Consider the following 45,113-nt stretch of genomic DNA (forward strand, 5'->3'; position numbering starts at 1 on the left):
CACCAATACCGGACAGTTTCGTGGCTCACGTCGATGCCTCGTTCATGCAGCAGATCTTCGACATTCCGAAGCGAGAGCGGAAATCGAATATACAGCATCACAGCAAGGCGGATGATCTCGGGACTGGTCTTGAAGTTTTTAAAAGAGGCAGGTTTGGTCATGTGCAAAAACTACGCAACCGCCCTGCCCCGCTCAAGCAAAGTTCTTCTGACAAGACCTGCAAGGGGTGTCACTTCACTCCCGCGAAGAGTATTTGTTTCTTGCGATCTGCATCCCTTTGACACAAATCGAAATCGTTCTCATGCAAAAAACCCTGAGGGGAGGGCGCAACTAAAAAATGCCCATAATCATCTCGGCCTGCGACTAGCGCAACCAAAGTCTTCACGCCGTTTTGCTGTTTCATTGAGGGCTTTATGAAACGCAACGCCGCACCAATGCGTCTATCGTCTGTGTTATTGGGCCCTGATGCGTGAAAGAGATGCCCGTGATGCATGGATGCCTGCCCCGCACGCAATTCGGCAGCGACCGCATCTTTTTCCTTCACATCGACTGCGATTTCCTGCCCTCGTGACAACAGGTTGTTTTCGCTGAAGGTGTCCACGTGAGGCACGATACGGCTTTTATGGCTGCCAGGAACAAACCTCATACACCCGCTTTGCTCAGACGCTTCTGAAATCGCAACCCAACAGGTTACCTCTTCAGCATCATCCAAACCCCAATAGGTCAAGTCTTGGTGCCACGAGACTATCTTTGATGATCGCGCTTCTTTTACGAAAAGTGCTCCGCTCCAAACCATGAGGTCCGGCCCTAACACTGTTGAAGCAGCCTCAATCAGCTTCGGATGGCGAAGAAGTGCATCGAATGATGGTATTAGCCTGTCCGGATAAGAATATAGAAGCTTGAGTTTCTCCGGGTCGTCTCTGAGAATGCGCTCTGCTTTCTCAAAACCATCGCGCAGCGTTTGGACCTCGGAAGCTGTCAGGATATCCAGCGGCGCTACGAAACCGTCTCTTTCATAAGCCTTTGCAGTATCACGCATTCGTCTATCCATCGTCATTTTCCGGAAACGTTAACTGTACCTTCATTGATTGGCTTCGATCAGACGCGACCTCAAAGGCAGTGACAACCTCGCCAACTTCGAAGGAATGCGTCACCAACTGGTCGACGTTTATTAGTCCGCTTCTCATCATCTCGACCGCGACTGAGAACTCGGAATGGAAACGGAAAGACCCGCGAAGCACTATCTCTTTTGAAGTCAACGCTTGCATCGGCACTGTCATATCTCCGCCCAGACCAAGCTGAACCAATGTTCCACCCGGTCGCAAGCATGCGACTCCAGAAGCCAGAGCAGATTGAGCCCCGGAACACTCCAGTTGGACATCAATCTGGCCCTTGTCCTTTTCAAACGTCTCCAGTTTTTGCGGATCGGCGTAAGTGTTGATGGCATCGTCTGCCCCGCATTCACGCGCCAAAGCGAGGGTCTGGTCCGAGATATCGGTCGCCACTATTCTGGCCGCCCCTGAACGACGTGCTGCCAAGATCGTGAGGCAGCCGATCGGACCGCATCCCGTGATAAGTACAGTTTTACCTAAGAGGCTCCCAGCTTGTTTAATCGCGTGCAAACAGACCGCCAGAGGTTCGGCCATAGCGGCCTGCGCGGGGCTCAACCCATCTGCCGGAACACATTGACCTGCTTTTGCCACGAGTTTGCTTTGAAAAGCGCCTTGGATATGCGGGAACGGCATCGCGCTGCCATAGAACTTCATATCAAGACAGTGGTTTTGCTGCCTGTTCAGACAATAAATGCAGGCTTGGCAAGGGCGGGATGGAGAAACTGCAACGAGTTGACCTGAGTGCACCCCCTGCACACTTGACCCAACTTTCACGATTTCCCCGGCGACTTCGTGTCCAAGTACCATCGGTTGACGCAACTTTATCGCACCGAAACCACCGTGGTTGTAGTAATGCAGGTCAGATCCGCAAATCCCACCCGCGCGCATGGCAATCAAGACTTCGTCTGGCCCCACATCGTGTACGTCTCGGTTTTCCAACCTCAGATCTTTTGCGGCATGGATAACAACAGCAACACTGGCCGAAGACATTGCACAGACTCCCTATACAGATTGCCAAAAGATACGGATAGTCGGTGCTGACAACCAAGGGGTTTTTGCATGACGCTTGAAATGTTCAACCTAAAGGGAACACGCGCACTAGTAACAGGCTCTAGCCAAGGCATTGGATTTGCGTTGGCCCGTGGCTTGGCTGCCGCCGGTGCTCAGGTCGTTTTGAACGGGCGCGACACCGCGAAGCTAGCGGCAGCAGCATCCGAGTTGAGGGAAACAGGCGCCTCGGTACGTGAACTTTCGTTCGATGTAACCGATCATGAAGGTGTCCGATCTGCCGTGGACAACTTTGAAGAGTACGCCGGCCCCATAGACATCCTGATAAACAACGCCGGAATGCAACACAGGACGGAGTTACAGGATTTCCCCGCTGAAGCGTTCGAGCGCCTACTACAGACAAATGTTGCGTCCGTCTTTCACGTCGGTCAGGCTGTGGCACGGCACATGATTGAAAGAAAGTCAGGCAAGATCATTAACATTGCTTCGGTTCAATCCGCATTAGCAAGACCGGGTATTGCGCCTTACACGGCGACAAAAGGCGCCGTGACCAACCTTACAAAGGGAATGGCAACTGATTGGGCTAAATATGGTCTAAACTGCAATGCCATTGCGCCTGGATATTTCGATACACCTTTGAACGCCGCATTGGTTGCTGACCCAGAGTTCAGTGCATGGCTTGAGAAACGCACCCCAGCCGGTCGCTGGGGCAATGTAGAAGAACTTGTCGGCGCCGCCATATTCCTTGCCTCCCCTGCATCCAGTTTCGTCAATGGACATACTCTCTACGTTGATGGCGGAATAACGGCGTCACTTTGATTTGTGTCTTTCAACCGTCTGCTAGGTACGACTGACGCAGGTTTCGTTTAAAGCACCGACGCCAAAGCAATCACCACAACAACCATCAATGAAGCCGCCATCGCAAAGTTGATCCTTTGATGTGAACTCTCACTTAAATCAAGGCTGCCCAGCTTTGCGCCAGCACCCAGCCAGATCATGTGAACTGGCACCCAAATCATATTGAATACTACGATTTTTATGACGACCTCCCAAACGGGCGCATCGGGCATAAAGGCAAACCCTGAAAACAATGCAGTGCCGACCACGTAAGCCTTGGGATTAATGAACTGAAGTGTCAGCCCGTTCGCAAAACCAAGTGGCGAGACCGCGGGGGAAAACCCGACCTTTGAGCCAGCGCTTGCAATACGCCAGGCGAGAAATCCCAAATACCCGACAGAGGCAAATAGCAGCAAAGTTCTAAGTACCGGTATAGCCAAAGCTACTGCAGCGACTCCAGAAACAACCAACATCATGTTGATGAACCCGCCCAGCATCAAACCGGCCACAAAAGCGAGCCCAGCTCGAAAACCAAATGCTGATCCAATACCCGCAGTTGTCAAAACACCTGGGCCAGGCGTAATCAACAGAAAGAAAACCGCAACGGCAAATTCAAACACTGTTCAGATTGGCCTTTTACAGATCTCTGCATTCCGGCACAGCTGTGATCACCGATCCGTCCTTAAGGTGTTGCAGGAGATTGTCGACAGTTAGGTCACCCATAGCTGCACGCGTCTCAATAGTCGCGCTACCAGCGTGAGGGAGCAGAACGACATTGGACAGCTCGCGCAATGCTTTTGGAACACGCGGTTCGTCCTCGAAAACATCAAGCCCTGCCCACCCGAGCTCACCGTTTTGCAATGCATTAATGAGGGCAGTTTCGTCGACGATCGAACCTCGACTAACGTTTATCAGAGTGCCGCCTGCCCCCAACGCGTGCAGCACCTCAGCGTTGACCAGCTTGTTGGTCGAAGGACCGCCGGGCGTGATGCATATGAGGACGTCCACATGTTCTGCCATTTCAACCAAATTGTCGAAATACGGGTACGGGACATCCTTTTGATTGCGGGTGTGATAAGAAATTTCGGGGGCCCACGGCTCCAACTTATCAACGATCGCCTGACCAATGCGACCAAGACCAAGAATGCCTATCTTTTGATTGTCCGCTGATCGCGTCAAAGGGGCATTACCTTCAGCTTCCCACCGTCCGGACCGAACGTAATCATCGTCACGTATGAGCTCTCGATAACATGACAGAAACAGCAGAACGGCGGTGGTTGCGACTTCTTTGTTCAAAACATTGGGTGTGTGCGTAACAACAATCCCACGCTCAACCGCAGCATTTGCGTCGACAGCGTCGTAACCGACCCCATAGACACTGATCATCTTCAGGTTACTGAGTGATGTCATCAGGTCATGGGGAACACCATCATGTCCGTTCGTTACAATATGCGTAACACTTTCAGCGTTGAAATTGTCCAATTGATGAATGTCGAACGCTGCGGACAGGCGCTCTCGCATCCGTTCTGTGATCCCTCCGATTTGCAATAAGTCAGTCATCTTGACCGACCTTTTGCCGCTGAACACCAAGCCCATCGATGCGAAGCTCCATGACGTCGCCTTTTTTTAGGTAAACTGGTTTCGGTTTGATCCCCATTCCGACACCGGGCGGTGTTCCAGTTGAAATGACGTCACCGGGGTGCAATGTGAAAAGTTGACTTAGATGCTCAATGATCTCGGCAACCGAAAAAATCATCGTAGCAGTATTCCCGGTTTGCATGCGCTGACCGTTTACATCCAGTGACATACCAAGACTTTGAGGATCAGGCACTTCATCCCGGGTCACTAGCCACGGGCCGGTAGGGCCAAATGTGTCGCACGATTTTCCTTTGGTCCATTGACCGGTCAGTTGAGTTTGAAAATGCCTTTCCGACACGTCATTTACGATGCAATAGCCCGCAACATATTCGAGTGCGTCGGCCTTGGAAACGTATTTGGCTGTTTTGCCTATGACGACGCCCAGTTCGCATTCCCAGTCGGTGTGTGTAGATCCCCGCGGCATGACAACCTCGTCATATGCCCCAATGACCGCAGAGTTAGCCTTGAAAAAAAGGATCGGATGCTCGGGAATATCTGCGCCGGTTTCTGCAGCATGGTCCGAGTAGTTCAAACCGATGCAAAGAAATTTACCGATGTCGCCGACACACGGTGCGATACGAGGATCACCCTCCACAATTGGCAGGTTACTCGGATCTAATGAGCGCAGACTATCAAGAGTTCCGTCATCTAAAATCTCGCCGGTGATATCATTGATGTGAGCGGACAGATCCCGCAAATGCCCCTCAGAGTCGACCAGGGCAGGCTTTTCCGAGCCCTCGGCTCCGTAACGAACAAGTTTCATTTCTTTTCCTTTTAGTGATTGTCGCGTGGCATGAAGCCTCGCGCAATATCGCGGTAGTTTTCTGCACCTTTGAGCGTCATACCGCGATCCAACCGATCTACTTTTTCGCGGAATATTTCCTGCCACGGGGATTGGTTGGGCGGCATTGAATACCCACCTTTTGCCTCCAGATCGCGGGCGCGTTCATGCAGTTCTTCAAGCGAAACCAGCATATCTGCTGTGCCTTTGCCTAGATCGATGCGCAGTCGGTCGCCAGTTCGCACCAAGGCCAACCCACCGCCCTCTGCTGCTTCGGGTGAAGCATTCAGGATAGACGGGCTTCCTGATGTGCCGGATTGCCGGCCATCACCGATGCAAGGAAGAGCTTCGATGCCTTGTTTCAACAAATATGCAGGTGGACGCATGTTCACGACCTCTGCGGCACCTGGGTACCCTCTTGGTCCTGCTCCGCGCATAATCAGAATACAGTTTGCGTCTATTTTTTCTGCGGGATCATCGATCCGATGGTGAAAATCCTCGGGCCCATCAAACACAACCGCCCTGCCCTCAAACGCATTTGGATCATCCGGGTTCGACAGGTAGGTCTCTCGAAATGCCTTTGAGATCACAGATGTCTTCATAATCGCACTCTCGAACAGGTTGCCCGAGAGATTGATGAACCCCGCCTGTTGCTTAACTGGGCTACTGACAGGCTTGATTACGTCGCTATTCTGAGACCGGCGCGTCGAGCAGTTATTGCCCATCGTCTTACCGTTCACCGTTATCGCATCGGGATGCGGCAGCAATCCAGCATCAAGAAGCTCTCCGACAACGGCGGGTACACCTCCGGCCTGTTGGTAATCTTCGCCCAGATACTCACCCGCTGGCTGCATGTTAACCAACAGAGGAACGTCGTGGCCAAGTTTCTGCCAGTCATCGTTGGTCAACGGAACACCAAGGTGCCGAGCGATCGCATTCAGGTGGATCGGCGCGTTCGTCGATCCGCCAATCGCAGAGTTGATAACAATCGCATTCTCAAAAGCCTGACGTGTCATCACATCGCTGGGGCGTAAATCCTCCCAGACCATGTCCACAATGCGTCTACCTGTTTCATAACTGATTTGACCGCGCTCTCGATACGGGGCAGGTATGGCTGCTGATCCCGGCAATTGCATTCCCAAGGCTTCAGCAAGCGAATTCATGGTCGTTGCTGTCCCCATCGTATTGCAATAACCCACCGAAGGTGCCGCGGCGGCTGCGATCTCCATGAACTCATCGGTGTCGATTTCATCAGCCGCAAGGTCTTCGCGCGCTTTCCAAATAACCGTTCCTGATCCGGCGCGCTCACCTTTCCACCAGCCGTTGAGCATTGGGCCGACCGACAGCGCAATCGCTGGGATGTTGACGGTCGCAGCGGCCATAAGAAGAGCGGGCGTTGTCTTGTCGCAACCAATGTTCAGAACAACGCCATCAATCGGGTACCCGAATAGACTCTCAACGAGGGACAGATAAGCTAGATTGCGGTCGAGAGAGGCCGTTGGCCGTTTACCGGTCTCTTGTATCGGGTGGACTGGTATTTCGATGCACGTTCCCCCGGCAGCGATGATTCCGTCGCGAACGCGTTTGGACAACTCGATATGATGCCGGTTGCAGGGGCTCAAATCACTCCCGGTCTGAGCAATCCCAATGATCGGCTTGCCTGATTGCAGTTCTGCGCGGGTCAACCCGTAATTCAGGTATCTTTCTAGATACAATGCCGTCATCTCAAGGTTCTCAGAATTCATGAACCACTTGCGAGATCGCAGATCATTTTTTGATATTTTAGTCATTGGCCTGACCATCCCCCGTCAATTATGTGCGTGTGTCCCGTGGTGAATGCACTTTCATCGCTCGCCAGATAGACGACCAATGCAGCAATCTCTTCTGCCTTCGCTACACGCCCCATAGGCTGACGCGCCACAAATTGTGCAAGGGCTTCTTCTCTGCTGCCCAGTTGCTCTCCCAACGCATCTACGCGGTCACGCCAACTGGGACTGTCGACTGTTCCCGGACAAATGCAATTGCACCGAATTCCTTGTGTTATGAAGTCCACGGCTACTGATTTAGTCAGCCCAACAACAGCAGCCTTTGTCGTTCCATATACACAACGATTTGGCGCACCGATTATGGAACCCAGTGCGGAAGACATATTGATTATCGAGCCTCCTCCGCGCTCTAGCATCCCCGGCAATACAGCCTTTGTCGTGCGCACCATTGAGCGCACATTAAGGTCCATGGCGAAGTCCCATTCTTCATCGGTCGCATCCAGAATCGTTCCGTGATGCACGAACCCGGCGCAGTTGAACAAAACGTCCGGCTTCGCTCGCGCGACCCCATGATGAATACTGTCATTATTCGTCACATCCATCTCGAAAATTTCGAGATTTTCGTGATTCTGATCGCGAATCAAATTTAAACTTCCAGGGTTAATATCCGTCGCATAGACTTTCGCACCCTCTCTTGCCATCGCAATTACGCTTGCAAGTCCGATCCCTTGCGCGGCGGCTGTGACCAGGACGTTTTTTCCCTTAAGTCTCTCTGACATATATATTTTCCGACCCTAAAAGTGGCGACTGGACAAGTGTTACTTCGTCCCACAGATCAACCGAGAAGCAGAGAAACCTTGGCGGATTTGCAACGACTTCTGGCATGTGGGCCCAGAGCCGTTAGCGTATGACAGAGATTTTGGTTTGGCCATAACCATGCGTGGCGCACCTTCGGAAGGACAGAGGATTATGAGCAAGCAGTTCAAAGTAGCTCTATTGGGAACCGGCCTGATGGGCGCTCCTATGGCGAGGAATATTTTGCGCGCCGAATTTCCGCTAACCGTATGGAACCGCAGCTTGAAAAAGGCAAAACCGTTGACGGCAGAAGGCGCGACATTGGCGGAAACTGCCCCGCTGGCGGTTTCGGGTGCAGACGTAATAGTAACCATGCTGTCGGATGGGTACGCGACCGGCGCGCTACTTTCTGACGAGGCTTTCCGCGAACAACTCAAACCGGGGATGATCTGGATTGATATGTCCAGCGCTAAACCCGAACACGCCAGAGAGCAATCCGCGCAATTATCCTCGATGGGGGTGCAGCATCTGGACGCCCCGGTTTCCGGTGGCACCAAAGGTGCCGAAGCTGGCACCCTTGCGATCATGGTCGGTGGTGATAAGGACGTTATGGAGCGCGTGCGACCGGTTCTGACAGCAATAGGCCGGCCTGTGCATGTTGGCCCAAGTGGTTCCGGTCAATTGTGCAAATTGGCCAATCAAACAATTGTCGCTGTGACAATATCTGCTGTCGCCGAAGCGACACTACTGGCTCAGCAAGGCGGTGCAGACCCAACCGCGTTGAGGGCCGCGCTGAAGGGGGGCTTTGCGGATAGCATTATTTTGCAACAACATGGCGAACGCATGTCTGACGGAAATTTTGTACCCGGAGGTTTGTCTAAGTTTCAAATAAAGGATTTGGACAACACACTAGAGGAAGCGCGCAGCCTTCGCGTTGAGCTACCCAGCACCCAATCTGTGCGCGACCGTTTCGAATATTTGATAAACGAAATGGATGGGGCTGAGCTGGATCATTCGGCCTTGTATTTGGAACTTAAAAAACGGAACGGGATGCTGTGACGAGGATCCTTGTGTTAGGCGGTGGAGGAATGCTGGGCCAGAAACTGGCTCATGGAATTTCGACCCAAGAAACTTTTGGACCAGAAGCCCAAATCTCACTGTTCGATCTCTCGTTCCCGCTCGACAGTGCGCCAGGTAAGCAAATTGTGGGGAACTTGACTGCGCCAGGCATCGCCAAGTCTGTTGCAGCTCAGCGCCCGGTCGTCATATTCCACCTTGCAGCTATCGTTTCAGGCCAAGCTGAGAAAGACTTTGCGTTGGGCTGGGATGTCAACCTTATGGCGACCTGGGCACTGCTGAATGCACTCAGAGATGAACACGCAGCATCAGGAGGCGAGTACACGCCTCGTCTGGTTTTTGCCTCGTCCATAGCAGTTTTCGGAGCACCGTTCCCTGAAAAGATTGGCGATGAGTTCCTCTCGGCACCTTTGACCAGTTACGGAGCGCAGAAAGCAGCGTCTGAGTTGATGATCACGGATTTCAGCAGGAAAGGATACATCGACGGTATTTCCTTGCGCTTGCCCACTTTGTGTGTACGCCCGGGCAAGGCCAACGCTGCCGCTTCTTCCTTCTTTTCAGGTATAATCCGAGAGCCACTGAATGGAGATGAGGCTGTCTTACCAGTTGCCGTAACTGTTCGCCACTGGCACGCCAGCCCCCGCGCCGCTGCGACTTTTTTGACCCATGCAGCAACACTGGACACGCAGCTTTTGAATGACAGACGCGCATTAAACATGCCGGGCGTAAGTTGCACCGTCGCCGAACAAATCGAAGCGCTGCGCGATGTGGCCGGTCAAGATGCAGTTGGCCTCATCAGGCGAGAACCCGACGAGGCAATCGAACGAATAGTCAAGAATTGGCCGCGCGACTTTCAAACAGATCGCGCTCGAGAGTTGGGGTTCAAGGCGGAATCAAGCTTCGACGAAATCATTCAGGTGTATTTGGAAGACGATTTTCGGCTTTAGTCGCCCATCGTCTTTCCAGTTAGGTGGCGTTTCAGATGATCGTGAATCTTTTCTCGTGTTAACTGCTCATCCCCTGACAATGCTGCTTCAAGTATATCGGCATGGTGTCTTATGTTTTGAGAAATGAACTCAAAGTTCCGATCTGCCACCATCAATTGCTGTCTGAATTGCGCGTAAGCTCGGCTATGCATTTGTTTTAAGGTTTCCGAGCCACAGGCAGAAATAAGCGTTTGGTGAAACTCCTTCTCCGAGGCAAACCATATCTCGATAAGGCCGCTCGGGTCGTCTGTGGAGTGTATGCGTTTTTCGATATGGCTAAGTTTGTGATGAGCGGCCGTCAATCTTGCTTCCCAATCCACTCCGCCATTGCGGATCGACATCGCAGTGCCTTCGGCCTCCAACAAAACACGGACGTGTGTCAATTCGATAAGCTTCTGCGGCGAACGCATCGGCACGCGGAAACCTTTTTGTTCCTGAAAGTCCACCAATCCAACAGCGGCCAAACGAAAAAGGACTTCCCGAACCGCACTCGCAGAACAGCCATACTCATTACGAAGTTCTTCGGCTCTCACCTTGGCTCCATGCTCAAATCCATTAGAGATTAGGCGCATTTTAAGGTCTTGATAAATATCGATTTCTTCTTTCATCCAGGTATGCGCCTTCAATTTTTGTCCAAGTAGCGTCGTAAGCAATTTTTCGAATTTATGCAATAATCTCGAAATTTTTAGAAATTTCAAATTTTTCTTGTTGCATTCGATTCGTCGGCTTAACGTCTATCTGCGTGACAGCAGCGGAGGCGACAAGATCTCCCACTAAGCGCAATGCTCAACGTCTGGGAGGACACCATGAAAATAGTCAAGACAGCGGCCGTGGCGGCCGTAGCCACGACAATGGCAGCCGGTTTCGCGATGGCTGAAACAACGAAACTTAGAATTCAAACCCATTTTTCGCCCGAAACTCTTTCTGGTCAGATGGCTGCAAAATTCGTTGAAGACATTCAGGAGATGTCGAACGGCGAAATCGAAGTTGAAATGTTCTATTCCTCTTCAGTGGTCAAATCAGTTGAAACCTTCGATGCCGCTGCTACGGGAATTCTGGACTGCGACATGACGGGCGGCGGCTATCAGACCGGTAAAAATCCGGCCTTCCAGTTTGCGGGCGACCTGCTCGGCGGGTATCAGAACCCATATCAGCAAATGGCTTGGCTTCTTCATGGCGGCGGAAGAGAAGCTGTGAATGATCTATACAACGGCTACGACATGGAGTTCATCGGATGGTGGATTCCCGGGCCGGAGTCGCTTTCTTCGACCAAACCGATTGCAAAAGTGGACGACTTCAAAGATTGGAAATTCCGCTCCCCTCCAGGCCTTGCGACCAAAGTGTTCGCGGAACTTGGTGCTTCTCCGATCGTTATGGACTTCAACGAAATCTTTACGGCTTTGGAAACCGGTATCATTGATGGCGCGGATGCCGCGAACCTGACTAACAACGTGGGACTGGGTCTGTACGAGATCGCAGGTCACACAAACTATCCCGGTTTTCACTCGATGCCGGCAGATCACCTAGCCTGTCGCAAAGAAGTTTGGGAAGCTATGCCTGCGCACCACAAGAAGATCATGGAAGTCGCAATGGATAGCTTGGCATTGCACAATGCCACAATCAATGAAGTGCAGAACGCTCAGACTGCAAAAGACCTGAAAGCAAAAGGTGTTCAGTTGTACGAATGGTCGCCTGAAGACCTGGCAGCGTATCGCGCGGCCGTTCAGGTCGGTTGGACTGAATTCGCGACGACCCCTGAGGCACAGGCGCTTTTGGAAAGCCACATCAACTTCCTGCGTGACCTGGGAGCAATGCAGTAGTCAGGCTTCGACCGAATTACGACGCACGGAGAGGCCGCACTAGCGGCCCCTCCGGATTGGCGCCGGGATCCAGAACTTCATGAAAATCAACAGAATAATAAGTCACATACTGCAGTACGACATGCCGGAAGTTCTGGGCTACTCGCAACAGTATTATGACAAGCGTACAACCCATCTGGTCGAGATTCAGACAGATGAAGGGGTAACCGGTTGGGGGGAGTGTTTTGGTCCCGGAAACGTAGCCATTGCCAACAAGTCTATCGTAGAAAAGGTAATCCAACCATTGGTCCTTGGCATGGACCCTTTGGACAAAGACGTGATCTGGCACAAGGTGTACAACCTTCTGCGAGACCATGGCCAAAGCGGAATGCCAATACAGGCTTTGTCCGGTGTGGACATCGCACTTTGGGATATCACCGGCAAAATCTCTGGCCTCCCCCTCCATAAGCTTGTCGGCGGCGCGCATCGCACAAGCGTTCCTTGCTACGGCTACGGCATGATGCTTCGGGATGAACCGATTTCTAGTCTGGCCAGCCGTTTTGAGGAGGAAGCCGCAAAGATCAAAGAAATGGGATTTACCGCCACCAAAATGAAAACGGGCTTTGGCCCGAAGCCTGATGTGAAGCTGTGCGAAGCAGTTCGACGCGGAGTTGGTGACGACTTTCCTTATATGGTCGATGCAAACCATGCTTATACGACTTCGGACGCATTTTTTGTCGGTCGGGCGTTGGAAGAACTGGACGTATATTGGTTCGAAGAACCTGTCGCGCCAGAAGACATTGACGGGTACCGCGAATTGCGCACTTCGCTGAAAGTCAACATCTCGGGCGGGGAGGCAGTTTTCAATCGCTGGGCTTGGCGCAATCTTCTTGAAAATCGCGGCATCGATATAGCGCAGCCAGAAGTATGCGCTTTGGGCGGTGTTTCAGAGTATCTCAGGATTCTAGCACTATGCCACGCACATTTCACTCCGGTCGTAAATCACGTCTGGGGTAGCGCCATCGCTGTCGCGACTAATCTGCATTTACTGGCGGCCATGCCCCCAATTCCAGGCGGCTTGCATCCTTGGGAACCGATGCTGGAGTTCGATACGACGGACAACAAGTTTCGGGACGATCTGCTGACCGTACCGCTGGAAATTCAAAATCAGGTCAAGGCCAACAACGGCCGTGTCATGATCCCGACTGGCCCCGGACTGGGGGTCGAGCCGGATCGAGACTTTATCGATCACTACAGGATCGAAGGATAGGGACGAGGGTTACGCGATGCACAAGAATTCAGGCGGACCAATTGAATGGCTCATACCGTTGGCCTTCGTCGCGACTGCCAGTTGGCTTGTTTGGCATCTCCCGGCATTCCTATTGGATTGGCTGCCTTACACCTCTGAATCCCTCAAAAGCCAGGTAACGGAAATATATCTGCGCAGCGACGTCACGCCCGAATTACCTGGCGTGTTCGGGGGGTATGTCGACATCATCGACATGGCCGCGCTCGTCCTTCTACCGTTTCTTGCAGTGTTTGGCACCAAGACCGTGCGCCCAGCGACAATGGAGTTCGAAGGCTCGACGGTTATGGATCGTTTCGCCCTGTTCATAGGCCGAGTTACCATGATGATGATCGCAATCATGACTGTCGTCATGCTCTACGAAGTCTTCATGCGTTATATCCTGGAAAAGCCGACCGAGTGGGCCAACGAAATGACACTCTGGTTCGCCAGCTTTGTGTTTTTGATGTCTGGCTACTACGCCATGCAACAACGCAGTCACATTCGAATATTCCTGCTGTACGACGCAGTTCCACGTTGGCTTCAGCGTGTTTTTGATACGGTTTCGACAATCCTGATCGTACTGTTTGCCTTCTTTCTGGTCTACGGCAGCTACAAACAGGTGTTCGTCAACAAGCTCTATAAATGGGAGCTTTATGGCTCCGCCTTCAATCCTCCGATCCCGGCGACGTTGCAGCCGATGGTGCTGATCGTGATTACGCTCGTCGCAATGCAAGCAATTTTGAACTTGATCGCGGATTGGAACAAAGAACCGGAAATCCACACAGATGAACCGGACGAAGACGAAATTGAAATGATCAAACGAGCGGTGGGACAAGACTGATGGATATTGGAACAATCTCACTCATCCTGATGGTCGCCCTGATCGTGCTTCTGGCGATCGGAATGCCCTTGGGTCTGGCCTCGGCTTCTCTTGCTGTTCTGGTTCTGGTCCTGAAGTTTGAACCGACACTGCTTTTGAACCCGTTTTCATTCGGCGACGGGGTTCTCACCGGTCGGCCAGGCACTGGGCCGCTCTATATCCTGGCGCAGAAGATATACGGGCTCTTAACGGACTACGTGCTCATATCAGTTCCATTGTTTATCTTCATGGCGTCGCTGCTAGAGCGGTCCGGGATCGCGCGGGACATGTATTCGTCGTTGAATGTCTGGCTGTCCAGAACACGCGGCGGCATCGCAATCGTGACCTCGATCATGGCGGTGATCATGGCGGCCATGTCCGGCATCATCGGCGGTGAGGTTGTCCTGCTGGGCCTTATCGCCCTGCCCCAGATGCTGCGCCTCGGCTACGATCAGAATCTCGCGATCGGCGTCATCTGCGCCTCGGGGTCGCTTGGCACTATGATCCCTCCCTCGATCGTTCTGATCATCTATGGGCTGATCACCGAAACCTCGATCAAGTCGCTGTTCACCGCGTCTTTCATTCCCGGCTTCATGTTGGCCTCAATGATCATCCTGTACATCATCATCCGCACGCAGTTGAATCCTCATCACGCTCCGCTGCCGGAGCCGGACCCGAACGACCCCGAACCGGCTGAAAAACGCAAACTGTTTGGGGCTTTCATGAGCATCGTCGTCGCCGGATTTTCCACCGTTCTGTTTATCCGGGCTGCGTTCTTCGAGCTTTCCGGATCAAACGCTGCCAGCCAGGGTGAACCAGCGCGGCTGGGGACAGCTGACTACCTGCCCTGGTTTGCCGGCATCACGATCGTCGCCCTACTGCTGATCTTCTTCGTCTTTGGCAGAGAGCGCGCCAAAATAGGGTGGGAAATGGGCAAAGGCCTCGTTGCACCGCTGGTCGTCATCGGCGTCGTTCTCGGCTCGATCTATGGCGGGATCACAGGCATCACCGAGGCAGCAGGCATGGGCGCCTTCGCCGTCCTGATCATCGCTATCCTGCGGGGCGAGGGATCGTTTGAGCTGGTTTGGGACAGCTTGATGCGGACGTTAAAATCCACAGGTACCATTATCTGGGTTACGATCGGGGCCGCCGCGCTGGCGGGTGCCTACACCATTGCTGGCGGGCCCCAATACGTGGCCGACCTGATCGTCGGCCAGGAGCTGCCGACCATGCTGGTCATTCTGGTGATGATGCTGATCTTGCTGTTCATGGGCGCATTCATGGATTGGGTCGGCATCGTTCTGTTGATCATTCCGGTCTTTTTACCGATCGTCCTGCGCCTTCCCATTGAGGAAATCGGGGTCTTTGGCCAGCTAGAGCCGAGTCATGTCGCCATCTGGTTCGGCGTCGTGTTCTGTATGAACATGCAGGTCAGCTTCCTCTCGCCACCTTTCGGACCGGCCGCGTTCTACCTGAAGTCGGTAGCCCCGCCGCATATCAGCCTGACGGATATCTTCCGCGGCTTCCTGCCATTCATCGGGATCCAGTTGCTGGCGCTTTCCGTTCTTCTGATCTGGCCGGGCATCATCGCGCTGCTGTTGTGAGGTTGCACCCATGCTGACACAAGATCAGATTGGCAAGTTCCGGACGGACGGATACCTCGTGGTCGAGGATGTAATTCCCGGCGATGTCCTGGATCGGGTACAGGCCGAATACTCGGATGTCCTGAACCGGCTCTATGACGGTTGGTACAACAAAGGGCTGGTCAAGAACGAGCCGTCGAGAATGACCTTCTGGGACAAACTTCTGTCCGCCTATCAGGCCGGTTGCGACTATTTCCAGCCGCTGGACATCTCGCTGCCCGGTGATCGGATCATGGCGGACACACCGTTACATATTGGGCCCGCAGTGTTCGACTTGCTGACGGCCCAGCCCATGCTTGACGTTGTCGAGCAGTTGATCGGGCCAGAGTTGGTCAGCAATCCGATCCAGCACGTTCGGCTGAAGCCCCCTGCCCTTAAGCTGTGCAAGGACGAGGTGCGCGCGCATATCACCGCAACGGACTGGCATCAGGACCGGGCGGTTGCGTTGGAGGATGCGGACCAGACCGACATGGTCACGGTTTGGATTGCCGTCAACGATGCAACGGTTGAAAACGGCTGCTTGCAAGTGCTGCCAAAGGCACAAGACCAATCAATCCTGCCGCATTGCGCGCGGACACAGACAGGCATTGCCGACGGGTTCATTGACGAAGGCCGAGCCGTGCCCCTTCCTGTCAAGGCAGGCGGGATCATCCTGTTTCACCCTCTGACGCCACATGCTTCGCTGGTCAATGAAACGGACCGGTTCCGCTGGTCGTTCGACATCCGCTTCAGTGCGACAGGCCAACCCACCGGTCGAGATCATTTCCCCAGCTTCATCGCGAGGTCCAGATCGCACCCCGAAACCGAGCTGCGAGATTGGCGCGTCTGCAAGTCCAATTGGGAAGCGGCACGAGCAAGGCTGTCCGGACAGCCGCATATAGATATTCACCGGTGGACATCGGACTCGCCGTTCTGCGCCTAGCTGCTGCCGCCAAGAAAGCTGATTATGACTTTTGTACGTTTAGATCGAATGGATAGCGTGGTGGTTGCAACTCGGCCGCTGGAGGCCGGTAGTATGGTCGAAGATGTCTCGACCAATGCGCGCATCCCTTCGGGACACAAGGTCGCCACGCGTATGCTTGCACCCGGTGATCCGGTCAGAAAATACGCCCAGATTATCGGTTACGCCACCCAACGGATCGAACCTGGCGACCATGTGCACACCCACAATATCGAGTTCCGTAATACCAGCGTGGACTACGAGTTTGCGACGGACCACCGGCCCATGAAACCCGCCACCTCGGTCGATACGTTCATGGGCTACCACCGGGACAACGGTCGGTTCGGTACGCGCAATTACATCGCGGTTCTGACCACCGTGAACTGTTCGGCGACTGCGGCCCGCATGATTGCCAACCACTTCACACCGGACAAGCTGGCAGAGTTTCCGAACGTCGACGGCGTGGTTGCCTTTGTCCACGGAACGGGCTGCGGAATGGCCGACTCTGGCGACGGTTTCGAAGCTCTTCAACGGGTCATGTGGGGGTTTGCGAAACATCCCAACCACGCTGCTGTTCTGATGGTCGGTCTGGGCTGCGAGATGAACCAGATCGACTGGCTGTTGGACGCGTATGGGCTGAAGCAGAGCCCCACCTTCCATACGATGAACATCCAGAACGTCGCCGGATTGCGCCGGACCGTGGAAATGGGCATCAGCAAGATCAACCAGATGCTGCCCCTTGCCAATGAGGCGCGGCGCAGCGAAGCCCCGGCGTCCGAACTGATGGTTGCGCTGCAATGCGGTGGATCGGACGCTTGGTCAGGTGTGACCGCGAACCCTGCGCTCGGACATGCCTGCGACCTGTTGATTGCCCAAGGCGGCACAGGTGTCCTTGCGGAAACGCCCGAAATCTATGGAGCCGAACACCTTTTAACCCGCCGCGCCCTTGGTCGTGCAACTGGGGACAAACTGATCGGACTGATCGATTGGTGGCAAGACTATACCGCTCGCAATCACGGTTCGATGGACAACAACCCAAGCCCCGGCAACAAGCAAGGCGGTCTGACGACCATCCTTGAGAAATCGCTGGGGGCAGCGGCGAAGGGCGGAACCACCCCTTTGACCGGTGTATTCAAATACGCCGAACCCATCACCGCCAAAGGCTTCACCTTCATGGACAGCCCCGGATATGACCCGGCCTCGGTGACCGGGCAGATTGCGGCCGGGTGCAACCTTGTGTGCTTTACCACGGGGCGCGGCTCTGCATTTGGGTCCAAACCGGCACCCACGCTGAAAATCGCTACTAACTCTGAGTTGGCAGCGCGCATGCCCGAAGACATGGACGTGGATGCGGGCGACATTCTGACCAAAGGTACCAGCGTCGAAGAAAAAGGACGGGAAATATACCAACGGCTGCTCCAAGTCGCCTCGGGCGCGCGGACCAAGTCCGAGGCGCAGGGCTTGGGTGACTACGAATTCGTTCCCTGGCAAATCGGAGCGGTGATGTGAAAAGGATCCTTGTAGCCGGCGGTGGGTTGATCGGTATCCGCCACGTCCGCGCCGTGATTGAGCATCCCGGCTGTATGTTGGTCGGGTTGGCCGATCCAGATGGCTCGATCAAGATAGACGTGCCGCGTTTTGCTAGTGTGGACGAGGTGCAGGACCCGGTAGATGGCGTCATCATTGCGACGCCGACCCGTCTGCATGCAGAACATGGCATTCTGGCCGCATCCCGCGGTTGGCACATGCTAATCGAAAAGCCGGTTGCCGCATCAGTCGATGATGCCCTGCGCCTGAAGACGGCCGTTCGCCAGGCTAATGTCCGCAGCCTTGTAGGCCACCATCGGCGTTATCACACAACCTTGCAGCAACTGAAAGAGGTGATCACGCAAGGTACGATCGGACAAGTTATCAACGTCTCGTTGCTGTGGGCCATGCGCAAACCCGAGAGTTATTTTGAACAGAACTGGCGGACTTTCGATGGCAGCCCAGTCATGATCAACCTGGTGCATGATATCGATGTCATGCGCTTTGTGATCGGAGAAATCTCAGATGTCGTCGCCCTGCCTGGCGCGTCGATCCGCGGATCAGATCGGATAGAAAGCGGGGCTATCGCGATCGCGTTCGAAAACGGCGCAACGGGCACTATCAGCTTTGCCGACACCGCACCCAGCCCTTGGGGGTTTGAGGCCGGAACCGGCGAAAACCCGAATATCGGCACAACCCGACAGGACATGATGTGGATCACTGGAACCAAGGGCGCTGTAAGTTTTCCTTCCATGACCCTGTGGCGTGGAAAGGATTGGGGCACTGCGGCCCAAAAAGACCAACTTCTACGACCGAAACAGAAACGCGAGCCGCTGGAGGCCCAGTTGGATCACTTCCTTGACGTGATCGACGGCGCCTCACCGTTGATCGACGTCGAGGATGCGGCCCGGACGCTCGAGGTCACATCACGGATAGAACAGGGGCTAAAAGCGCGGTCAGCTCGAGCGCGGGCACCGACCTGAAGGAAATCCGGCCCCGGCGAAGAACCGGGCCACCCAAAAACCTATAATTACACGCCGGGCAATATGAGCATCCGAACTTCAAAACCGCCCGCGCCAGACACAAGAATGAAAACCAGAGACATTTACGGAAAGGGAAACCAATGAGCAAACCATCAATCGGGTTTATCGGCTTGGGACTAATGGGCGGAGCCATGGTGAACCGACTGTTGGACCAAGGATACTCGGTCACGGTATTGGGAAACCGCGACCGCACATACCTGGACGCCGCGATTGACCGAGGAGCCCGCGAGATGGAAAACGCCCACGAACTGGCTCAGGCCAGTGACATCGTGATGCTGTGCATGGGTACCTCCGAACAGGTCGAGGGCCGTATGCGCGGTGCAGATGGAGTGATTTCGGGATTGAAACCCGGGGCGATCGTCATCGACTTTGGCACCTCGCTTCCAGGCAGCACACGCGCCTTGGCCGAGGAGGTTGCCGCAGCCGGCGGAAGCTATCTTGATGCGCCGCTTGGCCGTACGCCTTCGCACGCGCTAGAGGGCAAGCTCAACATTATGACTTCCGGCGACAAGGCTGCCTTTGACAAGGCCGAGCCGACACTGAAAGACTTGGGCGAAAACGTTTTTTACCTTGGGCCCGTTGGGTCCGGACACACGATCAAGCTGATCAACAACTTCTTCGGAATGACCGTCGCGAACGCAATGGCCGAAGCCTTTGCCATGGCAGATATTACCGGTGTTGACCGCAAGCAGGTGTATGACGTTATGGCCGCAGGGCCGCTGCATTCCGGAATGATGGATTTCGTCAAAGCCTACGGCGTCGAGGATGACCCAAATCAGCTGGCCTTTGCCATCAAGAACGCGGCAAAAGACCTTGGGTATTATGACCGCATGGCACACGAGGCAGGCGTTACCAGCGTGATGTCGCAGGGCGCGCTTTCGGCGCTGATTGACGCGCGCGACCACGGTCAGGCGGACGACATGGTCAGCCAGATGGTTGACTACTACGTCAAGCGTTTCAACACCTGATCGATGGCCGTCACCGCCAGCCCCACTGCGGACCTGCCGCGCCTTGGCATCGTGCTGATGTTGACGGCGTGGCTATTCTTTTCGCTGGTGGATCTTGGGGCCAAGTGGTTGGCGTTGGCGGGCGTGCCGGCATTTCAGTTGGCATTCATGCGCTATGCGGGGCACTTTGTGATCTCTGTGGGCGTGATCGCCAAGGGCGGGATTGAGGCCAGCAGGTTCAAGACCGACCATCCATGGCAGGTCATTAGCCGGGCCTTGCTGCTGATCTCGGCGACCGTTTTCAATTTTTATGCCCTGCGGTTTTTGCCTCTGACCGTCGTGTCAGCAATCATGTTCTCAAGCCCGGTCATCGTGTGTTTTCTGTCCGTCTTCGTTTTGAAAGAACGCGTGGGTCCATGGCGTTGGGCGGCTATTACCCTGGGCTTTCTGGGGGTGTTGGTTGTCGTGCGGCCGTTTGGTTCAGCCTTTCATCCGACCATGCTGTTGATCGTCTACAATGCCACCGCTTTGGCCTTGTACTCGATCATGACGCGCAAGCTGTCCGGGGTTGTTGCCGTGGACACCATGCAATTCTACCTTGGGCTTACCGGGACGGTGGTTCTGCTGCCGTTCGCCATATGGTTTTGGGTCCAGCCAGAAAACACTTGGAGCCTGATTGTACTGATCGGCCTTGGCGTCTTTGGCTGGTGCGGGCATCAACTATTGACGAACGCGCATCGGTTCGGAACGGCGAACCAGTTGATGCCATTCACCTATTCGTTCCTGATCTACGTTGCGATTTGGGGCTATTTGTTCTTTGACACGGTACCGGGCGCATTCACTTTGGCAGGGGCTGTTCTAATCATGACTGCCGGTCTCATCATCTGGAAGAGAGAAAAGAAATGACGCGAATTGCCTGCATCGGCGAAGCAATGATCGAATTGTCCATGCTGGAAACCGGTGCAAAGGTGGGCGTCGCGGGGGATACGCTGAACACGGCCATCTACATGCACCGCGCCGCTCCTGATCTGCAGGTGGAGTATATGACATGTCTGGGCGACGACCCGTTCTCAGGGCGCATCGCCGGCTTTATCGCCAGTCATGGAATCGGGACATCCGGCATCCGCATCATTCCGAACGCCTCTCCGGGATTATACGCAATCACGACATCTGCGGACGGTGAACGCAGCTTTACCTATTGGCGCAGCGAGGCGGCCGCCCGTCAGCTATTTGCCGATCACGACTTCAGCCCGCTTAACGGTTACGACGTGCTGTACTTGTCAGGGATTTCCGTAGCCATTCTTCCGCATTCGGTGAGGCTTGCGCTTCTGGACTGGCTAGAAGGATCTTCAGTTCGGTTGGTCTATGACAGCAATTTTCGTCCGCGTCTCTGGGACAGCGTCGAACACGCCCGGCAAATCAACCAACGGCTTTGGCAGCGTGCAGATATTGCCCTACCATCTATCGACGATGAGATGGCGCTTTTCGGGGAAAGCACTGATCAGGTGGCGGCACGCTTTGCCGATCATCACGGTGTCGGTGCGTTGAAACGCGGAGAAAATGGTCCTCTGCCCATCGGCCAGAACATTGACCAAACCTATGAGCCTGCCAATAACGTGCTGGATACCACAGCGGCGGGCGACAGTTTCAACGGTGGGTACCTCGCGGCCTTGCTGACGGGAAAATCACAGGCCGAGGCCCTGATGGCTGGACACAATCTGGCTTCCACCGTTGTTCAGTTCCGCGGCGCGATCATTCCCGGATAAGTGACGCGAGATCCTCAGCACCAACAAGGTCCAAAAGTGGCACTACCGGATCTGGCTGTTTGACAGCCGAGGCGATTTCCAACGCGCAAGGATCGTTCAGCGTCCTGCCCTTGGCGGTCTCGGACATGCAAAAGGAGATCCAGGCCCGCATCCCTGCAATCACCGCCTGAGCGCCGGTCTCACGGAGTGTGGGAACAAACCGATACGGCAGCTTTTGGCTGCCATCCATCGCGATTTGGTCCAGACGGTGCGCCAGCTCGAGGTTTTCAAAGCGGCGCAACAAAGCCTCGGCATAGTCCGGAACCTGTACTTGCAGTGCTGCGGGCAGCGTTGCGCCCGCATCCTTCATCAACTCGGAAACCAGCGGGCGCAAAACCGGGTCTCGAACCGCTTCGTGGACGTAGGTCAGGCCTCGCTCCAAGCCGCCATAAGCCAACAGGGAATGGGCACCGTTCAACATGCGCAGCTTTCGCATCTCGTGCGGGGCTACGTCATCGACCAGTTGCACGCCCGGCCAATCCGGGTGCGGACCGGCGAAACTGTCTTCGATAACCCACTCCGAAAACGCCTCGGTCGGAACAGCCATAGGATCGCCGCTGATTGCGCGAACGGCGTCCGTGGTAGCCGGGGTGATCCGGTCGACCATCGCGTTTGGAAAGCGAACGGCATTCCAATTCACGTCCAGGCCGGCTGCATTCGCAAAATCGGCAACTGCCATTTCGAGCGTTTTGCCGTTTTCCATGCGATTGTCACAGCTTAGCACCGTTACTGGCTTGCACCGTTCCGCAAGGCCATAAGCTAAAAAACCGATCAGCGTCACAGGCCATTGCCCTGCCAGATCGGCGGCAATCGCTGGGTCCTGAAGGTTCAGATTGCCCGCGGCGTCCAAATGGTAACCTTTCTCGGTGACGGTCGCCGAGATGATCTCGGCATCCGCCATCACATCGAAAATCTCTGTGCGATCATTGGGCACGACCAGAACGTCACGCAGAGCTTTGATGCGCCGGACGCCCTGCCCCTGTACACACAAATCATACTCGAAACCTTGTTGGGCCAATCCATCCCGAACCGAGGATGAACGCAGGCTGACGCCGACAACGTCCCATCCGCCAGCTTGATCCGTGTAGTCCAGCAAATGCGCCCGGGCGAAGTTTCCAAGGCCGAAGTGAAGAATTGTACCCATCTAGCTTTGCAATCCGTAAACCTGTTTCGCCAGATCGACCGCTAACAACCGCGCCAGATGCTCGGCACTGTCCCGACCGAAATAGCCGCGCGCAACCTGCTGGGCCAGATGAATCGCCACCCCCCGTCGCCACAGGTCGTGACGTGCAGGAATGGACAGAAAAGCCCGCGTATCGTCATTGAATCCGGCCAAATTGTAATATCCGGCCGTTTCAACGACCTGATCGAAATACCGCGCAATCCCGGCTGGGCTGTCGTGGAACCACCAAGGCGGCCCTATCCTAAGGCACGGCCAATGTCCCGCCATAGGGGCCAATTCACGGGCATAGGTGCTTTCGTCCAATGTGAAGAGTATGATGCGCAGTCCCGCTGAGTTTCCAACCCTGTTCAACAGCGCCTCAAGGCCCGTGACCCAATCCATCGCGATTGGAATGTCGGCCCCCTTGTCCCGTCCGAAGTCCCGCATTACCGCGTGGTTCGTGTTGCGCTTGCTGCCAGCATGTATCTGCATGGTCAGACCATCATCGACAGACATCTGCGCCATTTCGATCAGCATATGCCCATAGAACCGGCGAGCATCTTGTTCGGTACCTTCCCGCCGTCTCAGCCGTTGGTACAGCGCATCCGGGTCTTCCAGCCACTCGATCTGAACACGTTCGATACCGTGGTCGGTGGCAGTACATCCCAGTTGGATGAAATAAGCACGCCGCATTCGCAGCGCGTTGAGGTAACCATCATAGCTGCCCAGATCGCAGCCTGTCAGCTCGGCCAACTTGTTCAGGTTCTGTACGAACTCCGGGTCCGCCCCATCCAAAACCCCGTCTGGGCGGAACGTCGGAACAACGCGCCCGCCCCAACCACTTGTATGAATCTCCCGATGCTCCGCGAGGCCGTCGAGAGCAGAATCCGTGGTGGCCAGAACCTCGATCCCAAACCTGTCGAACAAAGCCCTCGGACGAAATTCGGGTCGCACCAGCTTTTCTGAGATCTTATCATAAATCAGGTCAGCCGTGCGCGAAGACAACTCCTCAGACACGCCCAACGTTTCATGCAGCACGTAGTTCATCCATATCCGAGATGGCGTTCCCAGAAACAGATGCCAGTGCTCGGCAAAGGTGCGAAATACGGCGCGAGGATCCTTCTTTCGCCCCTCTTCCCCAACGCCAAGTTCGGACAAGGGAACGCCCTGCGAATAGAGCATACGAAACACGTAATGGTCGGGAACCACCAGCAGCTCGGCCGGGTTGGGAAACGGCTCATCGGCTGCAAACCACCCCGGATCGCAGTGACCATGCGGAGACACGATCGGCAGGTTCTTGATGCCCAGGTACAGGTCTTCTGCCATGCCATTCAAATTATCGGTCAATTCTTCCTCCGATACTGCTGCCCGCAATTGTTAACACAGTTTTTAATGGTTGCATCTTTCCCGTTCGAACCCGCAGACTGACCGGGTGATCCGGGGGAATGAATGAATATTGCGCTGATTGGTTTGGGGATGGTTTCGGGCACGCATGTGGCTGCCATCCGGGCATCGGACCAAGGCCTCAATCTTGCCGGCGTCCTCGGGCGCAATCCTGAAAAAGCAGCTGAGTTCGCGCAGCGAAACGACACCCGCACATTCAGCTCGGTCGAGGAAATCGCAAACGAACCAGACGTCGACTTTGCGATCATCGCAACCCCGCCTGATCAGCGCACAGAGTTGGTGCGGGTTCTTTCTACCGCTTCGAAACCGATCCTGATGGAAAAGCCCATCGAAAGAACGCTGGACGCCGCGACGGCCATTGTCGAGCAGTGCGAGGTGTCTGGTGTTCCGCTGGGCATAGTCTTTCAGCACCGCGCCCGCGCCGCTTCGCAGGCGCTGAAATCAGCCATTGAACAGGGTGAGCTGGGCGCGATCGCCACGGTGGAGATCCGTGTCCCCTGGTGGCGTGATCAGAGCTACTATGAAGAGCCGGGTCGCGGCACTTACGCACGCGACGGAGGCGGTGTCATGATCTCGCAGGCAATCCACACGCTTGACCTTGCGATGTGGCTACTGGGGCCGATCTCGGGCATTCAAGCCATGATGAAAAAAACTCCGTTACACGATCTCGAGGCCGAGGATTGGGCAGGTGCAATCCTTGAAATGGATAACGGCGCGGTGGGAACGTTGATGGCAACTACTGCCGAATATCCTGGGGCCGCTGAATCTATCACGATCCAGGGCACGCGCGCCAAAGCGCATCTGGATTCAGGTGTCCTGACCTTGACCACTTTCGATGGTCGGAAATCCACGGTTGGCGAAACGTCCGCCACAGGCGGAGGGGCCGATCCCATGGCGTTCACCCATGAATGGCACCAGACGGTTATCGAGGATTTCGCCAAGACCGTCGCCGGTGGAACGAGGCCGCTGGCCAGCGGACGCAGTGCCCTTTTGACTCACGCCGTCATAGACGCGATGCAGATCGCCAATCGAACCGGCCAGAAAACACGAGTCGCCTCATGAGCCTGACCTGCGTCGCCCTTGGTCTGGACCACCGCCATATCTATGGCATGACGGAAAACATGCGTAAAATCGGCGTGGACTGTGTCGGCTACTGGACACAAGGCGATCCAGAAACGCTACCGGGCTACGTCAAAAGGTTTCCCAATATTCCGCGGCTGGCCCGATTGGAAGACGCCCTAACCTGCGGGGCGGATCTAGCGCTGATTTCCGCAATTCCGGCAGATAGGGCCGCGTTGACGATTCGCGCTATGCAGAACGGCATGGATGTCATGAGCGACAAGCCGGGCTGCACGACGTTCGAGCAACTCGACCAGATCAAGCGAACGGTCGCGGACACCGGTCGAATCTGGTCGGTAAATTTTTCCGAACGATTTGAAACGCCGGTCAGCACCATGGCGACCGAGTTGGTCGAGGCCGGTGCCATAGGGCGCGTGATCCAAACGGTCGGACTTGGCCCGCACCGATTGAACCGGGCAACCCGGCCGGAGTGGTTTTTTAGGCGTGACCGCTATGGCGGAATTCTGACCGACATTGCCTCGCATCAGATCGATCAGTTCTTGCATTACACAGGTTCGGAAACCGCGGAAATCACAAACGCTTACGTGGCGAACTACGCAAACCCCAAGGATCCCGGGTTGCAGGATTTCGGAGAGCTCAATCTGCGCAGCGAGAATGGTACCGGGTATATCCGGGTTGACTGGTTTACGCCGGATGCCCTTCCGAACTGGGGGGATGGTCGTCTGACGATCCTAGGAACCGAAGGCTATATCGAGTTGCGAAAATATGTTGATGTGGGTGGGGCCTCAGGGACGGACCATCTGATCCTCGTGAATGGTGAAACCTGCCAAAAGATCGACGCATCTGACGACGGCCTTCCCTACTTTGCGCGCCTCGCCGATGACATCCGTAACCGGACCGAAACTGCAATGACGCAGACCCACTGCTTTAAGGTCATGGAACTGGCGCTACGTGCGCAGGAAATGGCGGAACGCAGATGATCAACGTTGCGATCCTTGGCGCTGGTATCGGTGCGCAACATCTGAGCGCACTGGAACGGCTTGACCGCGACTTCCGCGTAGCCGCCATGGTCGACCAGAATACGGACCGGATAGAACAGATTCGACAGAACTCGGATTTTCGCTCTCTGACCAATATTCAGGACGCGCTGGATGATCCGGCGATTGATGTCATCGACATCTGCCTACCGCCCCATCTGCATGTACCGACCACCCTTTCGGCACTGGCCGCAGGAAAACACGTTGTCTGCGAAAAGCCTCTTGCGACCTCGCTGCAGGATGTGGATCGGATCACCATAGCCGCACGCAGCGCGGGCAAGCAGGTGTTTCCGGTCTTTCAATACCGGTGGGGCCCGTCACTGGCCCAACTGCGCCACTTACAACGCGCAGGCCTGACCGGAGCGGTCCAAACTGCCGCGCTTGAAACCCATTGGTCCCGAGAGGCGGACTATTACGCGGTGCCGTGGCGAGGAACATGGGCCGGTGAACGCGGCGGCGCGGTTCTGGGCCATGCCATCCACAACCATGATCTGCTGACTCATATCGCGGGCGATATCGCCTGGGTGTCTGCAATGACAACGACGCGGGTCAACCCGATCGAGACGGAAGACTGCGCCGCGATCTGCTTCGGCATGACTTCCGGAGCCTTGTGCACAAGCAATATCACCCTGGGCGCCGCCACGGACGAAACCCGCCTGCGGTTCGTCTTTGAAAAGGTGACCGCCACCTCTGGCACAGAACCCTATGCCCCGGGTCAAACGCCCTGGTCATTCGTCGCACGGGACCCGGCGGATCAAGCCGCTATCGACGCGGCTCTTGCCGCCGCCGCTGCCGAGCCAACGGGGTTCGAAGGTTTTTTTACCGAAGTCGGCAAAGCGCTGCGGTCCGAGGCAAATTCGGCCGTTACGCTGAAGGATGGCGCTGCGTCCATCGGCCTTGTTACGGCGATTTATCACGCGGCGCGCACCGGGCAGCGCGTTGCCCTTCCCATCAGGCCCGATCACCCACTGTATGAAGGATGGCTGCCATGAAACAATGCTGGCGTTGGTTCGGACCCGAGGATCCGATCGCCCTGGCCGATCTCCATCAAGTCGGGGTTCAGGGAATCGTCACCGCGCTGCATCACACCCCGCCCGGACAGCCTTGGGATGAACAGAGCATCGCCGAACGGCAGGCCGTTCTTGCCGCGGCCGGGTACAGTTGGGACGTTGTCGAAAGCCTGCCCGTATCGGAGGCTATCAAGACGCAGTCGGCAGACATGGCCGAGCATCTGCAGGCGTACAAGTCCAGCCTCAGGGCCCTGTCCGTCCGTGGCGTCAAAGTTGTTTGCTACAACTTCATGCCGATCCTGGATTGGACGCGCACCGCCCTTCGTGCCCCACAGCCGCATGGCGGAACGGCCATGCTGTTCGACCTGACCGAATTTGCAGTTTTTGATATACATATTCTCGAACGTCCGGGCGCGTCCGAAGACTATTCCGGCGACGTCCGCCAAGCGGCCAAGGATCGCTTCATGCGCATGTCGGATGAATCCAAGGCCCAGTTGCAGCACAATGTCACTGCGGGGCTGCCCGGCGCCAACGATCAGTGGAGCGTAGAGGACGTGCGCGGCTTGCTGCAGACATATGCCGAGATAGACCGTGACCGGCTGCGCGCAAACCTCATCGACTTCCTGTCTGAGGTCGCCCCGATAGCCCAAGAAATGGGGGCGCGCTTGTGCTGTCATCCCGATGATCCGCCCTTCTCGTTGCTCGGTCTGCCGCGGGTCATGTCCAGTACCGAGGACTACGGCGCCGTACTGGATGCGGTTGATATGCCCGCGAACGGCGCAACCTTGTGTACCGGATCGCTGGGTGTTTCCCCTGAATTCGATGGGCCGGAGTTCGTTCGCCGGCATGGCGAACGGATTCACTTTGTTCACTTGCGAAACACCCGACGCATCGCGGGGTCAGACAGTCAGAAGCCGGACTTCTTTGAGGCCGCGCATCTTGAAGGCGACACCGACATGGTAAGCACCATTCGCGAACTGATGAACGAACAGCGTCGCCGCAAATCCCGAGGGCGGGGCGACTGGCAAATTCCGATGCGGCCCGACCACGGACAAGAACTGCTGAACGATCTGGGCGGACAAAGCACTCCCGGCTATCCGCTGATTGGACGAATGCGCGGGCTGGCGGAACTGCGCGGCATCATGGCGGCGTTCTCGTAAGGCGTCGGGACAGGCGGTTTCTTTCCGCCGCGACACTTCTTTGCTTGCCTGACCGCCGCATTCTTCGTTTACTTGCGGGACGTAAACGGGCAGCGGGGTGTCTTCCGGACTCGCCCGACGTCTGTTCAAGACGCGTGAAACTCCCGCGAAAACCGATGCCTGGAGGCATCAATTTTCGAAACGTCTGCCATACCGAAATGGCGGAAAAACGGGAGGATTCCAAATGAAAACAGCAGGCGTAATCGGTCTTGGCGACATGGGCAGCGGCCTTGCCAAAAACCTGATCAAGAATGGCTTTGAAACATCCGGTTTCGACCTGAGCGAGACACGCATGACGGCATTTGCCGACATGGGCGGCCGGCCCAAGGACAGCGTGGGGCAAGTCGGTCGTCACGCCGCCACTGTGTTTGTCATGGTGATGAACGGAGATCAGGCCCGCGATGTCATCTTGGGTGAAAACGGGCTGGTTCCGAACATGGCGAAAGGCGGAACGGTCATCCTGTCGGCGACCATTACCCCGGCCGAAGCCCGCGCCATCGGGCAAGACATGGAGGGTTCGGGCATCCACCTGATCGACACCCCGGTCTCGGGTGGGTTTCCCGGCGCGCAGAACGGCACTTTGACGATGATGGCTGCCGGTGCTGCGGATGTGCTGGACCAAAACGCCGAAGTCATGCAGGCAGTGTCGGCAACCATTCATCGGGTCGGAGAAAACGCCGGCGACGGGCAAACCGTGAAAGCCTGCCTGCAATCTCTGATCGGATCGATCTTTTCCGCCACATTCGAGGCTGCGGCCCTGGCGGCCAAAGCTGGTGTCAGCGGTCAGGCATTACTTGATGTGTTCTCCTCATCCAGCGCGGGGTGCGGCGTCGTGAATACCGCCCTTGAAAACATCATTGATCGCAAGTTCGAGGCCACCGGTAGCCATATCGCAACCATGCACAAGGACCTGACTATCTCGCTGGCACTGGCCGGTTCGTTGGGCGTTCCAATGCACACAGCGTCATCCGCAATGCAGATCTTTCACGCAGGAAAAACCAAATACCCGAATGGCGACAACTGGGTGTGTACTCAGGTCATCGAAGAGATCGTTGGCGCAGAATTGCATCGCTGAGGGGGGACGAACATGAAACTTGGTGTGATTTGCGACGGCATTTCCCGCGAACTGCGGCATGCCGTGGACGTAATGGACGAATTCGGTCTGGACTATGCAGAGCTTCAGTTCGTTGGAGATACGGAGGTCGGGGACCATTCCCCGCAGGAAATTGCCGAGATCGACGCGCTTTTGCGCGACCGGGGCAAGCCTGTGTCATGTCTGTCGCGCCATATCTTTGCGGGGATGACAGCTGCCAACAGGCCCGGTGACGACCTGCACACCCGACACATGGAAGCCTTGAAACGCGTGATCGACATGGCGCATGTCGTGGGGTCTCCGCTGGTTCGGATCATGACCCAACGAAAAGAGCAGATACTCTGGGGAAAAAACGGCGCCGAGAAGTGGAACGTGGCGCATGGGGTATGGGACTCGATGCCGCCGCTGATCGCGCCGGCGGTTGAACTTGCCAGGGCTGAGGGCGTGACGCTCGTCGTAGAAACCGGAAACGGCACGCTGGTCAATTCCAACTATACAGCCCGAAAACTGATCGACGAGTTGGATGCAAAGGATGCGTTGAAGGTACTTTGGGACCCCGGAAACAACTGCTGGTGCCATGAACTGGCATACCCGGACGGTTACGAAGAACTGCGCGGCGGCTATTTAGGTCACATTCACATCAAGGACGTAAAGGTCGACACGCCACGGGCAACGCTGGAAGTGCGCCGTATGGGGGAAGGTCAGCTTGCGCCTCTGTTCCAACCCATCGCGGACGCGCTCAGATCCGACGGCTATGATGGCGTCATTTCTTTCGAGAGCGTTTATCATCCCGGCAACGGAAACTTCGAAGATGGGTTTCGTCTGTGTGTGGACAGGTTCAAAAGCCTGTTCGCATGAATGAAGCGCCATTGTACTTTACAAATCATATACTTAAGCCTCAAAGTTGAATGCCGAATGGGGTGCGGAAAGCTGGGCGCATTCGCGCAAAATCAAGGAAAGGATCTGATGGATGAAGCAAGAGTTTTTTGAGCTGTCCATTGAAACGCCCGGCAAATCCCTCACCGACATCAGCGGGGTGGTTCAGGGTGCGGTGTCTGACCATGAACTTGGCTCGGGCCTGCTGACCCTTTGGTGCGTCCACACCGGTGCCGCGCTGTTGGTTCAGGCCAATGCCGATCCCGAGGTGGTCAAGGATATCGAGACGTTCTTCGAAGAACTGGTCCCCAAATCATCAGGCAAATATCACCATCGCCCGAGCGAAGACGACAACGCGCCATCGCATTTGCGGGCGCTGTTGACGCAAACGCAGGTGTCCATCCCGGTCGAACAGGGGCAGCTTCCGCTGGGCCGCGTACAAAGCCTGTATCTCTTCGAACATCGCGAGGCACCCAAGACACGACGATTGAAGGTGCACTACATCGGGACGTGATGCCTTGGGTCACATGGAGAGTTGACGGTGTTACCGCCCCATCCAGCCCCCGTCGACAACAAGGATTTCACCGTTGACGTAGTCCGACGCTGCAGAAGCCAAAAAGACTACAGGTCCGGCAAAATCACCAGGCGTACCCCAACGGCCTTGGGGTGTTCGTTCCAGAATCGACTTTGATCGGACCGGATCGTCCTGCAGGGCTTGGGTATTGTCGGTCGCGATGTAGCCGGGGGCGATTGCATTCACGTTCACACCCTGCCCGGCCCACTCATTGGCCAGGGCCTTCGTCAGCTGTCCAATCCCACCTTTCGAGGCCGCATATCCGGGAACGGTGATGCCGCCCTGAAACGTCAGCAGCGAGGCGGTGAAGATGATCTTGCCCGAGCCGCGCGCCAGCATGTCCTTGCCGATCTCGCGAGACAGAACGAACTGCGAGGACAGGTTCACCTCGATCACTTCGTCCCACCAGTCGTCCGGGTGTTCAGTGGCGGGTTTTCGTTTGATCGTGCCGGCATTGTTGACAAGGATATCAGGAGTTTGTCCGTCGGCCCTCAACTGATCAATGAACGCATGAAGCGCAGCGCGATCCGAGAAGTCGCATTGGTAAGCCCGGAAACTGCGTCCCATCGCTGTCACGGCTTTTTCGACATCCGCCCCGGACAGCTCAAGCGAGGCGGACACTCCGATTATATCGGCTCCAGCCGATGCCAATGCCTCGGCCATTCCGCGCCCGATACCGCGTTTGCACCCAGTCACAAGGGCCGTCGTTCCCGTCAGGTCGAAACTTTTCAAAACACTCATGAACGCGGTCCTACTTCGATCAGGCTTTTCATTGCGGTTGGGCTGCGATCCAGTGCTTCGAACGCGGCCTGGATGTCTGCCAGAGGGCTGACGTCAGTAATCACAACATCCGCGTCCACTCCGCCCGAGGCGACAACTGCAATGGCTTTCTCGTAATCCTCTGGCTCATAGACCCGAGCACCGATCAGTTGCAGCTCTCGCCAGAAGAACTGGAACAGGTCTATCTGGGGCTTTTGTGCATGGATCGCGACCATCACGATCCGGGCCCGAGTCGCGGCAACGGCGGTCATCGCATCAACTCCGGGCTGCGTTCCCGACACCTCGAAAACCACATCAGCGCCTTTGTCGCCCGTGCGCGCGTTGATTGTGGACACCAGGTCGGTTTCGATTGGGTTTATCGTGTCAAAACCAAGTTTTTCAGCAATCGCAAGACGGTTCGGATTCACTTCGGAAATCACGACATTTCCACCCGCATCCCGCGCAACCATGGCAACCAGGATGCCGATCGGGCCGCCGCCGATAACGACAACGTCCTCGCCAGGTTGCAGGCCAGACAGCCGCACATCGTGGCAGGCAACGGCGACCGGCTCGATCAGCGCCGCGTGATCCATGCGCAAGTCGTCTGGCAGAATGTGCAACGTATGGGCCGGAACGGTCCAGATCTCTTGCATGGCGCCATCGGTGTCGAGGCCGAGAAATTTGAGATTTTGGCAGATATGCTGATGCCCCCGCTTGCAGGCCGGGCATTCGCCACAATGATCAAGCGGCCGGACAACGACCTTCTGGCCGGGTTGGACCGTATGCACCCCCTCGCCCACTGCTTCAACGACACCAGACATCTCGTGCCCGATCACCCGGTTTAGACCGACACGGGCATCCATGTTGCCGTGATAGACGTGCATATCCGTCCCACAAATCCCGCAATAGGCAACGCGAATGACGGCCTCGCCGGGGCCCGGAGCTTTCGCTTGGGCCTGTTCCACGGCAAAGCTCTTGTTGCCCCGATAATACGCCGCAGAAATCGTCTGGGTCGTCATGTATGCATCTCCCTGTGTTCTATATTCAGTTTGTCCCAGTCGAATTCCACTCCGGTTCCCGGAGTATCCGGGGCCACGGCCATACAGTCTTCCACAACCAGCGGACGGGTCGTGTACTGATCTATCGGGAATGAGTGTACTTCTAGCCACCCTGCGTTGGGTTGCGCGGCAACAAGGCTGACGTGCAGCTCCTGCATCCCATGACTGCAAACCGGAATGTCGTGCTGTGCGCTCAGCGCGGCCACGCGCAACCAGCCGGTGATCCCGCCGCAATTTGAAGCATCGGGCTGGATGAAACTCAGCTTCGCGTCATCAAAGGCGTACTCGAATTCGTGAATCGTGTGCAGGTTTTCACCCATAGCAAGGGGCACGCCCGTGGCTTCGGCAATTCGGCCATAGCCTTTGTAATCGTCTGGAATTGTCGGTTCCTCGAACCACAGGATATCGCAGTCGGCGAACCCTCGGGCTGCCACGATGGCCTGCTCGACGCTCATGGAGTAATTCGCGTCGACCATGAAGAACCGGTCCGGCCCCAACATTTCGCGCACCGCCCGGGCCCGCGCCAGATCATCGGCCAGATCCGGTTGACCGACCTTGATCTTGACCGCGTTGAACCCACGCGCAAGGTAGCCTTCGGTCTGCAACAGCAGTTTCTCCAACGAGAAATTCAGGTCGATCCCGCCGGCGTAGGCCTTGCACCGTTTGGACGCTCCACCAGCCATTTGCCATAGTGGTGCATTCTGCGTTCGGCCGCGAATGTCCCAAAGGGCAATATCCACGGCCGAAATGGCGAACGAGGCGATCCCACCCCGTGCCACATAGTGCACATGCCATTGCATGGCATCGTACAGGCTTTCGATCTGTTCGGCGCCTTGTCCAACCAGGAACGGCGCTAGATCATGCTGGATCATCGCCAAGATGGCATGACCGCCCTTGCCGCCCGTATAGGTATACCCAACCCCCTCAACCCCATCCGACGTTTGAATGGTAACGGTGATCAATTGAAAGAACGTGTGATCGCCATGTTTGGCATCGACCAGGACTTCGGCGAGCGGGACGTTGAACAGCCGCGCTGAAACACTTTCTATGCGATTCACGAACCCAAGACCTTCTGCTGCCTGGCAATAACCCGAGACTGTAAGAGGATGACCACAAAAAGAAAGCCTCCACGTATGACCATCTGCCAATAGGCGCTGAAACTGATGGTCCCCTGACCGTTTTCAAAGTTCAGAACGTTGAACACCAGACCCAGCAAAAGCGCTCCGGCCACGGTCGCAGGGATCGAACCCATCCCACCTGTCAACAAGGTGCCGCCCACAACAACGGACGCGATGGCCGACAATTCCCATCCGATGCCCTCAAGGGGTTGTCCGGCTCCAAAACCCGAGGCCAGAAAGACGCCAGCCAGCCCTGCGCAGCCGCCCGAAAGCAGGTAGACGAAAGCCTTGGCGCGATTCACCTTCAGACCCATGAGGTTCGAGGCATCCTCGCTGCCACCGATCGCCAAGACGGTCCGCCCGATGGTTGTTCTTTCCAGCACCAGCCACAGTACCAGCGTCAGTCCGGCCACTATGACTATTGCCCATGGAAACAGACCAAACGCCTGCCCCATGCCAAGCTTGGTGAAGTTCGACCCCCAATCAACCGAAATTGTCTGGGCGCCCGAAATCACCAATGCGCCGCCTTTTGCGGCAAGCATGGTCGCCAGTGTGGCGATGAAGGGCGGAATCCGAAGGATGATGATGCAAAAGGCGTTGATCGCTCCGAAGCCCACCCCGGCAAGCACGGCCCCCGGCAGCGCAACCTGAATCCCGTATGGGCTGAGATAGGCCGCAACAACCGACGTAAAGGCCGCAACGGATCCAACCGACAGATCAATCCCGCCGGTCATGATCACAAAACACATACCCAGCGCAATCGCGATGAACATCGCGTTGTAGTTCAGGAAAGACGAGAAATTGTAGGCGCTGCCAAAGTTGTCATAGCGCATCAGCCCAAACAGGATCAAAGCCAGCAGTGCGATCCACACCGTCACCGAAGCCGAATTGCGCCGAAGGTACTTTCGCAGGTCAAAAGCCGTTTCATCCAACATCGATCAAGCCCTCCGGAACTGCTGGACCCAGACGGCCAGGATAATAATGACCGCTTTGGCGATCAGTGCAACTTCGTCCTCTACCCCGTTGGCCAGCAATGTATATTTGACCAATTGGATGATGACGGCTCCCAGTATGGCACCAAAGATCGGCGCCCGTCCGCCTTGTAAAAGAGCCCCGCCAACGACAGCGGCCGCGATGGCGTCAAGCTCCATCAGATTGCCGTTGCGCGCGGCGTCCGAGGCCGAGTTGATCGCAACCACGATCAGACCAGCCAAGCCCGCAAGCACCGCGCAGATGACATAGGCCCCGATCTTGACCCGCCGGACGGGACCACCGGCCAGATAGGCCGCGCGTTCATTGCCGCCGATCGCCAGCAGGTAACGACCCCAAGTGGTTCTGGTGATCACCCAGAACAGCACACAGGCAATGGCCAGCGCCAGCCAACCCTGGAACGGCAAGCCAAGCACCTTGCCGGTTCCAAGATAACTGAATGAAGGGTTTGAAAATGTCTGCAGGTTGCCATTCGTCAAAACCTGGGCAATACCGCGACCCGAGATGAAAAGAATGAGCGTCGCAATAATGGGCTGCACGTTCAACACGGCAACCATCACGCCGTTGAATACCCCACATAAACCCGCGACGAACAGTGGCAGGACAATGGCCAAAATGACGCCAAGCATCGGATTGGCGGCGCCCAGATCCGACAGAAAGATCAGCGGGGCCAACGCCCCCGCCAGAGCCATGACAGCGCCAACCGACAGATCAATTCCACCCGTGGCGATGACCAGCGTCATACCCATGGCCACGATGGCGATCGTGGCAACCTGGCTGATATTCACGAACAGGGTCTGCATCTGCAGGAAATTGGGGGTGAAAAACGCGTTGAACACCAGCAGGGCGACCAACGCGGCGATGCCGCCATGAAAGCGGAAGGGCATCGATGCGACCCGTTGCGGCAACTTCATTGCTCGGTCCATGAACCAGTTCCTCCTTCATGATGCGCAAGCGCGCGCACCAGTATGTTCTCGGTAATCCCGGGGTTGGTCAGTTCCTTGACCGAGCGCCCTTCGTGCATGACCACGATGCGGTCGGCGCCTTCCACCAGCTCTTCGAATTCCGAACTGATAAGAACGACGCCGAACCCCTTTTCGACATACGACCGAATGAACGATTGGATCTCTCGCTTGGCGCCGACATCCACGCCTCGGGTCGGCTCGTCGAGTATAAGGATGTCGGGCTGCGTCGCCAGCCAACGGGCAAGCAGCACCTTTTGCTGGTTGCCGCCAGACAGCTCACGAATGGGTTGATCCATATGGGCCGCCTTGATACCCAGATCGTCGATGAAGGCCTGAACGATCTCGCGCTCGCGGGCAAAGTCGATTTGACCACGACTGGCCAGTTTCGGCAGCAGGGCCAGCGTCATATTCTCGCGCACGGACATGTCTGGAATGATCCCTTCAGCCTTTCGATCTTCGGTCAGAAAGCCAACCCCGTTTGCGATTGCGTCACCCGGTCCGGATGGTTGTCCAACCGCGCCGTGCAACTCGATCGCACCGCTGCGGGCTCCGTCCACGCCGAACAAAGCGCGCGCCGCCTCAGTCCGGCCAGAGCCCAGCAACCCGCCCAACCCAACGATTTCCCCGCGGTGGAGTGTAAGGTCGAAATGCGTCAATCGCGGGCCTGTCGAAACAGAGTCGGCCCGCAAAACGATATCTCCTTTCTTAGCCTTCGCACCTGCAAAGTCCGTGAGTCCGTCTGCCGCGATCTCATCTTTGTTGCGGCCCAGCATGTCCGCGATCATTTCTAATTTGGTCGTGTCTTGGACGGTGCGCGTGCTGACGGTACGCCCGTCTCGCATCGTTGTGACCCGATCGCAGATTTGGAACAGCTCATCGAGGAAATGCGAGACATACAGAACAGACACGCCCTGTTTCTTCAACTCGCGCACCACACCGAACAAAACCTCGACCTCGCTGGCATCCAGCGATGACGTGGGTTCGTCCATGATGACAAGTTTCGCGTCAAGAGAAACAGCCCTCGCAATCGCAACCAACTGCTGGATCGCAGTCGAGAAATTTCCTAGCGGCTCAGTCACGTCAATTTCTATACCAAAGCGCGCAAGAACCTCGCGTGCGCGCCTGTTGCCCTCGCGCCAGTCGATCAAACCGAGACGTTTGGGCTCGTACCCCATGATAATGTTCTCGGTCACTGACCGCAGCGGAACCAGGTTGAGCTCCTGATAGATCGTGGCGATTCCGGATTCCTGCGCTTCGCGCGGGGTGGAAATGCGGCTAGGCCCACGCGCCAAATGGACGTCGCCGGCATCCCGATCGTAAACTCCGGTCAGAACCTTGATCATCGTCGATTTGCCGGCACCGTTCTGACCGATCAGCGCATGAACCTCGCCAAGTGCGATCTCCAGACTGGCCTGGCTCAGTGCCGGTACGCCGGCAAAGGACTTTTCAATTCCTGACATCGAGACGAGCGCATTCATAAGATGTCTTCCTCCGATTGCTTGCAGGCGGCACCGACCACAGGCCAGCACCACCCACCAGGGAGAATCAATAAGCTTCGTCGATGTGATCAGCCGCATTGTCTTTGGTAAAGATGCGATCTTCGACTTTCACCCATTCCGGGATCGTCTCGCCAGCCGCGTATTTCTTCATGATTTCACAAGCCAGAGGACCGAAGAAGGGCGAGCTTTCCACCGTGACCCCCATCTTGCCATCGATGATGGCCTGAAGAGCATCGCGTGTCCCGTCGATCGAAACGATGGTCACATCCTCGCCAGGCTTGCGGCCGGCCAGTTCCAGAGCCTGGATCGCGCCGATCGCCATTTCGTCATTGTGGGCGTAGACCACGTTCACATTGGGGTGCGCCTGCAGCAGGGTTTCCATCACCTGACGACCAAGGTCGCGCGCAAAGTCACCGGTCTGAGAAGCCACGATCTCAAAGCGGTCGTCCGCTGCGATCGCGTCGTCGAAACCCTTTTTACGGTCATTTGCAGGTGAAGAACCAGTTGTGCCTTCCAACTGGACGATGACGCCCTTGTCGCCGTCGAAATTTTCCATCAGCCATTGCGCGGCCCGGTTGCCCTGATCAATGAAGTCCGATCCCAGGAATGCTACGAAATGCTCGCCTGGCTTGGCGACGGCCGGATCAACCGAGCGGTCCACGAGAAAAGTCGGAATGCCGGCGGCGCGTGCTTTCATAACCGCCGGAATCAGTGGCTTTTCTTCCCTTGGAGGCAGAAACAGAACGTCGATGCCTTGTGCGATCATGCTGTCCACATCCGCAACCTGCTTGGCCGCAGATCCAGCTGCATCCGTCGCGATAAGGTCCCAGCCGCAGGCCTCGGCCGTGTCATGGAACGATTTGGTCTCGGCAATGCGCCACGGATTGTTCGACTCCATCTGCGCAAAGCCAACTTTGTAGCGCTCCTTCTGCTCAAGCTGTGGCAGATCCTGCGCAATCGCAGTCGTGCCCAACAGCGCACCCGCGACAACCGTCGAGATCAAAAGAGTTCTGCGTTTCATGGTTATTCCTCCTCCATTGGTGCGGTCGCCAACGTTTTGACCGCGAGTTTTAGGTCATGCCCAATTCATGTAAGTCGTCTGTTTCCTCAGATAGCCATCGAAGCCATATGCGCCGTCTTCACCCCCAACCCCGGACATACCCCAACCGGTATGAAATCCCTGCACGGCCTCGCCATTGGAGCGGTTCAGATACAGTTCGCCGAACTTCAAACGGCTCGGGGCCTCCATCAATCGCCGGTGCGATGCCGTAAAGAGATAGGCAGACAGCCCGAATGATGTGTCATTCGCTACGTCTATCGCCTGATCAAAATCATCTACTCGCATGGCTGTTGCCACGGGGCCAAAGACCTCCTCTTGCATCGCGGCATTGCTGTTGTCTGAGACCTCAAGAACCGTCGGGGACATCCAGTGCCCCTTATGGTGCGCCCCGTCCGTCAGGGGCCCACCTGCAAGATGAACCGTGGCGCCTTCGGCGATGCTGCGCTGGATGATCTCGGCGACCTTGGTCACTTCGGCCTTGCTGACTTTGGGACCCAAATCGCAGTCGTCCATCGGTTCCCCGATCGACAAAGCGCGGACCGCGGACACGAATTTTTCCAAGAACTGATCCGCAATGCCGCGATGCAGATACATACGCTCGTTGCAGGTGCAAATCTGGCCGCAATTGGCAAACCGGGCGGCAATGGCGGCCGAAACGGCGGCGTCAATATCCGCATCCTCCATCACGATGAACGGAGCCTTACCGCCAAGCTCGAGCCGGACAACCTTGATCCGGTTGGCCGCGGCGCGAAAAATCTCTTTCCCGGCGCGTGTGCTGCCGGTCATCGTGATCAGTGACGTATCGGGGTGTTCGACCAACCGCTGCCCTACCACCGGCCCCTTGCCTGTCAGAACATTAAGAACACCGGGCGGAAACCCGACCTTGTTGGCAAGCTCGGCGACCGCAAGACCGGATAGCGGCGTGATTTCGTGCCCCAACAGAACTACGGTGTTGCCCGCGACTAGCGCGGGTCCGACCTTCCTGGCGGCCAATGCCAACGGATAGTTCCAGGCCGTCAACGCAACAACAACGCCATAAGGATGACGCCGGATCTGGATTTCCTCGGACTCGTTGTCCGACGCAACTATGTCACCCGAAATCCTCCGGGCCTCTTCAGCCGCATGGCAAAGAAAGGTGACGGCAGCATCCACTTCACCTCGGGCTTGCGAGATCGGCTTGCCCTGCTCGGCGGTGATCAGAGCAGCCAAACGACCGGCGTCGATCCGGACGGCCTCAGCGAGCCTCAGGACCAGTCGAGCCCGCTCGATCGCCGGGCGCGAGGACCACGAGCCAAAAGCCCGATGGGCCGCTTCGACCGCCGCATCCGCGTGAGCGGCGGCGCCATCTGGAACTAGCGCAACGATCTCTTCATTCGCAGGGTTTTCGACAACAACCGTGTCCGCGTCAAGGTCGACAAAGCGGCCATCGATGAACATCGAATGCCGAACGACTTGACCCAACTCCCCCACTACAGACCGCAATTTCGCCTCCCGCGCTTGCTCGGTCAAACCACAATGGAGACCGCACCACCGATCAAAACACTAATATTATTATTTAGTCAACACTAATATTAATTACTATCCGCTAATATTAGTTGCACGTCCTCCGCATAATCGGTAAAAAGGATACGAACAAAAAGGTTGAGCGATGAACGATCAAGCGAACAAGGCCGGACAACACAGGGGTGTAGGACGAGTCGCGGGCCGACAGCGCATAACGATGCACGACATTGCACGCGTCGCTGGATGCTCACAAACGACAGTATCGCTGGTTCTGAACAAGAACGATTCCGTCAAAATCTCCGAGGACACAAAGCAACGAGTCCTGGATGCCGCCAATACGCTTGGATACGCCATGCCCTCTCAACTCAGGAAACCCCAAGACAGCGCGCGCCGACCCTCGGCACTAGACGACACCATCGCTTTTGTCGTGGACGATCTGGCGTCGAGCCCCGAAATGGTAAACGCGTTTAGCGGCGTGAAACAGGCCGTTCGGGACACCGGAAATCTTGTATTGCTGGCAGAAACCCAAAACGACCCAGAGGTCGAACCCAGAACGCTTAAGTATTTCCTCGACCAACAGGTTGCGGGCATCGTTTACGCAACTGTTTTCACCCGGCGGGTGGTCGTTCCGGAAATCCTCACGCAGGCCGCAACCCCGGTTCTGCTGCTAAACTGCTTTTGCGACGACCTCTCGTTTCCTGCGGTGATCCCCGGCGAAGTCGCTGCTGGACATACGGCGACCAACGCCCTGATCAAGGCCGGGCACAAACGAATCGCCACTATCACCGGCGAGCCGTTCATGGAATGCGCCGCGGGACGAACGACCGGGTATAGAAACGCCTTGGCTTCCGCCGACATTCCATTCGACGAGGACTTGGTTGTCGAAGGCAATTGGTTGCCCAGCGCCGGATATGCCGCCACGCGCGAATTGATGGACCTGCCCTCTCCGCCAACCGCCATTTTCTGTCAGAATGACCGCATGGCAATCGGTTGCTATGAGGCACTCAAGGAACTTGGCCTGTCCATCCCCGAGGACATCTCGGTCATCGGATTTGACGATGACGAAACCGCGCGACACCTTTCGCCGCCACTGACCTCGATGATTCTTCCCACCCGGGCGATGGGACGCTGGGTCGTCGAACAGCTATTCCACGGGCCGACGGATGGTCAGAGGCACCCACTCGTGAAGCTTGAATGCGAACTGGTCGAGCGCGACTCGATCAGAGAACCCAAACGCCGGACCTGAAGGCGACATCATGACGGAAACCTTCGATCACATCGTCATCGGCGGCGGCTCAGCCGGTGCCGCAGCCGCCGCCCGACTGGTCAACCAGGGCAAGTGCAGGGTTCTGGTGCTGGAGGCCGGGCATTCGCACCACCATCCATTGCTGGACATGCCGCCGGGTATTTTCAAGATGATCAACGGGTCCAAGTTCATGACCTACCACCAGACCGAACCGCAGGACCACCTGGACGGCCGCGTGCATGAGATTCCGCAGGCCAACGTACTGGGCGGCGGGTCGTCAGTGAATGCGCAGGTCTATATGCGCGGCCGCCCTTCTGACTATGACGCGTGGAACGACCTGCTACGACAGACCAACGACGGGGTCAGCTGGGGATGGGATGATGTGCTGCCCTATTTCCGCAGGATTGAAGACAACAACAGGCTTCATAATTACCTGCATGGCAGCGATGGTCCGGTGCAGGTCTCTGATCCGGGGTATATCGACGACATGTCTCGTTGGTTCGTTCAGTCGGTGCAGGCCCTTGGTGAACCATTCAACACGGACTTCAACGGCGCAACACAGCGCGGTGTCGGGTTCTATCAGTTCACCAATCGCGCTGGAAAGCGCAGCTCGTCAGCCTATGCTTTCCTCGCCCCTCTCGAGACGAACCCGGACTTGACCATACGGCTTGGCGCAACGGTCAGAAAAGTCATCATCGAAAGCGACAAGGCCGTCGGGGTGCAGTATCGCGACAAAGGCGGGTTCCACACCGTCCGGTGTGATGGTGAGGTTATCCTTGCGGCGGGCGCTCTGGTCACGCCGAAAATCCTCATGCTTTCGGGTATCGGACCGGATGCACATCTTGCCGAACACGGTATTCCTGTGGTCTGCCCACTGCCTGGGGTCGGTCAGAACCTGATCGACCACCCCGAAGTTCCCATCACCGCCTTTGCCAACGGTCCATACGGATATTTTAAACAAGGTGATGGCTGGCGGATGCTTCGCAACGGCATACAGTTCAAACTGTTCGGCAGCGGCCCAGTGACTTCGGCCGGGGTCGAAGCTGGTGCCTTCGTCAATCCGTCGGTTCCTGATGGAGAACCGACCATTCAAGCCTTTTGCGTGCCCATCGTCTATCTGGATCGCGACGCGCTGGACGAGGTGCAGGATGACTTTGGCGTGACCGTTACGACCGTCGTGGTCAAACCGAAATCACGCGGAGAAGTTCGGCTTCGCTCGGCCGATCCTCAAGCTATGCCGGTGGTTTCGCCCAACCTTCTGAAGCATGAAGACGACATGCAAGAGATGATCCGGGGGCAGCGGTTCTTTCGTCGGGCATTCACGTCGGGCCCGCTTGCACAAAGGATCCGCGAAATCGTCATTCCGATAGCGGACGACGACCAGACGCTGCGAGCACATTGCAAGAGATTCGTAAAAACCAACTATCACCCGGCGGGCACTGCCAAAATGGGCCGGGACGGCGACGGAATGGCAGTGCTGGACGCCAGAATGCGCGTTCGCGGGATCGAGAGCTTACGGGTTTGCGACATGTCCGCAGTGCCCGACATCAACGCCGGCAACACAAACGCACCTGCCATGATGCTTGGCGAACGATGCGCCGACCTTATCCTTGGCATCGGATCAGTACGCGAGGGACGCAATTCTTATCCGGAACAAAGTTGACGCCACTCGCTAAGAGCGGCGGCGCGGGTCAGCTTGAAGGTGTCTCGGCTGGTGAGCGATCTTTCTTGGTTGAAGTGGTTTTAGACGGAAGAATGAACGGCAGCGAATTTCTGTAAACTTCGCATGCGCCTGAACCGTTGCGTCGCGCGTTCGCGTCGTCGAAACGGAAGAGCGGAAATCGAATATACAGCATCACAGCAAGGCGGATGATCTCGGGACTGGTCTTGAAGTTTTTAAAAGAGGCAGGTTTGGTCATGTGCAAAAACTACGCAACCGCCCTGCCCCGCTCAAGCAAAGTTCTTCTGACAAGACCGTGGGCTACTGCTCCGGTGAATACCAAATTGGCGAAATCCACGCTCGTTCGTATATCCACACCGCGACATCCTCAAGGAGCGGCAAGCCGTGGCGGACGGCGTCATACGTCGTCCAGCGTGGAGTTGGTATTTCGATGACGCGCATGTAGTACAGAGCATGTTGGCCAGGATCAAAATCGTCGTCTGTCCAATGACCAAACAACTCCGCAGCTCCGTTTGCGTTACTGTAAGTCGAAGTTTCAGGATCAACCGTATTGCCAATGGGCGGCAGCTTGCCATTCACGTCCGGCACGCGATCTCTTGACCACACTACATCAATGATACGTTCTTGCGGCGATCCGCCCACATCGACCCAACCCTTGATGATTTGTACGCGATCGAGGTTGGCTCCGATCGGATCTTTTAATGCGTGCACCGCGAAATTTGGTGGGCCGTTCAAAGCTGTCAGAGAACCGCCCATCGGCACGCCGTTGGCATAACCGTCCATTACAAGCTTCACGGGATCGTTGTTGCTTTGGAGTATTGCACCGCCAAAGAAACGCGGCTGTATCCTAGGGCCTGATGTGGCGAAGGTTTCGCGGCTTTGCATCGCGTCAAAAATCGCACCAAGTGTGTTCTTGGACGCCCAGACGCCTGCGAGCGAGCCCGGGTTGGCGTCGGGGCCAAGCAACCAGCCGTCTATCTCGCCTTCGCGGCGTTGTTCGGTAGTACCGTCGGCAACACCATGGCTGCCATTATAAGTCGCCTCATCGACATCACTTGGGGTACCGTTATGATTGTCTGTGCCTCCGATGAAACCAAGTTTCCAAGGGTTCGCACCTAGCTTCTGCTCATAGTCGAGCCCTTTAGTCGCAGCCCAACGGACGAAGCCATCGGTGTGGAAGAAACGTTCACGGAATGCAGCGATACTCTCTGCATTCTCGAAGTTCGCAAATTCATCGTTAGGCGACACGCCGGGATGGGTTTCGGAATTGCCTTTGATCTGCATCATTTCGATCAACGGCTCCCACTTGGCGCGGCGCTCGGCATATTCGCGCGTGATTGGATTTCCGGCATTGTCGATCGGCTCAAACATCAAGCCTTTGCTTCCGTTGGAGTTTTGTGGGATGGCCAACAGTGTAGAGCCAGCAGCTTCTTGGTAATGCCCTGGAGCAGATGGGATCTGCGTTGAGAGCATCTCGCCAAGAAATTCTGCATGAACGGAAATGGACGCAAAATCCAGAGGTCGACCGATTCTGCGCTGCACGTTGTTTACCGAGACAGGTTGACCCTTCGCGAAGCGATACGCGCCCGAAGGTGTCAGGCGTGCACTTCCAATGTAGGCATCAAGTGAAAACGAAGTATGTACATGAGTTTCGCCGAAGTAAGCGTTCTTGATCGGGTTCTCAGGCACCATGGCTGAGCAGCCTCATCTTACTGGTCAGCGTGACCCACGCACCTGATTGGTCCAAACAGGAACGCCTGTTCGGCTTCTGACATCTCCAAGTCCTTCGTCCCTGCTACAAGGTTCGCCCTCCCTGATCCGACGGAACAATTCCCTGCTCCACCTTTTTGGGAATTTGCAGCATAGACCTTTGAAAAACATACATTTCTGAGAGGAGAAACTCTGGGTTCCAGACCCATCTCACGAAAATTCCCTGTAAATTGCCGGG

Annotated in this window: 40 protein-coding genes and 3 pseudogenes; 22 read left to right on the forward strand and 21 right to left on the reverse strand. The window is 56.2% G+C overall.

Going from position 1 to position 45,113, the window contains the following annotated elements; all coding sequences use genetic code 11:
- From AC2FHW_RS18775 to AC2FHW_RS18785, 3 genes and pseudogenes are all read right to left on the reverse strand, one after another.
- A pseudogene (locus AC2FHW_RS18775) lies at positions 1–161 on the reverse strand (IS6 family transposase); the annotation flags it as partial.
- Between the two features lie 68 nt (positions 162–229).
- Positions 230–1,039, reverse strand: a complete 810-nt coding sequence (locus AC2FHW_RS18780) for a phytanoyl-CoA dioxygenase family protein (RefSeq protein ID WP_246097144.1) — start codon at positions 1,037–1,039, stop codon at positions 230–232.
- Between the two features lie 4 nt (positions 1,040–1,043).
- On the reverse strand, positions 1,044–2,102 hold the full coding sequence (locus AC2FHW_RS18785; protein ID WP_142634748.1) for an L-idonate 5-dehydrogenase: 1,059 nt from the start codon (positions 2,100–2,102) through the stop codon (positions 1,044–1,046).
- A gap of 69 nt (positions 2,103–2,171) precedes the next feature.
- Between AC2FHW_RS18785 and AC2FHW_RS18790 the strand changes: the two genes are divergently transcribed.
- On the forward strand, positions 2,172–2,939 hold the full coding sequence (locus AC2FHW_RS18790) for an SDR family oxidoreductase (RefSeq protein WP_271946167.1): 768 nt from the start codon (positions 2,172–2,174) through the stop codon (positions 2,937–2,939).
- Between the two features lie 47 nt (positions 2,940–2,986).
- Here the strand turns inward: AC2FHW_RS18790 and AC2FHW_RS18795 are convergent, their stop codons facing one another.
- The 5 genes from AC2FHW_RS18795 to AC2FHW_RS18815 are packed head-to-tail and all read right to left on the reverse strand — an operon-like array spanning position 2,987 to position 7,921.
- The gene (locus AC2FHW_RS18795) at positions 2,987–3,577 is read right to left on the reverse strand and encodes a LysE family translocator (RefSeq protein ID WP_496822446.1); all 591 of its coding nucleotides are present in this window, start codon (positions 3,575–3,577) and stop codon (positions 2,987–2,989) included.
- Positions 3,578–3,593: 16 nt separating this feature from the next.
- Positions 3,594–4,517 carry a 2-hydroxyacid dehydrogenase gene (locus AC2FHW_RS18800; RefSeq protein WP_496728900.1) on the reverse strand — a complete coding sequence of 308 codons (924 nt, stop codon included), beginning with the start codon at positions 4,515–4,517 and terminating at the stop codon, positions 3,594–3,596.
- On the reverse strand, positions 4,510–5,358 hold the full coding sequence (locus AC2FHW_RS18805) for a fumarylacetoacetate hydrolase family protein (protein WP_271946157.1): 849 nt from the start codon (positions 5,356–5,358) through the stop codon (positions 4,510–4,512). Before AC2FHW_RS18805 ends, AC2FHW_RS18800 begins: the two co-directional genes overlap by 8 nt.
- A gap of 11 nt (positions 5,359–5,369) precedes the next feature.
- Positions 5,370–7,166: an IlvD/Edd family dehydratase gene (locus tag AC2FHW_RS18810; RefSeq protein WP_271946154.1), complete on the reverse strand. Its 1,797-nt coding sequence runs from the start codon at positions 7,164–7,166 to the stop codon at positions 5,370–5,372.
- Entirely contained in the window at positions 7,163–7,921 is a 759-nt protein-coding gene (locus AC2FHW_RS18815) for an SDR family oxidoreductase (protein WP_271946151.1), read from the reverse strand. Before AC2FHW_RS18815 ends, AC2FHW_RS18810 begins: the two co-directional genes overlap by 4 nt.
- 190 nt (positions 7,922–8,111) lie before the next feature.
- On the opposite strand from AC2FHW_RS18815, the gene AC2FHW_RS18820 reads away from it, so the two are divergent.
- Together AC2FHW_RS18820 and denD are read left to right on the forward strand one after the other, a co-directional pair.
- Positions 8,112–8,996, forward strand: coding sequence for an NAD(P)-dependent oxidoreductase (locus AC2FHW_RS18820; protein ID WP_142634762.1), 885 nt, complete (start codon positions 8,112–8,114; stop codon positions 8,994–8,996).
- A complete protein-coding gene (gene denD / locus AC2FHW_RS18825) occupies positions 8,993–9,961 on the forward strand; it encodes a D-erythronate dehydrogenase (protein ID WP_271946148.1) in 969 nt (322 codons plus the stop codon). The genes AC2FHW_RS18820 and denD overlap by 4 nt, the downstream gene beginning before the upstream one ends.
- Here denD and AC2FHW_RS18830 read toward each other — a convergent pair.
- A complete protein-coding gene (locus AC2FHW_RS18830) occupies positions 9,958–10,608 on the reverse strand; it encodes a GntR family transcriptional regulator (protein WP_271946146.1) in 651 nt (216 codons plus the stop codon). The two genes, denD and AC2FHW_RS18830, sit on opposite strands and share 4 nt — an antisense overlap.
- A gap of 198 nt (positions 10,609–10,806) precedes the next feature.
- On the opposite strand from AC2FHW_RS18830, the gene AC2FHW_RS18835 reads away from it, so the two are divergent.
- The 10 genes and pseudogenes from AC2FHW_RS18835 to AC2FHW_RS18880 all read left to right on the forward strand — a co-directional run bounded on the left by AC2FHW_RS18835 (position 10,807) and on the right by AC2FHW_RS18880 (position 21,812).
- Positions 10,807–11,820: a TRAP transporter substrate-binding protein gene (locus AC2FHW_RS18835; RefSeq protein ID WP_142635164.1), complete on the forward strand. Its 1,014-nt coding sequence runs from the start codon at positions 10,807–10,809 to the stop codon at positions 11,818–11,820.
- 79 nt (positions 11,821–11,899) lie between these two features.
- Positions 11,900–13,069, forward strand: a complete 1,170-nt coding sequence (locus tag AC2FHW_RS18840) for a mandelate racemase/muconate lactonizing enzyme family protein (RefSeq protein ID WP_142634768.1) — start codon at positions 11,900–11,902, stop codon at positions 13,067–13,069.
- A 16-nt stretch (positions 13,070–13,085) separates the two neighbouring features.
- Entirely contained in the window at positions 13,086–13,928 is an 843-nt protein-coding gene (locus AC2FHW_RS18845; RefSeq protein ID WP_282027517.1) for a TRAP transporter small permease subunit, read from the forward strand.
- Positions 13,928–15,550: a TRAP transporter large permease gene (locus AC2FHW_RS18850; protein ID WP_142634770.1), complete on the forward strand. Its 1,623-nt coding sequence runs from the start codon at positions 13,928–13,930 to the stop codon at positions 15,548–15,550. Before AC2FHW_RS18845 ends, AC2FHW_RS18850 begins: the two co-directional genes overlap by 1 nt.
- Positions 15,551–15,560: 10 nt before the next feature.
- Entirely contained in the window at positions 15,561–16,511 is a 951-nt protein-coding gene (locus AC2FHW_RS18855; protein ID WP_271946140.1) for a phytanoyl-CoA dioxygenase family protein, read from the forward strand.
- A 24-nt stretch (positions 16,512–16,535) separates the two neighbouring features.
- Positions 16,536–18,038, forward strand: coding sequence for a UxaA family hydrolase (locus AC2FHW_RS18860; RefSeq protein WP_271946137.1), 1,503 nt, complete (start codon positions 16,536–16,538; stop codon positions 18,036–18,038).
- A complete protein-coding gene (locus tag AC2FHW_RS18865) occupies positions 18,035–19,039 on the forward strand; it encodes a Gfo/Idh/MocA family protein (protein WP_271946135.1) in 1,005 nt (334 codons plus the stop codon). The genes AC2FHW_RS18860 and AC2FHW_RS18865 overlap by 4 nt, the downstream gene beginning before the upstream one ends.
- A gap of 98 nt (positions 19,040–19,137) precedes the next feature.
- Positions 19,138–20,067: pseudogene (locus AC2FHW_RS18870) on the forward strand (NAD(P)-dependent oxidoreductase); the annotation flags it as partial.
- Between the two features lie 3 nt (positions 20,068–20,070).
- Positions 20,071–20,952 (forward strand): DMT family transporter, encoded by an 882-nt coding sequence (locus AC2FHW_RS18875; protein ID WP_142634780.1) that lies wholly within the window; start codon positions 20,071–20,073, stop codon positions 20,950–20,952.
- Positions 20,949–21,812, forward strand: a complete 864-nt coding sequence (locus AC2FHW_RS18880; protein ID WP_271946132.1) for a sugar kinase — start codon at positions 20,949–20,951, stop codon at positions 21,810–21,812. Before AC2FHW_RS18875 ends, AC2FHW_RS18880 begins: the two co-directional genes overlap by 4 nt.
- Here AC2FHW_RS18880 and AC2FHW_RS18885 read toward each other — a convergent pair.
- Both AC2FHW_RS18885 and uxaC read right to left on the reverse strand, forming a co-directional pair.
- On the reverse strand, positions 21,799–22,995 hold the full coding sequence (locus AC2FHW_RS18885; RefSeq protein WP_496822448.1) for a mannitol dehydrogenase family protein: 1,197 nt from the start codon (positions 22,993–22,995) through the stop codon (positions 21,799–21,801). The two genes, AC2FHW_RS18880 and AC2FHW_RS18885, sit on opposite strands and share 14 nt — an antisense overlap.
- Positions 22,996–24,339, reverse strand: a complete 1,344-nt coding sequence (uxaC, locus tag AC2FHW_RS18890) for a glucuronate isomerase (RefSeq protein ID WP_416383907.1) — start codon at positions 24,337–24,339, stop codon at positions 22,996–22,998. It lies immediately after the preceding gene.
- Positions 24,340–24,462: 123 nt separating this feature from the next.
- On the opposite strand from uxaC, the gene AC2FHW_RS18895 reads away from it, so the two are divergent.
- The 7 genes from AC2FHW_RS18895 (at position 24,463) to AC2FHW_RS18925 (ending at position 31,226) form a co-directional block, all read left to right on the forward strand.
- The gene (locus tag AC2FHW_RS18895; protein WP_271946127.1) at positions 24,463–25,479 is read left to right on the forward strand and encodes a Gfo/Idh/MocA family protein; all 1,017 of its coding nucleotides are present in this window, start codon (positions 24,463–24,465) and stop codon (positions 25,477–25,479) included.
- Positions 25,476–26,477, forward strand: a complete 1,002-nt coding sequence (locus AC2FHW_RS18900) for a Gfo/Idh/MocA family protein (protein WP_271946125.1) — start codon at positions 25,476–25,478, stop codon at positions 26,475–26,477. Before AC2FHW_RS18895 ends, AC2FHW_RS18900 begins: the two co-directional genes overlap by 4 nt.
- Positions 26,474–27,526, forward strand: coding sequence for a Gfo/Idh/MocA family protein (locus AC2FHW_RS18905; RefSeq protein WP_271946124.1), 1,053 nt, complete (start codon positions 26,474–26,476; stop codon positions 27,524–27,526). The genes AC2FHW_RS18900 and AC2FHW_RS18905 overlap by 4 nt, the downstream gene beginning before the upstream one ends.
- Positions 27,523–28,704: a mannonate dehydratase gene (gene uxuA / locus AC2FHW_RS18910; protein WP_496822450.1), complete on the forward strand. Its 1,182-nt coding sequence runs from the start codon at positions 27,523–27,525 to the stop codon at positions 28,702–28,704. Before AC2FHW_RS18905 ends, uxuA begins: the two co-directional genes overlap by 4 nt.
- Positions 28,705–28,927: 223 nt before the next feature.
- Entirely contained in the window at positions 28,928–29,818 is an 891-nt protein-coding gene (locus tag AC2FHW_RS18915) for an NAD(P)-dependent oxidoreductase (RefSeq protein ID WP_496822452.1), read from the forward strand.
- 12 nt (positions 29,819–29,830) lie between these two features.
- Positions 29,831–30,694, forward strand: coding sequence for a sugar phosphate isomerase/epimerase family protein (locus AC2FHW_RS18920; protein WP_271946119.1), 864 nt, complete (start codon positions 29,831–29,833; stop codon positions 30,692–30,694).
- Positions 30,695–30,806: 112 nt separating this feature from the next.
- The gene (locus AC2FHW_RS18925) at positions 30,807–31,226 is read left to right on the forward strand and encodes a secondary thiamine-phosphate synthase enzyme YjbQ (RefSeq protein WP_271946117.1); all 420 of its coding nucleotides are present in this window, start codon (positions 30,807–30,809) and stop codon (positions 31,224–31,226) included.
- Between the two features lie 30 nt (positions 31,227–31,256).
- Here the strand turns inward: AC2FHW_RS18925 and AC2FHW_RS18930 are convergent, their stop codons facing one another.
- The 8 genes from AC2FHW_RS18930 to AC2FHW_RS18965 form a co-directional block, all read right to left on the reverse strand.
- Entirely contained in the window at positions 31,257–32,027 is a 771-nt protein-coding gene (locus AC2FHW_RS18930) for an SDR family oxidoreductase (RefSeq protein WP_142634800.1), read from the reverse strand.
- Positions 32,024–33,064 carry a zinc-dependent alcohol dehydrogenase gene (locus tag AC2FHW_RS18935; protein ID WP_271946114.1) on the reverse strand — a complete coding sequence of 347 codons (1,041 nt, stop codon included), beginning with the start codon at positions 33,062–33,064 and terminating at the stop codon, positions 32,024–32,026. Before AC2FHW_RS18935 ends, AC2FHW_RS18930 begins: the two co-directional genes overlap by 4 nt.
- Positions 33,061–34,161: a mandelate racemase/muconate lactonizing enzyme family protein gene (locus tag AC2FHW_RS18940; RefSeq protein WP_271946112.1), complete on the reverse strand. Its 1,101-nt coding sequence runs from the start codon at positions 34,159–34,161 to the stop codon at positions 33,061–33,063. The genes AC2FHW_RS18935 and AC2FHW_RS18940 overlap by 4 nt, the downstream gene beginning before the upstream one ends.
- Positions 34,158–35,156, reverse strand: a complete 999-nt coding sequence (locus tag AC2FHW_RS18945; RefSeq protein ID WP_142634806.1) for an ABC transporter permease — start codon at positions 35,154–35,156, stop codon at positions 34,158–34,160. The genes AC2FHW_RS18940 and AC2FHW_RS18945 overlap by 4 nt, the downstream gene beginning before the upstream one ends.
- 3 nt (positions 35,157–35,159) lie before the next feature.
- Positions 35,160–36,137 carry an ABC transporter permease gene (locus AC2FHW_RS18950; protein ID WP_271946110.1) on the reverse strand — a complete coding sequence of 326 codons (978 nt, stop codon included), beginning with the start codon at positions 36,135–36,137 and terminating at the stop codon, positions 35,160–35,162.
- Positions 36,122–37,654, reverse strand: coding sequence for a sugar ABC transporter ATP-binding protein (locus AC2FHW_RS18955; protein WP_496822454.1), 1,533 nt, complete (start codon positions 37,652–37,654; stop codon positions 36,122–36,124). Before AC2FHW_RS18955 ends, AC2FHW_RS18950 begins: the two co-directional genes overlap by 16 nt.
- Positions 37,655–37,721: 67 nt before the next feature.
- On the reverse strand, positions 37,722–38,696 hold the full coding sequence (locus AC2FHW_RS18960; RefSeq protein ID WP_271946106.1) for an ABC transporter substrate-binding protein: 975 nt from the start codon (positions 38,694–38,696) through the stop codon (positions 37,722–37,724).
- 54 nt (positions 38,697–38,750) lie between these two features.
- Positions 38,751–40,217 (reverse strand): aldehyde dehydrogenase family protein, encoded by a 1,467-nt coding sequence (locus tag AC2FHW_RS18965; RefSeq protein WP_221929474.1) that lies wholly within the window; start codon positions 40,215–40,217, stop codon positions 38,751–38,753.
- 166 nt (positions 40,218–40,383) lie between these two features.
- Between AC2FHW_RS18965 and AC2FHW_RS18970 the strand changes: the two genes are divergently transcribed.
- Both AC2FHW_RS18970 and AC2FHW_RS18975 read left to right on the forward strand, forming a co-directional pair.
- Complete coding sequence (locus AC2FHW_RS18970) at positions 40,384–41,484, forward strand: LacI family DNA-binding transcriptional regulator (protein WP_246097150.1); 1,101 nt, start codon at positions 40,384–40,386, stop codon at positions 41,482–41,484.
- 10 nt (positions 41,485–41,494) lie between these two features.
- Entirely contained in the window at positions 41,495–43,147 is a 1,653-nt protein-coding gene (locus tag AC2FHW_RS18975; RefSeq protein ID WP_496689772.1) for a GMC family oxidoreductase, read from the forward strand.
- Here AC2FHW_RS18975 and AC2FHW_RS18980 read toward each other — a convergent pair.
- Positions 43,129–43,323 (reverse strand): annotated as a pseudogene (locus tag AC2FHW_RS18980) (IS6 family transposase); the annotation flags it as partial. The gene AC2FHW_RS18975 and the pseudogene AC2FHW_RS18980 sit on opposite strands and share 19 nt — an antisense overlap.
- Positions 43,324–43,465: 142 nt before the next feature.
- Positions 43,466–44,857, reverse strand: a complete 1,392-nt coding sequence (locus tag AC2FHW_RS18985) for a DUF3604 domain-containing protein (RefSeq protein WP_271946099.1) — start codon at positions 44,855–44,857, stop codon at positions 43,466–43,468.
- Between the last annotated feature and the right edge of the window lie 256 nt (positions 44,858–45,113).

This window comes from Ruegeria sp. YTSA108 (assembly GCF_059610185.1).

What these genes read in the sequence shown, in the direction of transcription:
- AC2FHW_RS18780 (WP_246097144.1), bottom strand. Translation starts at nt 1,039, where the DNA reads ATGCGTGATACTGCAAAGGCTTATGAAAGAGACGGTTTCGTAGCGCCG.
- AC2FHW_RS18785 (WP_142634748.1), bottom strand. Translation starts at nt 2,102, where the DNA reads ATGTCTTCGGCCAGTGTTGCTGTTGTTATCCATGCCGCAAAAGATCTG.
- AC2FHW_RS18790 (WP_271946167.1), top strand. Translation starts at nt 2,172, where the DNA reads ATGACGCTTGAAATGTTCAACCTAAAGGGAACACGCGCACTAGTAACA.
- AC2FHW_RS18800 (WP_496728900.1), bottom strand. Translation starts at nt 4,517, where the DNA reads ATGACTGACTTATTGCAAATCGGAGGGATCACAGAACGGATGCGAGAG.
- AC2FHW_RS18805 (WP_271946157.1), bottom strand. Translation starts at nt 5,358, where the DNA reads ATGAAACTTGTTCGTTACGGAGCCGAGGGCTCGGAAAAGCCTGCCCTG.
- AC2FHW_RS18810 (WP_271946154.1), bottom strand. Translation starts at nt 7,166, where the DNA reads ATGACTAAAATATCAAAAAATGATCTGCGATCTCGCAAGTGGTTCATG.
- AC2FHW_RS18815 (WP_271946151.1), bottom strand. Translation starts at nt 7,921, where the DNA reads ATGTCAGAGAGACTTAAGGGAAAAAACGTCCTGGTCACAGCCGCCGCG.
- AC2FHW_RS18820 (WP_142634762.1), top strand. Translation starts at nt 8,112, where the DNA reads ATGAGCAAGCAGTTCAAAGTAGCTCTATTGGGAACCGGCCTGATGGGC.
- AC2FHW_RS18830 (WP_271946146.1), bottom strand. Translation starts at nt 10,608, where the DNA reads ATGAAAGAAGAAATCGATATTTATCAAGACCTTAAAATGCGCCTAATC.
- AC2FHW_RS18835 (WP_142635164.1), top strand. Translation starts at nt 10,807, where the DNA reads ATGAAAATAGTCAAGACAGCGGCCGTGGCGGCCGTAGCCACGACAATG.
- AC2FHW_RS18840 (WP_142634768.1), top strand. Translation starts at nt 11,900, where the DNA reads ATGAAAATCAACAGAATAATAAGTCACATACTGCAGTACGACATGCCG.
- AC2FHW_RS18845 (WP_282027517.1), top strand. Translation starts at nt 13,086, where the DNA reads ATGCACAAGAATTCAGGCGGACCAATTGAATGGCTCATACCGTTGGCC.
- AC2FHW_RS18850 (WP_142634770.1), top strand. Translation starts at nt 13,928, where the DNA reads ATGGATATTGGAACAATCTCACTCATCCTGATGGTCGCCCTGATCGTG.
- AC2FHW_RS18855 (WP_271946140.1), top strand. Translation starts at nt 15,561, where the DNA reads ATGCTGACACAAGATCAGATTGGCAAGTTCCGGACGGACGGATACCTC.
- AC2FHW_RS18860 (WP_271946137.1), top strand. Translation starts at nt 16,536, where the DNA reads ATGACTTTTGTACGTTTAGATCGAATGGATAGCGTGGTGGTTGCAACT.
- AC2FHW_RS18875 (WP_142634780.1), top strand. Translation starts at nt 20,071, where the DNA reads ATGGCCGTCACCGCCAGCCCCACTGCGGACCTGCCGCGCCTTGGCATC.
- AC2FHW_RS18880 (WP_271946132.1), top strand. Translation starts at nt 20,949, where the DNA reads ATGACGCGAATTGCCTGCATCGGCGAAGCAATGATCGAATTGTCCATG.
- AC2FHW_RS18885 (WP_496822448.1), bottom strand. Translation starts at nt 22,995, where the DNA reads ATGGGTACAATTCTTCACTTCGGCCTTGGAAACTTCGCCCGGGCGCAT.
- uxaC (WP_416383907.1), bottom strand. Translation starts at nt 24,339, where the DNA reads ATGGCAGAAGACCTGTACCTGGGCATCAAGAACCTGCCGATCGTGTCT.
- AC2FHW_RS18895 (WP_271946127.1), top strand. Translation starts at nt 24,463, where the DNA reads ATGAATATTGCGCTGATTGGTTTGGGGATGGTTTCGGGCACGCATGTG.
- AC2FHW_RS18900 (WP_271946125.1), top strand. Translation starts at nt 25,476, where the DNA reads ATGAGCCTGACCTGCGTCGCCCTTGGTCTGGACCACCGCCATATCTAT.
- AC2FHW_RS18905 (WP_271946124.1), top strand. Translation starts at nt 26,474, where the DNA reads ATGATCAACGTTGCGATCCTTGGCGCTGGTATCGGTGCGCAACATCTG.
- uxuA (WP_496822450.1), top strand. Translation starts at nt 27,523, where the DNA reads ATGAAACAATGCTGGCGTTGGTTCGGACCCGAGGATCCGATCGCCCTG.
- AC2FHW_RS18915 (WP_496822452.1), top strand. Translation starts at nt 28,928, where the DNA reads ATGAAAACAGCAGGCGTAATCGGTCTTGGCGACATGGGCAGCGGCCTT.
- AC2FHW_RS18920 (WP_271946119.1), top strand. Translation starts at nt 29,831, where the DNA reads ATGAAACTTGGTGTGATTTGCGACGGCATTTCCCGCGAACTGCGGCAT.
- AC2FHW_RS18925 (WP_271946117.1), top strand. Translation starts at nt 30,807, where the DNA reads ATGAAGCAAGAGTTTTTTGAGCTGTCCATTGAAACGCCCGGCAAATCC.
- AC2FHW_RS18930 (WP_142634800.1), bottom strand. Translation starts at nt 32,027, where the DNA reads ATGAGTGTTTTGAAAAGTTTCGACCTGACGGGAACGACGGCCCTTGTG.
- AC2FHW_RS18935 (WP_271946114.1), bottom strand. Translation starts at nt 33,064, where the DNA reads ATGACGACCCAGACGATTTCTGCGGCGTATTATCGGGGCAACAAGAGC.
- AC2FHW_RS18945 (WP_142634806.1), bottom strand. Translation starts at nt 35,156, where the DNA reads ATGTTGGATGAAACGGCTTTTGACCTGCGAAAGTACCTTCGGCGCAAT.
- AC2FHW_RS18950 (WP_271946110.1), bottom strand. Translation starts at nt 36,137, where the DNA reads ATGGACCGAGCAATGAAGTTGCCGCAACGGGTCGCATCGATGCCCTTC.
- AC2FHW_RS18955 (WP_496822454.1), bottom strand. Translation starts at nt 37,654, where the DNA reads ATGAATGCGCTCGTCTCGATGTCAGGAATTGAAAAGTCCTTTGCCGGC.
- AC2FHW_RS18960 (WP_271946106.1), bottom strand. Translation starts at nt 38,696, where the DNA reads ATGAAACGCAGAACTCTTTTGATCTCGACGGTTGTCGCGGGTGCGCTG.
- AC2FHW_RS18970 (WP_246097150.1), top strand. Translation starts at nt 40,384, where the DNA reads ATGAACGATCAAGCGAACAAGGCCGGACAACACAGGGGTGTAGGACGA.
- AC2FHW_RS18975 (WP_496689772.1), top strand. Translation starts at nt 41,495, where the DNA reads ATGACGGAAACCTTCGATCACATCGTCATCGGCGGCGGCTCAGCCGGT.
- AC2FHW_RS18985 (WP_271946099.1), bottom strand. Translation starts at nt 44,857, where the DNA reads ATGGTGCCTGAGAACCCGATCAAGAACGCTTACTTCGGCGAAACTCAT.